52 protein-coding genes and 1 tRNA gene (2 of these 53 running past the window's edge) are annotated in these 55940 nt (G+C 68.8%); 16 read left to right on the top strand and 37 right to left on the bottom strand.

What is annotated here, in order from left to right; genetic code table 11:
• Window positions 1-2696, top strand: partial view of a DNA polymerase III subunit alpha gene (gene dnaE / locus JJB11_RS20545; protein WP_201175906.1) — the 3' portion only. Its footprint begins 796 nt before the window's first position; 2696 of the gene's 3492 nt are visible here — the last part of the coding sequence; its start codon lies off the left edge, out of view; the stop codon is at window positions 2694-2696.
• Window positions 2697-2861: 165 nt separating this feature from the next.
• On the opposite strand, the gene tolA is transcribed toward dnaE, so the two are convergent.
• The 16 genes from tolA to JJB11_RS20465 all read right to left on the bottom strand — a co-directional run bounded on the left by tolA (window position 2862) and on the right by JJB11_RS20465 (window position 18789).
• The gene (gene tolA, locus JJB11_RS20540; RefSeq protein ID WP_201175904.1) at window positions 2862-3773 is read right to left on the bottom strand and encodes a cell envelope integrity protein TolA; all 912 of its coding nucleotides are present in this window, start codon (window positions 3771-3773) and stop codon (window positions 2862-2864) included.
• Window positions 3774-3777: 4 nt separating this feature from the next.
• On the bottom strand, window positions 3778-4203 hold the full coding sequence (locus tag JJB11_RS20535) for an ExbD/TolR family protein (protein ID WP_201175901.1): 426 nt from the start codon (window positions 4201-4203) through the stop codon (window positions 3778-3780).
• Window position 4204: 1 nt separating this feature from the next.
• A complete protein-coding gene (gene tolQ, locus JJB11_RS20530; protein ID WP_201175899.1) occupies window positions 4205-4903 on the bottom strand; it encodes a protein TolQ in 699 nt (232 codons plus the stop codon).
• Window positions 4900-5313 (bottom strand): tol-pal system-associated acyl-CoA thioesterase, encoded by a 414-nt coding sequence (ybgC, locus tag JJB11_RS20525; RefSeq protein WP_201964983.1) that lies wholly within the window; start codon window positions 5311-5313, stop codon window positions 4900-4902. The genes tolQ and ybgC overlap by 4 nt, the downstream gene beginning before the upstream one ends.
• Window positions 5310-6494, bottom strand: a complete 1185-nt coding sequence (locus tag JJB11_RS20520) for a pyridoxal phosphate-dependent aminotransferase (RefSeq protein ID WP_201175896.1) — start codon at window positions 6492-6494, stop codon at window positions 5310-5312. The genes ybgC and JJB11_RS20520 overlap by 4 nt, the downstream gene beginning before the upstream one ends.
• A 28-nt stretch (window positions 6495-6522) precedes the next feature.
• A complete protein-coding gene (nusB, locus tag JJB11_RS20515) occupies window positions 6523-6999 on the bottom strand; it encodes a transcription antitermination factor NusB (RefSeq protein ID WP_201175894.1) in 477 nt (158 codons plus the stop codon).
• Entirely contained in the window at window positions 6996-7460 is a 465-nt protein-coding gene (ribH, locus tag JJB11_RS20510) for a 6,7-dimethyl-8-ribityllumazine synthase (RefSeq protein WP_201175892.1), read from the bottom strand. The genes nusB and ribH overlap by 4 nt, the downstream gene beginning before the upstream one ends.
• Before the next feature lie 13 nt (window positions 7461-7473).
• A complete protein-coding gene (gene ribBA, locus JJB11_RS20505; RefSeq protein ID WP_201175890.1) occupies window positions 7474-8610 on the bottom strand; it encodes a bifunctional 3,4-dihydroxy-2-butanone-4-phosphate synthase/GTP cyclohydrolase II in 1137 nt (378 codons plus the stop codon).
• Complete coding sequence (locus JJB11_RS20500) at window positions 8607-9236, bottom strand: riboflavin synthase (protein ID WP_201175888.1); 630 nt, start codon at window positions 9234-9236, stop codon at window positions 8607-8609. The genes ribBA and JJB11_RS20500 overlap by 4 nt, the downstream gene beginning before the upstream one ends.
• 52 nt (window positions 9237-9288) lie before the next feature.
• The gene (ribD, locus tag JJB11_RS20495) at window positions 9289-10383 is read right to left on the bottom strand and encodes a bifunctional diaminohydroxyphosphoribosylaminopyrimidine deaminase/5-amino-6-(5-phosphoribosylamino)uracil reductase RibD (RefSeq protein WP_201964982.1); all 1095 of its coding nucleotides are present in this window, start codon (window positions 10381-10383) and stop codon (window positions 9289-9291) included.
• A 61-nt stretch (window positions 10384-10444) separates the two neighbouring features.
• Window positions 10445-15571: a pilus assembly protein gene (locus JJB11_RS20490; RefSeq protein WP_201175885.1), complete on the bottom strand. Its 5127-nt coding sequence runs from the start codon at window positions 15569-15571 to the stop codon at window positions 10445-10447.
• A complete protein-coding gene (locus tag JJB11_RS20485) occupies window positions 15546-16160 on the bottom strand; it encodes a pilus assembly PilX family protein (protein WP_201175883.1) in 615 nt (204 codons plus the stop codon). Before JJB11_RS20485 ends, JJB11_RS20490 begins: the two co-directional genes overlap by 26 nt.
• Window positions 16154-17254 (bottom strand): PilW family protein, encoded by a 1101-nt coding sequence (locus JJB11_RS20480; protein WP_201175881.1) that lies wholly within the window; start codon window positions 17252-17254, stop codon window positions 16154-16156. Before JJB11_RS20480 ends, JJB11_RS20485 begins: the two co-directional genes overlap by 7 nt.
• Window positions 17251-17718 (bottom strand): type IV pilus modification protein PilV, encoded by a 468-nt coding sequence (gene pilV, locus JJB11_RS20475; protein WP_201175879.1) that lies wholly within the window; start codon window positions 17716-17718, stop codon window positions 17251-17253. The genes JJB11_RS20480 and pilV (JJB11_RS20475) overlap by 4 nt, the downstream gene beginning before the upstream one ends.
• Before the next feature lie 10 nt (window positions 17719-17728).
• Window positions 17729-18355, bottom strand: coding sequence for a GspH/FimT family pseudopilin (locus tag JJB11_RS20470; RefSeq protein WP_340643167.1), 627 nt, complete (start codon window positions 18353-18355; stop codon window positions 17729-17731).
• The gene (locus JJB11_RS20465; protein ID WP_201175877.1) at window positions 18349-18789 is read right to left on the bottom strand and encodes a type IV pilin protein; all 441 of its coding nucleotides are present in this window, start codon (window positions 18787-18789) and stop codon (window positions 18349-18351) included. The genes JJB11_RS20470 and JJB11_RS20465 overlap by 7 nt, the downstream gene beginning before the upstream one ends.
• Before the next feature lie 217 nt (window positions 18790-19006).
• Between JJB11_RS20465 and JJB11_RS20460 the strand changes: the two genes are divergently transcribed.
• Window positions 19007-19744, top strand: coding sequence for an energy transducer TonB (locus JJB11_RS20460; RefSeq protein WP_201175875.1), 738 nt, complete (start codon window positions 19007-19009; stop codon window positions 19742-19744).
• Window positions 19745-19831: 87 nt separating this feature from the next.
• Window positions 19832-20371: a GspH/FimT family pseudopilin gene (locus JJB11_RS20455; RefSeq protein WP_201175873.1), complete on the top strand. Its 540-nt coding sequence runs from the start codon at window positions 19832-19834 to the stop codon at window positions 20369-20371.
• A 21-nt stretch (window positions 20372-20392) separates the two neighbouring features.
• On the opposite strand, the gene nrdR is transcribed toward JJB11_RS20455, so the two are convergent.
• The 3 genes from nrdR to JJB11_RS20440 form a co-directional block, all read right to left on the bottom strand.
• A complete protein-coding gene (gene nrdR, locus JJB11_RS20450) occupies window positions 20393-20842 on the bottom strand; it encodes a transcriptional regulator NrdR (RefSeq protein WP_201175865.1) in 450 nt (149 codons plus the stop codon).
• 10 nt (window positions 20843-20852) lie between these two features.
• Window positions 20853-22097, bottom strand: coding sequence for a serine hydroxymethyltransferase (gene glyA, locus JJB11_RS20445; RefSeq protein ID WP_201175863.1), 1245 nt, complete (start codon window positions 22095-22097; stop codon window positions 20853-20855).
• A 234-nt stretch (window positions 22098-22331) separates the two neighbouring features.
• Window positions 22332-23141, bottom strand: coding sequence for a lytic transglycosylase domain-containing protein (locus tag JJB11_RS20440; protein ID WP_201175861.1), 810 nt, complete (start codon window positions 23139-23141; stop codon window positions 22332-22334).
• An 821-nt stretch (window positions 23142-23962) separates the two neighbouring features.
• Here JJB11_RS20440 and JJB11_RS20435 point away from each other — a divergent pair.
• Window positions 23963-26692 carry a DUF349 domain-containing protein gene (locus JJB11_RS20435; protein WP_201175859.1) on the top strand — a complete coding sequence of 910 codons (2730 nt, stop codon included), beginning with the start codon at window positions 23963-23965 and terminating at the stop codon, window positions 26690-26692.
• Between the two features lie 46 nt (window positions 26693-26738).
• Here JJB11_RS20435 and JJB11_RS20430 read toward each other — a convergent pair whose 3' ends face one another.
• From JJB11_RS20430 to JJB11_RS20405, 6 genes are read right to left on the bottom strand one after another with little or no spacing between them, the layout of a single operon-like run.
• Window positions 26739-27497 (bottom strand): M90 family metallopeptidase, encoded by a 759-nt coding sequence (locus JJB11_RS20430; RefSeq protein WP_201175857.1) that lies wholly within the window; start codon window positions 27495-27497, stop codon window positions 26739-26741.
• A complete protein-coding gene (locus JJB11_RS20425) occupies window positions 27497-28285 on the bottom strand; it encodes a UDP-2,3-diacylglucosamine diphosphatase (protein ID WP_201176144.1) in 789 nt (262 codons plus the stop codon). The genes JJB11_RS20430 and JJB11_RS20425 overlap by 1 nt, the downstream gene beginning before the upstream one ends.
• Entirely contained in the window at window positions 28282-28785 is a 504-nt protein-coding gene (locus JJB11_RS20420) for a peptidylprolyl isomerase (protein WP_201175855.1), read from the bottom strand. Before JJB11_RS20420 ends, JJB11_RS20425 begins: the two co-directional genes overlap by 4 nt.
• A gap of 11 nt (window positions 28786-28796) precedes the next feature.
• Complete coding sequence (locus JJB11_RS20415; protein WP_201175853.1) at window positions 28797-29384, bottom strand: peptidylprolyl isomerase; 588 nt, start codon at window positions 29382-29384, stop codon at window positions 28797-28799.
• Window positions 29384-30673, bottom strand: a complete 1290-nt coding sequence (locus JJB11_RS20410; protein WP_201175851.1) for a L,D-transpeptidase family protein — start codon at window positions 30671-30673, stop codon at window positions 29384-29386. Before JJB11_RS20410 ends, JJB11_RS20415 begins: the two co-directional genes overlap by 1 nt.
• Before the next feature lie 18 nt (window positions 30674-30691).
• On the bottom strand, window positions 30692-31795 hold the full coding sequence (locus JJB11_RS20405) for a nuclear transport factor 2 family protein (protein WP_201175845.1): 1104 nt from the start codon (window positions 31793-31795) through the stop codon (window positions 30692-30694).
• Between the two features lie 154 nt (window positions 31796-31949).
• Here JJB11_RS20405 and cysS point away from each other — a divergent pair, with 154 nt between their 5' ends.
• The 5 genes from cysS to JJB11_RS20380 all read left to right on the top strand — a co-directional run bounded on the left by cysS (window position 31950) and on the right by JJB11_RS20380 (window position 37518).
• Window positions 31950-33323, top strand: coding sequence for a cysteine--tRNA ligase (gene cysS / locus JJB11_RS20400; protein ID WP_201175838.1), 1374 nt, complete (start codon window positions 31950-31952; stop codon window positions 33321-33323).
• A gap of 94 nt (window positions 33324-33417) precedes the next feature.
• Window positions 33418-34056 (top strand): DNA-3-methyladenine glycosylase 2 family protein, encoded by a 639-nt coding sequence (locus JJB11_RS20395; protein ID WP_201964980.1) that lies wholly within the window; start codon window positions 33418-33420, stop codon window positions 34054-34056.
• A 38-nt stretch (window positions 34057-34094) separates the two neighbouring features.
• A complete protein-coding gene (locus JJB11_RS20390) occupies window positions 34095-35072 on the top strand; it encodes an acetyl-CoA carboxylase carboxyltransferase subunit alpha (protein ID WP_201175836.1) in 978 nt (325 codons plus the stop codon).
• Window positions 35035-36024 (top strand): tRNA lysidine(34) synthetase TilS, encoded by a 990-nt coding sequence (tilS, locus tag JJB11_RS20385; RefSeq protein WP_201175834.1) that lies wholly within the window; start codon window positions 35035-35037, stop codon window positions 36022-36024. The genes JJB11_RS20390 and tilS overlap by 38 nt, the downstream gene beginning before the upstream one ends.
• A 225-nt stretch (window positions 36025-36249) precedes the next feature.
• A complete protein-coding gene (locus JJB11_RS20380) occupies window positions 36250-37518 on the top strand; it encodes an aspartate kinase (RefSeq protein ID WP_201175827.1) in 1269 nt (422 codons plus the stop codon).
• Window positions 37519-37549: 31 nt separating this feature from the next.
• Here the strand turns inward: JJB11_RS20380 and JJB11_RS20375 are convergent, their stop codons facing one another.
• From JJB11_RS20375 to JJB11_RS20350, 6 genes are read right to left on the bottom strand one after another with little or no spacing between them, the layout of a single operon-like run.
• The gene (locus tag JJB11_RS20375; RefSeq protein WP_201175825.1) at window positions 37550-37984 is read right to left on the bottom strand and encodes a type IV pilin protein; all 435 of its coding nucleotides are present in this window, start codon (window positions 37982-37984) and stop codon (window positions 37550-37552) included.
• A 25-nt stretch (window positions 37985-38009) separates the two neighbouring features.
• Complete coding sequence (locus tag JJB11_RS20370; RefSeq protein WP_201175823.1) at window positions 38010-41051, bottom strand: pilus assembly protein; 3042 nt, start codon at window positions 41049-41051, stop codon at window positions 38010-38012.
• 14 nt (window positions 41052-41065) lie between these two features.
• Window positions 41066-41581, bottom strand: coding sequence for a pilus assembly PilX family protein (locus tag JJB11_RS20365; protein WP_201175821.1), 516 nt, complete (start codon window positions 41579-41581; stop codon window positions 41066-41068).
• On the bottom strand, window positions 41578-42519 hold the full coding sequence (locus tag JJB11_RS20360) for a PilW family protein (RefSeq protein ID WP_201175819.1): 942 nt from the start codon (window positions 42517-42519) through the stop codon (window positions 41578-41580). The genes JJB11_RS20365 and JJB11_RS20360 overlap by 4 nt, the downstream gene beginning before the upstream one ends.
• On the bottom strand, window positions 42516-43046 hold the full coding sequence (pilV, locus tag JJB11_RS20355) for a type IV pilus modification protein PilV (protein ID WP_201175817.1): 531 nt from the start codon (window positions 43044-43046) through the stop codon (window positions 42516-42518). The genes JJB11_RS20360 and pilV (JJB11_RS20355) overlap by 4 nt, the downstream gene beginning before the upstream one ends.
• Window positions 43043-43606 carry a GspH/FimT family pseudopilin gene (locus tag JJB11_RS20350; RefSeq protein WP_201175809.1) on the bottom strand — a complete coding sequence of 188 codons (564 nt, stop codon included), beginning with the start codon at window positions 43604-43606 and terminating at the stop codon, window positions 43043-43045. Before JJB11_RS20350 ends, pilV (JJB11_RS20355) begins: the two co-directional genes overlap by 4 nt.
• 314 nt (window positions 43607-43920) lie before the next feature.
• On the opposite strand from JJB11_RS20350, the gene JJB11_RS20345 reads away from it, so the two are divergent.
• Both JJB11_RS20345 and JJB11_RS20340 read left to right on the top strand, forming a co-directional pair.
• Window positions 43921-44014, top strand: a tRNA-Ser gene (locus JJB11_RS20345).
• A gap of 80 nt (window positions 44015-44094) precedes the next feature.
• The gene (locus tag JJB11_RS20340; RefSeq protein WP_201175800.1) at window positions 44095-44274 is read left to right on the top strand and encodes a hypothetical protein; all 180 of its coding nucleotides are present in this window, start codon (window positions 44095-44097) and stop codon (window positions 44272-44274) included.
• A 68-nt stretch (window positions 44275-44342) separates the two neighbouring features.
• Here JJB11_RS20340 and JJB11_RS20335 read toward each other — a convergent pair whose 3' ends face one another.
• The 6 genes from JJB11_RS20335 to JJB11_RS20310 all read right to left on the bottom strand — a co-directional run bounded on the left by JJB11_RS20335 (window position 44343) and on the right by JJB11_RS20310 (window position 50519).
• Window positions 44343-44519, bottom strand: a complete 177-nt coding sequence (locus JJB11_RS20335; protein WP_201175798.1) for a hypothetical protein — start codon at window positions 44517-44519, stop codon at window positions 44343-44345.
• Window positions 44520-44638: 119 nt separating this feature from the next.
• Entirely contained in the window at window positions 44639-46861 is a 2223-nt protein-coding gene (locus tag JJB11_RS20330; protein ID WP_201175796.1) for a TRAP transporter permease, read from the bottom strand.
• Between the two features lie 57 nt (window positions 46862-46918).
• Window positions 46919-47872 (bottom strand): TAXI family TRAP transporter solute-binding subunit, encoded by a 954-nt coding sequence (locus JJB11_RS20325; RefSeq protein ID WP_201175795.1) that lies wholly within the window; start codon window positions 47870-47872, stop codon window positions 46919-46921.
• 119 nt (window positions 47873-47991) lie between these two features.
• A complete protein-coding gene (locus tag JJB11_RS20320) occupies window positions 47992-48426 on the bottom strand; it encodes an RNA-binding S4 domain-containing protein (protein ID WP_201175793.1) in 435 nt (144 codons plus the stop codon).
• A complete protein-coding gene (locus tag JJB11_RS20315) occupies window positions 48427-49839 on the bottom strand; it encodes a sensor histidine kinase (protein WP_201175791.1) in 1413 nt (470 codons plus the stop codon). It lies immediately after the preceding gene.
• Window positions 49836-50519, bottom strand: a complete 684-nt coding sequence (locus JJB11_RS20310) for a response regulator transcription factor (protein ID WP_201175789.1) — start codon at window positions 50517-50519, stop codon at window positions 49836-49838. Before JJB11_RS20310 ends, JJB11_RS20315 begins: the two co-directional genes overlap by 4 nt.
• A gap of 96 nt (window positions 50520-50615) precedes the next feature.
• Here JJB11_RS20310 and JJB11_RS20305 point away from each other — a divergent pair, with 96 nt between their 5' ends.
• The 5 genes from JJB11_RS20305 to JJB11_RS20285 all read left to right on the top strand — a co-directional run.
• Window positions 50616-51575, top strand: a complete 960-nt coding sequence (locus JJB11_RS20305; protein ID WP_201175786.1) for a Bug family tripartite tricarboxylate transporter substrate binding protein — start codon at window positions 50616-50618, stop codon at window positions 51573-51575.
• Window positions 51576-51653: 78 nt separating this feature from the next.
• Window positions 51654-53108: a sigma-54 interaction domain-containing protein gene (locus JJB11_RS20300; RefSeq protein WP_201175784.1), complete on the top strand. Its 1455-nt coding sequence runs from the start codon at window positions 51654-51656 to the stop codon at window positions 53106-53108.
• A 160-nt stretch (window positions 53109-53268) separates the two neighbouring features.
• Window positions 53269-54465 (top strand): substrate-binding domain-containing protein, encoded by a 1197-nt coding sequence (locus JJB11_RS20295; RefSeq protein WP_201175776.1) that lies wholly within the window; start codon window positions 53269-53271, stop codon window positions 54463-54465.
• Window positions 54466-54654: 189 nt separating this feature from the next.
• Entirely contained in the window at window positions 54655-55425 is a 771-nt protein-coding gene (locus tag JJB11_RS20290) for an ABC transporter ATP-binding protein (RefSeq protein ID WP_201175774.1), read from the top strand.
• 109 nt (window positions 55426-55534) lie between these two features.
• Window positions 55535-55940: the 5' portion of an ABC transporter ATP-binding protein gene (locus JJB11_RS20285; protein ID WP_201175772.1), read on the top strand. 320 nt of this gene lie beyond the right edge of the window; only the first 406 of its 726 coding nucleotides appear in the window; the start codon lies at window positions 55535-55537; its stop codon lies off the right edge, out of view.

Below are 55940 nucleotides of genomic sequence, written 5' to 3'. Positions count from 1 at the left end.
TGGTGCTGGAGCTGGGCAAGCCGCGGCTGCCGAACTTCCCCACACCCAACGGCATGCCGATCGACGAGTACTTCCGTTACGCGTCGCACGAAGGCCTGAGGGAGCGCCTGGTCCACCTGTTCCCCAACGAAGCCGAGCGCGAGCGGCAGCGCCCGCGCTACGAGGAGCGGCTGGAGTTCGAGCTCGGGACCATCCTGAAGATGGGGTTCCCCGGCTACTTCCTGATCGTGGGCGACTTCATCAACTGGGCCAAGAACAACGGTTGCCCGGTGGGCCCGGGCCGCGGCTCGGGCGCCGGCTCGCTGGTCGCGTACGCGCTGAAGATCACCGACCTGGACCCGCTGCAATACAACCTGCTGTTCGAGCGCTTCCTGAACCCGGAGCGGGTGTCCATGCCCGACTTCGACATCGACTTCTGCCAGGGCAACCGCGACCGCGTCATCGAGTACGTGAAGGAGAAGTACGGGCGCGACGCCGTCTCGCAGATCGCCACCTTCGGCACGATGGCCGCGCGCGCCGCGGTGCGCGACGTCGGTCGCGTGCTGGACATGAGCTACACGTTCTGCGACGGCATCAGCAAGCTGATCCCGAACAAGCCGGGCACGCACATCACGATCGCCGACGCGCTGGAGCAGGAGCCGATCCTCAAGGAGCGCTACCAGCGCGAGGACGAGGTCAAGACCCTGCTGGAGCTGGCGCAGAAGCTCGAGGGCATGACGCGCAACATCGGCATGCACGCCGGCGGCGTGCTGATCGCGCCGGGCAAGCTCACCGACTTCACGCCGCTGTACCAGCAGCCGGGCAGCGACTCCGCGGTGAGCCAGTACGACAAGGACGACGTGGAAGCCGCGGGCCTGGTGAAGTTCGACTTCCTGGGGCTGGCCACGCTCACGATCCTGGAGCTCGCGCGCGAGTTCATCGTCGGTCGCCATCCGGGCCAGGAAGGGTTCACGTTCGAGAACATTCCGCTGGACGACCCGCACACGTACAAGCTGTTCTCCGACGGCAAGACCGAAGCGGTGTTCCAGTTCGAATCCCGCGGCATGCAGGGCATGCTGCGCGACGCGCGGCCCACGCGCCTGGAAGACCTGATCGCGCTGAACGCGCTGTACCGCCCCGGCCCGATGGACCTGATCCCCAGCTTCGTGGCACGCAAGCACGGGCGCGAGACGGTGGAGTACCCGCATCCCGCGGTGGCGGACATGCTCAGCGAGACCTACGGCATCATGGTCTACCAGGAGCAGGTGATGCAGACCGCGCAGATCCTGGGCGGCTACTCGCTCGGCGGCGCCGACCTGCTGCGCCGGGCCATGGGCAAGAAGAAGGCCGAGGAGATGGCCGTGCACCGGGAGCGGTTCCGCGAAGGGGCGCACAAGACGCACGGCATCCCGCAGGAAAAGGCCGACGAGATCTTCGACCTGATGGAGAAGTTCGCGGGCTACGGCTTCAACAAGTCGCACGCTGCCGCCTACTCCCTGCTGGCCTACCACACGGGCTGGCTGAAGGTGCACTACACGGCGGAGTTCTACTGCGCCAACATGACCATCGAAATGGACAACACCGACAAGCTCAAGGTGTTGTTCGAGGACGCGGTCAAGAACTTCGGCATGAGCTTCGAGGCGCCGGACATCAACCGCGGCACCTGGCGCTTCGAGCCGATCTCGGACAAGGCGATCCGCTACGGGCTGGGCGCGGTGAAGGGCACGGGCCAGTCCGCCGTCGAGGCGATCGTCGCCGCGCGCGAGGGCAAGGGAGACGGCCCCTCCGGGTCCGTGTGCGGCCCCTTCAAGAGCCTGTACGACTTCTGCTGCCGCGTGGACCGCTCCCGCATCAACAAGCGCACGGTGGAAGCGCTGATCAAGGCCGGCGCCTTCGACTCGCTGCACCTGAACCGCGCCACGCTGGTGGCGTCGATCGATCGCGCGTTCGAGTTCGCCGCCACGACCGAGGCCAACGCGAACCAGGGCGGGCTGTTCGACATGGGCGACTCGCATGCGGCCAGCACGCAGGAGCCGGACCTCGTGGAAGCGACGCCCTGGGGCGTGAAGGAGCGGCTGTCGCAGGAGAAGACCGCGGTCGGCTTCTACCTCTCGGGCCACCTGTTCGACGAAGTCGAGCGCGAGGTGCGCCGCTTCTGCAAGCGCCGCATCGATGAACTGGTGGACACGCGCGAGCCGCTCATGCTGGCGGGCATCGTCAACGACATGCGCATCATCAACGGGCAGCGCGGCAAGCTGGCGCTGTTCAAGCTGGACGACAAGACGGACGTGATCGACGCCGCGGCCGACGAGTCGGTGTTCAACCCGCACCGCGGCTGGTTCAAGGACGACGAGCTGGTCATCGTGCAGGCCAAGCTGCAGCCGGACCGCTTCTCGGGCGGCTTCCGCCTCAACGTGCAGCAGATCTGGGACCTCGCGACCGCGCGCTGCCGCTTCGGCAAGTACCTGAAGGTGGCCGTGAACGGCGTGGTGCCGGACATCGAGCGCCTGCTGCGCGATTTCCCGCCGAAGAAGGAACAGACGGAGCAGGGCGAACTGCTGCGCGGCCTCGGCGTGCGCCTGCAGGTGCAGCGCGAGAGCGCGGTGGCGGAGCTGCAGCTGGGCGAGCAGGCCCGCTTCTTCCCCACCGACGCGGCGCTGGCGAGCTGGATGGCGCAGGCCCACGGCGGGCAGGCGCAGATCGTCTACGAAGCTTGACGGTGGGATGACACGCCGGGCCCGAGGCGGGCGACCGCGTGAGTTCGTAGTTCGTAGGCTGGGGTGAGCAACCGCGAACCCCAGCGATCCAGCGTCGCGCAGCAAGCTGGGGTTCGCCTGCGGCTCACCCCAGCCTACGAAGAACCGCGAAGAACCCGCAGGCGCTCAGGACTTGGGCTTGAACGCGATCTCCACCGGGGACGGATAGCGCCCGTCGGTGTCCGGCGGCAGGCTCTCGGTGCGTTCGAGGGCGCGGACCACCGCATCGTCCCAAGCCTTGGAGCCGCTGGACTTCACCAGCAGCGGCTTGCCCAGGATCATCCCGCCCGGGCCGAGCCGCACGCGCACCAGCGCCTCCGGGTTGCCGGACACGTCGTCGGTGAACACGATGTTCGGCCGCACCCGCGCCTGCACCTTGCCGGCCCAGCTGCCCGAGGGGCCGGCGGATCGCGTGGCGTTGCCCGTGGCGTTCGGCGCGCCGGTGCCGGCCGCCGCGGTCAGGCGTGCCATCGTTTCCTTGCGCAGGTCTTCGCGCAACTTCGCCTCGCGCTGCTCGCGCTCCTGCTGCTTGCGCTTCTTCTCTTCGGCTTCCTTGCGCTTCGCGTCGGCGAGCTTCTGCTCCTGCAGCTTCTTCTGCGCGAGTTCCTCCGCGCGCTGCTGCGCGAGCTCCTGCTCGTGCTTCTTCTGCGCCTCCAGCTTCGCGCGTAGTGCGCGCTCGCGCGCGAGTTGCTGCTGCCGCTCCTTCGCCTCGAGCGCCTTCTGCTGGCGCTCGCGCTCCAGGGCGATCTCCGCGTCGCGGTTCACCGGCGGCGCCGGCGGCGGCGGCTTGACCACGGGCTGCGGCGGCGGCGGGGGCGGCGCGGGAGGCGTGGGCTCCGGCTTGGGGGCGGCCTGCTGCGGCACCGAGGACCAGAGCTCCGCTTCCACGGCATCCTGCGGCGCTTCGCGCTGCCAGTGGAAGCCGTAGATCAGTGCGAGCAGCAGCAGGAGGTGGGCGACGACCGCGAGCCCGAACGAGCGCAGCAGCCCCGGTGGCGGGGGCGGCGCGAACTGCAGTCGGTCGGCGGCGGCGTGCATGGCCTCAGGAAGCCAGCTTCACGGACAGGCCCACCCGCTGCACGCCGGCGCGCTGCAGGGAGTCCATCACCTTCACGACGGTCTCGTACTTCACGTTGCGGTCGGCGCTGATCACCACCGGGACGCTGCCGGGCGGCTGGCCGGATTGCAGCTGCTTCACGCTGTCGGCGATGTCGCTCAGGCTCATCGCCTGCGTCTTGTCGCCGCTCTTGAGCTCCAGGTGCTCGTCCTTGCCGATCAGCACCTGCAGGATCTTGTCCGGCTGCCGCGCGGCCTTGCCCACCGTGGGCAGGTCGATGACGCTCGGCGTGATCAGCGGCGCCGTCACCATGAAGATGATCAGCAGCACCAGCATGACGTCGATGAACGGGACCATGTTGATCTCATTCATCGTGCGGCGCCCGCGGCCGCGATGCGCGACGCTCGGCATCTCAGAACCCCGAGGGCGTGGCGCTCAGCGCGCCGAGGTTGCGCTGCAGGATGTTGGAGAACTCCTCGATGAAGGTCTCCATGTGGATCGCCACCCGGTCGATGTCGCGCGCATAACGGTTGTAGGCGACGACGGCAGGGATGGCCGCGAACAGGCCGAGCGCCGTGGCCACCAGCGCTTCGGCGATGCCGGGCGCCACCGTGGCGAGCGTCACCTGCTGCAGCGCGCCCAGGCCGGTGAACGCATGCATGATGCCCCACACCGTGCCGAACAGGCCGACATAGGGCGAAACCGAGCCGACGGAGGCCAGGAAGGACAGGTGCGTCTCGATGTTGTCCATCTCGCGCTGGAAGCTCGCGCGCATGGCGCGGCGCGCGCCGTCGAGCAGCGTGCCGGCGTCGCCGATGCGGCGCTCGCGCAGCTTCTGGTACTCGCGCATGCCGGAGGCGAAGATGCGCTCCATCGGGCCCGCCGTCTTGGCGTTCTGGGCAGCGGCGGAGAACAGGTCGTTCAGGCTGGTGCCCGACCAGAACTCGCGCTCGAAGTCGTCGTTGAGCGACTTCACGCGGCGCAGGGAGAAGAGCTTGCGGAAGATGGCGGCCCAGCTGGTGATGGACACCACGAGGAGCAGGAGCATCACTAGCTGCACCACCCAGCTGGCGCCTAGCACCAGCGGCAGGATCGAAAGGTCTTGGTTCATGCCTTCTTCTGTTGGAGGACTGCGAGGATCGCGTCCGGAATGCGGGCCGGCCGCAGCGTCGCGGCGTCGACCCACCCGATGCGGATCGTCCCAAGCGCCAGCAACTTACCGTCCCGACGGGCTTCCTGGGCGATTATGAGAGACGCCCGGCCACTCTCTTGGAGCTGGGCCGTAACAAGAAGTTCATCGTCCAGGCGTGCGGGCGCGAGATAGCGCACCGATGTCTCGCTGACCACGAACATGCCGCCCGCGTCTTCCTTGAGCGTGCGCTGCGCCACGCCGAGCGAGCGCAGCCACTCGGTGCGGGCCCGCTCGAAGAACTTCAGGTAGTTGGCGTAGAAGACGATGCCGCCGGCATCGGTGTCTTCCCAATAGACGCGCACTGGCCACTGGAAGGCGCCCTGGCTCACCCGAGCATGCCCTTCAGCCGCGCCGCGGCCTCCTGCAACTGCGCCATGGAATTCGCCGTGGAGAAGCGGATGAAGCGCGAGGTCTCCGCGCTGCCGAAGTCGCGCCCGGGCGTGACCGCCACGTGCGCGCGCTTCATGGCCTCGAAGGCGAAGTCCCAGCTGCCCTCGACGCCGAGGTGGCGTGCGGCCTCCCTGCAGTCGGCCCACGCGTAGAACGCGCCGTCGGGCAGCACCGGCACGGGCAGGCCCATGGCCTGCAGTTGCGGGATGAACCAGTCGCGCCGCGCCTTGAATTCCGAGCGGCGCCGCTCGTACTCCGCGATGCTCTCGGGTGCGAAGCAGGCGAGGGCGGCGTACTGCGCGACCGCGCTCGGGCAGATGAACAGGTTCTGGGCCAGCCGTTCGAGGGCCGGCACCAGGGCGTCGGGCACGACCATCCAGCCCAGGCGCCAGCCCGTCATGTTGAAGTACTTGGAGAAACTGTTGATGCTCACCACCTGGTCGTCGATCGCGAGCGCCGTGTGGCCGAAGGTGTCCTCGTACGACAGGCCCAGGTAGATCTCGTCCAGCAGCGTGATGCCGCCCCGGCCCTGCACGAAGGCGTGGATGCGCCGCAGTTCGTCCGGATGGATCGAGGTGCCGGTCGGGTTGGAGGGCGAGGCCAGCAGCACGCCGCGCGTGCGCGGACCCCAGTGCGCCTCGACCTTGGCGGCACTGAGCTGGTAGCGCTCCTGCGCCGTCGTGGGGATCAGGACCGCCTCGCCCTCGGCCGCGCTCACGAAGTGGCGGTTGCAGGGATAGCTGGGGTCCGGCATCAGGATCTCGTCGCCCGCGTCGATCAGCGCCAGGCAGGCCAGCTGCAGCGCCGCCGACGCGCCGGCCGTCACCACGATGCGCCGGGCCGGCACGTCGACGCCGAAGCGCTGCGCGTACCAGCCGCTGATGCGCTCGCGCAGGCTGTCGAGCCCCAGCGCGTGGGTGTACTGCGTGCGGCCGTCGCGGATGGCGCGCTCGGCCGCTTCCTGCACGAGCGGCGGCGCGGTGAAGTCCGGCTCGCCGATGTTCAGGAAGATCATGGGGCTGGCGCTGCCGGCCACCTCGCGCGCGATCTGCGAGGCCGCCTTCGCCACCTCCATCACGTAGAACGGCTCGATGCGTTCGGCACGCCTGGAAAGCTTCATCCGGCGGTCTCCGAAGGGCGCGGCGCCATCACCGGGCTTTTCCGGTCGCGCGGTCCGCCTCGACCTCGGGGCCGCGCAGCTGCGGCGCCAGCCCGTTCAGCACGCCGTTGACGTACTTGTGGCCGTCGGTGCCGCCGAACTCCTTGGCCAGTTCGATGCATTCGTTGAGGACGACGCGCCAGGGCACTTCCGGCGCGTGCTGGAACTCGTAGGCGCCGATCCACATCACCGCGTGCTCGATCGGCGACAGCTCCTCGAGCTTGCGATCGAGCAGGGGAGCGATCAGCGCATCGAGCTGCGCGGCTTCGCGGATGCAGCCGTGCAGCAGCGCGTCGTAGTGCACCGAATCGGCCTTGTGGAAGCCGGACAGGCCGCGGGTGAACTGGTCGATGGACTCGGCGTCCTGGCGGCCCACCAGGTGCTGGTACAGGCCCTGCACCGCGAATTCGCGCGCGCGGCTGCGCGGCGGCTTGGTCGAGGACTTCTTCGCTGCGCTGGTCGTCATCCGATGTCTTCCAGCAGGTTGGCCATCTCGATGGCGACCAGAGCGGCATCGCGGCCCTTGTCGGCCTGCCGTGCCAGGGCCTGCTCGATGTTCTCGGTGGTCAGGATCGCATTCGCGATGGGCAACTGGTAGTCCAGCGCCACGCGCGTGACGCCCGCGGCCGACTCGTTGGCGACCAGCTCGAAGTGATAGGTCTCGCCGCGGATGATGCAGCCGAGCGCGACCAGCGCGTCGTAGCCGCCTTTCTCCGCCATGGCCTGCAGCGCCACGGGCACTTCCAGCGCCCCGGGCACCTGCACGTGCTCGATGTCCTTTTCGTTGACGCCGCGCGCCAGCAGCTCGTCCCAGCAGGCCTTGGCCAGCGCGTTGGTCACGCCCTGGTTGAAGCGCGCCTGCACGATGCCGATGACGAGGTCCTTGCCGTCCAGGCGATCGGCCGTGCCCTTGTCTGCTCCGAACATGGGAATCCTTCTTCTATGTGTTCTGCGGGCGGGGCGTATAGCCCGCCACTTCGAGGCCATATCCGGCCATGCTGGGCATGCGCCGCGGCGTGCCCATCAGGTTCATGCGGCGCACGCCGCATTCGCGCAGGATCTGCGCGCCCACGCCGTAGGTGCGCAGGTCCATGCGGCCGCGCTCCGGCGCCTGCGCCGAGCGCGCGGTGCCTTCGAATTGCGCCCACAGCTGGTCGGCCGTCTCGCCGCAATTGAGCAGCACCGCCACGCCGTGGCCCGCCTGCGCGATGTGCTGCAGGCTGGCGTCGAGGTTCCAGGAGTGCATCGAGCGGTTCACTTCCAGCGCGTCGAGCACGGACAGCGGCTCGTGCACGCGCACCGGCACTTCCTGGGTCGGCTGCCACTCGCCCTTGACCAGCGCGATGTGCAGTCCCTGGCTCGGCTTGTCGCGCCAGGCGTGCGCCATGAATTCCCCATAGGCCGTCACCAGCGGGCGCTGGCCGACCTTCTCGACCAGGCTTTCGGTGCGGCTGCGGTAGTGGATCAGGTCGGCGATGGTGCCGATCTTCAGGCCGTGCTCGGCGGCGAAGAGCTGCAGGTCCGGCAGCCGCGCCATCGTGCCGTCGTCCTTCATGATCTCGCAGATCACCGCAGCCGGCGTGAGCCCCGCCATGGCCGCGAGGTCGCAGCCGGCCTCGGTATGGCCCGCGCGCATCAGCACGCCACCGTCGACGGCCTGCAGCGGGAAGATGTGGCCGGGCTGCACGAGGTCTTGCGGCCGCGCGTCGCGTGCGACCGCCGCCTGCACCGTGCGTGCACGGTCGGCGGCGGAGATGCCGGTGGTGACGCCTTCGGCCGCTTCGATGGAGACCGTGAACGCCGTGCCCATCTTGGTGCCGTTGCGCGCCACCATGGGCGGCAGGTGCAGGCGCTCGCAGCGCTCGCGCGTGAGCGTCAGGCAGATCAGGCCCCGGCCGAAGCGGGCCATGAAGTTGACCGCCTCCGGCGTCACGTGGTCCGCCGCCAGCACGAGGTCGCCCTCGTTCTCGCGGTCTTCCTCGTCCACGAGGATCACCATGCGGCCCGCGCGCATGTCGGCCACGATGTCTTCGACCGGCGAGACGGCCACGGGTTGGAGGGGGGCTCGTGCGTTCATGCGTCCACCTTTCCGGCGCCCAGCATGCGCTCCACGTAGCGGGCAATGAGGTCGATTTCGAGGTTCACGGCGCTACCGGCCTGCAGCGCGTGCAGCGCCGTGTTCTGCACCGTGTGCGGAATGAGGTTGATGCTCAGCTCCGCGCCGTCCGCCGTGTCGCTCACCGAATTGACGGTGAGGCTCACGCCGTTGACGGTGATCGAGCCCTTGTACGCGAGGTACTTCCCGAGCTCGCGCGGCGCCAGGATGCGCAGCTCCCAGCTTTCGCCCACCGGCTCCATCTTCAGCACGCGGCCGACGCCGTCGACGTGGCCGGAGACGAGGTGGCCGCCCAGGCGGTCCTGCGGGCGCAAGGCCTTTTCGAGATTCACCGGGCCGGGCCGGTCCAGCCCCGCGGTGCGCGCAAGCGATTCGGCGGAGATGTCGATGCTGAAGCGGCCGGCGTTGGCGTCGAGCGAGGTGACCGTCATGCAGGCGCCGTTGAGGGCGATGCTGTCCCCCAGGCCGACATCGTCCAGGTAGCCGGCGGGCGCGCTGAGGGTCAGCCGCTTGCCGTGCTGGCGGGAAGAGCCGAGGTCGTCGATGGCGGCGATGCGCCCGACGCCGGTGATGATGCCGGTGAACATCCGGGCATTTTCGCAGGTTCGGCCGGGGCCGCCCCGCGCCGGCGCAAATGGCCTAGAAGCCGGCCGGTCGGGACACGCGCGCGAGCACGCGCAGGTCGGCGCCGATGCGCTCGACCTCGCCGAATTCCAGGGCGACCGCATCGCTCAACGCAGCCAGTGGCCCGATGTTCACCATGCCCTGGCCCGCCCCGACCAGTTTGGGCGCAAGGTACACGAGGAACTCGTCGACCAGCGCTTCTCGCAGCAGCGAGCCGTTGAGCTTGAATCCGGCTTCCACGTGCAGCTCGTTGACGCCCCGGCCACCCAGGTCCTTCAGCAGCGCCGCGAGGTCCACCTTGCCACCGGGGCCGGGCAGGTGGGTGACGCTGGCACCGCGTGCCTCCAGCGCGCGCTGCGCCTGCGGATGCGCTTCGGCCGCATAGATCCAGACCGGTCGCGCGGGCACCTCGAACAGCGCGGCATGGGGCGGGGTCTGCAGGCGGCTGTCGACGATCACCAGCGGCGGCTGCTGGCCGACGGGGGCCAGGCGCACGTCGAGGCGCGGTTGGTCCTCGAGCACGGTGCCGATGCCGGTCAGGATCGCGCCGGCCCGCGCACGCCAGGCATGGCCGTCGGCGCGCGCGGCCTCGCCCGTGATCCACTGGCTCGCGCCATTCGCCAGCGCCGTCTGGCCGTCGAGGGTCGCGGCGATCTTCATCCGCACCCAGGGCGTGCCGCGCACCATGCGGCTGAAGAAGCCGATGTTCAGGGCCCGTGACTCCTCGGCCCCGGGCCCGACCTCGACGGCGATCCCGGCCGCTCGCAGCCGCGCGAAGCCCTGGCCGGCCACGAGCGGATTGGGGTCCTGCACCGAAGCGACCACACGCGCGATGCCGGCGGCCGCGAGTGCGTCGCAACAGGGGCCCGTGCGGCCGTGGTGGGAGCAGGGCTCCAGCGTCACGTACGCGGTGGCCCCGGCGACGTCGTGCCCGCGCGCTGCGGCGTCGCGCATGGCCATGATCTCCGCATGCGGCTGGCCCGCCGGCTGCGTGCGGCCAACGCCCAGCACCACGCCGTCGGCGCTGGCAATGACGCAGCCGACGCGCGGATTCGGCTCGGTGAAGCCGATCGCTTCACGGGCGAGGGCAAGGGCGCGGGCGATGTGCAATGGGGTCTCCAGAACGGGCGCGGACCCCGCAGGGTCCACGCGCCGGGCCACGATACGGCGATTATTGGCCGTTCAGCTCGCGCCAGGAGAGCCGGCGGGGACTGGAGCCGCTGTTGTTGTACGGCAGGTCCTGGCGCTGCGTGTAGCCCAGGTCCGTGGAGCCGCCGACGACACCGCCGCTGTCAAGGGCCGTGCTGCCGCCGCCCGAGGTGCGGATGATGCCCTCGACGTTGCCGCTCTGCGTCTTCACCACCGACGGGCGCGTCGCGATGCAGGTGCACAGCTCTTCGCCCATGACGTTCTTCGTGCCGGCGACCGCGCCGCCGCTCAGGTAGTCCAGGTAGTAAAGGTAGGACTTGGCGTTGATGGCGGTGTCGGCCCCGTTGCAGCCCTGGATCTGGTCTGCGGTCGCGGACTGCGGCTTGACCGTGGTGAACACGAGCGTGCCCAGGGCCAGCGTGGAGTCGGTGACGGAGCGCTCGCCCGCGATCGGGAAGTCCAGGTACCAGCCGTTCCTGACGCCCCAGTCCACCGGCAGCGACGACGAGGTTCGCACGACCTGTCCCTGGGTGCAGATCGTGGACGGTGCGTCGCTCGGGCAGGTCGTGCTGGTCAGGGTCTGGTGCACGAAGTTGCTGTTGTTCGCGCGCGGCGTGACCAGGAGCGCCCCCGTGCTGCCGGTCAGCGGGTCCTTGATCCCGTACATGCTGTACGTGCTGGTGTCCGCCAGGTCGGACACGCCCAGGTAGCGGCCCGTGCCGATCATCACCAGCGGGAAGTTGTTGGGTGTCGTGGCCACCGTGGGCTTGGCGGTGATCGGCTGGGGATTGCCGCTGGGGTCCTGCAGGTTCACCAGCAGCTGCGCGTCGTAGCCCGGCGTGCCTATCCTGTCGTTGATGTCGAAGCGCCAGACGTTGCCCAGCAGGTCGCCGCCGTACACCTGTTCGATGACGTTGTTGGTGGAAGCCGTGGTGGCGCGCGCCGCGATGCGCGCGAGGCCGCTCGGGCTGCCCGGCGAGCCGGCCGTGTCGGCGATGTCGCGGATCAGCGCCCCCGTGTTGGCGTTCAGCACGTACACGTGACCCAGGCCGTCGGCATTGTTGTAGCCCGAGCTCACGACCACCACCCAGGTCCCGTCCGCCAGCTTGCCGATGCGCGGGTTGCCGTACGTGTAGCCCAGGTTGGTGTTCGTGAACTCCCACAGGTACTTCGGGGCGGCCGGGTCGGTGACGTCCAGCGCGTAGAAGGATTTGCCGCCCTGGTTCAGGCCGCCGACCAGGATGGTCTTCCACTGGCCGGCGGTACAGGTCGTCGACGGCGCGTTCGGGCAGATGTCGCCGACCTCCGGAGTGCCGTCCACGAAGTACAGGTGCTGGTTGCCGTAGTTCATGTCCGCCAGGTGGTAGAGGTTCGGCAGCACCGCGCTCGGCACGAAGGCCCAGCGCTCCATGCCGGTAAGGGCGTCGAACGCGTGCAGCATGCCGTCGTTGGCGCCGACGTACACCGTGGCCGCGCGGTTCGCCATCGCGGCCTGGAAGGCGGAGTAGTTGGCATCCAGGTAGTTCTGCTGCGGCACCTTCACGTAGCGTGCTTCCGAGGAAACGATGTCGCCGAGGATGTGCGCGCGGGTGCGGAAGTAGCCCGTCTCGTTCGTCCGGTCGCCGCGCAGGTAGTTCACCAGCGCCTGCCCCGACGCCGCGGCCTGGGCGGTGCTGCTCAGGCAGGTGGTGCCCGACGAGCAGAACTGGCTCAGGCCGCCGGTCGCGGCACCGGCATTGATGTACGGCGTGCTGAAGTAGGCCTGCTGCGCCGCGGTGAGGGTGGGCCAGGTGAAGTTGACCAGCCCGGACGCGCCGACGGTGTAGATGGTGCGCGTGACCGGCGTGCCCGTCAGGGCCGCGGAGTTGCCGGCATCGATCGTGGTGGAGAAGGCCGAGCCGGAGGTGTAGGCGTTGGTGACCAGGTAGCAGGTGCCGCCCTGGTTGAACACGTCACCCACGGCATAGCTGTGCGTGCCCGCCCACGGCGTCGTCGCGCAATCGAGCAGCCGCATCGCCGACCACTGCTGCGGCGTGAGCGTTCCGTCGGCGTTGAACTGCTGCATGATCAGTTCGCCGAACCAGTCGACCGACTTGTACGAGGAGCTGAACACGTAGTTGTCGCTGCTCGTGACGTTGGGGTTCGAGCTCGCCGCGGCCGCCGCGGTGCCGGGGTTGGGCGTGTTGGCGATCTGGGAGAGCACGTTCGCGAGGGCGTTGGACACGGCCGCCGGGTCCGCGGCGCTGAAGTAGGTGCCGTGTCCGTTGACGGCTGCGTGCCACAGGTCGTCGATGTTCGCCGGCGAGTCGCTGGCCGGCGTCGGCCACGTGCAGGTCGTGCCCGAAGCCTGCCACGGGCAGATGCCCGAGGCCGGGTTGGCCGTGCTGCCGTTCGCCACGTCGTAGAAGTCGCCCGAGGGCTGCTGCCAGTAGTCGGGGACGTAGATGCGGTTGCCGGCCAGGTCGTTCTGGTAGGGCGAGAACACCATCATCCCGGTCGCGCCCAGGCCCAGCGTGTGGGTGGTCATGTGCTGCTTCGGGTTGACGTCGCGGCCGAAGGCCGGCACGTTGTTCGTGCACAGGTCGGTGCTGCCATTGGCCGCGGTGCAGGAGCCGGTCGCGTCCGGGGCGGCCTGGGTCGCGTCGCGCAGGTCGGTGTTGTAGTAGTAGGCGGCGACGTCCGCGAGCGTGTCCGACGTGCCGCCCGAAGCGACGGTGTTGCACTCTCGCGCGGTGGCGATCGTGTAGTTCGGGCCCGTGCTGCGCGGGGCCGGCGAGCACGACGAAGCGTTGGCCCAGTTCGTCCATGCGCTGTACTGGCATGCGGTGTAGGTGCCGTTCGACGCCGGGCTGGTCGCCGTGCAGGAACTCACGTTGGTCCAGCTCTGGTTCGAGCCCTGCGTGCAGTTCGCATACACGGTGGCGTTGCTGTAGTCGCCGCTGGTATACGCGGGCGCGCAGGTGGCGGTGGGCGCGGCGCTTGCGAACGCGTACTGGCATTCCGTGATGTTGCCCCTGGAGTCCGGTCCGGCCGGCGTGCAGGACGACGCGTTGGCCCACGCCGCGATCTCCATCTGCTGGCAGTCCACGCCGGGGCCGGTCCACACCGTGCCGTCGGCGCTGCTCGTGTTGTGGTTCGGGCTGCAGGAGGGCGTCCCGGTCCAGGCCGTCCAGCTCACGTACTGGCAGCGGGTGCGGGTCCTGCTGGAGGTGTCCCAGGTGCAGGAGGTGGTGTTCTGCCACGCCGTCCAGGTGCTGCCCTTGTCGTTGCTGGTGGCGACCTGCAACTGCCCGGTCCGCATCTGCAACTGGCTCCTGCGCTGCTGCAACGTGCCCTTCTGCGCGGACTGCGTCTGCTTGCGCTGCTGCAGCGTGCTGGTGCGCGTCTGCGGCTGCGTGACCGCGCCGTCGTTGTACGGGCGGGCCAGCATGCCGTCCTGGTTGCCCACCATGGTCTTGCCATCGAGCTTGCTGCCCACGCCCTTGTTCGGCGCGTCGGTGTTGGTGTTCCAGTAGCCGTCGGTGGACAGGATCGTGTAGTTCTTCTGGCAGGAGTACTGCAGCGGGTCGACGGCGGTCGTGCCGCGGAATGCGCCCGTGAGCACGCCGCCGTAGTACTGGCCGGCCTGCGCGAGCGCGGAGCGCAGCGGGGTGTTGCTGCCGGGGTTGGCCTTGAACAGCTGCGTGAACCAGGTGAACTTCTGCGGCCCGGTGAAATCCGTGACGTTCACGAAGTCGGCGCCGGTGTTGTTGTTGATCGTGAGGTAGCCCACGCGGTAACGCGTGGTGCCCGCGGCGATATCGGCGTCGGTGTCCAGCGCACCGAAGGCCCGCGAGGTCGCCGACTTCATCATCTGCATGCGCGTGCGGTAGTAGGCCCACCAGTTCGCATAGTTGGTGAGTTCCTCGTCGCGCGTGCAGGTGGTGCCGGCGCAATCCGTGCGGCTGGACGCCTTCGCGGTGGTTCCCGGATAAGGGTAGCTGGAGACCGAGGAGCTGATCGCGGTGCGCAGGTTCTCGCCCGGGACCACGCTGGCGCTGCGCGCCGCGCCGGTGGCCAAGTAGTCCGGCAGCGGGATGGCCGCGCGGGCGAAGCCGCCGCTGGAAAAGCTGGCCGACACGGTGCCGCCCGTGGTGAACGTCGGCGCCGCGGTGGGTACGCCGGGGGCGTAGATCGTGACCGTGCTGCCGGTCGCGACGGCGGAATAGCCGACCGCGGTGCACGCGGTGTTGGCGGGCAGCACGTAGCGGCAGTTGTTGATTTGCGTGGCGATGTTGGCCGCCAGCGTGGGCGTGGAACTGGAGTTGCCCGAGGTTGCCGGGGCGGACAGGATCTGCTTGCCGTCGACGGTGATCGAGCTGATCGCACCGGAGTTGTTCGTGCTGGCAATGGCCAATGTCACGATGCGCGGCGCCGGCATGCGGGGATACTTGTACGTGGTGCTCTGCAGGCCGCGGCAGTTCGTCAACTGCTGGTCGCTGCACCAGCGCAGTGGGGCCGGGTAGGCGAACTTGCCGGCCGGCGCCGTTGCGGCCTGGCAGTTGGTGAGCGCGGGAGAGTCGCAGTACTCGCCTGCCTGCGTCGTGTAGAAGAAAGCGTTGCGGTTGTCCACCAGGTTGGCGGTGCTGGTGCTCTGGACCTTGTAACCGTCGTTCGGCACGGCGGTCCAGCCGGACGTCCTCGCCGAGGTCATGCTCGGATAGCTCGTCGTGTCCTTCGCGCCGCTGCTGGTGAACATCGTCGGCGGCAGGTAGGTGAGGGCCGGGTTGTAGGCGAGCCCGTTGAACGATGCATTGAAGTACAGGAAGGCGGGCAGGGGCGTGCCGCTCCACGTCACGTCGGCGCCGGCGTCGCCGGTGCTCGGGGCCTTGTAGTTGTCCGGGACGTCGTTCGCCCAGTCCGGCAGGTAGTCCCACGCCATGGACCCGGAGTCGTCCAGCACCATCAGGAAGTTCGGGCGGATGTAGACCGTCGACCCCACGGTGTAGGTGGGCAGGGGCACCGGAGAAAGCTGGGTCGTGGCGGACCGCCCCGTCCCGGGCGCGGCCGCCGCGAGCAGGGCGAGCGCTGCGACCGCGCCGGCGCCGTGACGGCTCGCTCGCCGGCGCAGGGCGCGGCCGCGATCACAGGGCGACATGGGCTTGGACATAGCTTTCCGTCCTTCTCGGACCCGACACCCGAACGGTGATCCGGTAGTAGATCTGCGAGGCAGCCTGCAGTTCGACCTCGCCCGCTTCCTGCGCATTGCCCGAACTCTTGGTGACCTTGGGCGACGCCACGCAGAAGCCGCCGGAGCCCGGCGGCTTCGCGTTGGCGCACTCGCGGTGCACCACGTACGAGACCGTGTTGGCGAACTGGTCGGTCGGCAGGACGACCGAGTTGTTGGCGTTGTAGTTGGCGTCCCAGAAGGCCTGCCAGGTCTGCGAGCCGCTCGGGTTGTCCGTGGAGCGCAGGGAGGCGTAGTACCCGTTGCTCGGGTCGTTCGTGTCCAGCGCACCGGCGCTTTGCTTGTCGATGAGCATGCTCAGTGCCTGTTCGATGCCCTTGTCCGCGGCATACGTGGCGGCCTGCTCGAAAGCGATGTTGCCCGAGACCAGCGTGGCCGTATCGACCGAGCGGATCATCGCCACGCCGGCAATCATCAAGGCCACGAGCACGATGAGGGCGACCAGCAGGACCATGCCTCGCTGCGTTGCAGCGCGCACGAGGCGCGCAGGGGAGAAGTGGCGCTTCAGCATCCTGCTTGCGTTCCCATCCAGACGAGGTTGCGCGAGGGCGCAATGTTCTCGAAGGTCCGGTAGCGGTAGCACTGCCAGTCGGTGTTGCTGGAGTTGTCCGGGTTGCGGCTGACGTCGATCGCCAGCGCCTGGTCCGGAGCGGTGGCAGTGGATCCCGACCAGGCCGGCGCCGCGGCCGTGACCTGGTCGCACACGCGCTGCCCGGAGGCGTTGAGCGCGCTCTCGTACTGCGTGTTGCGCGCCACCAGCGCGAAGCGGACGGCGGTCGTGCGCGCCCAGTGGCAGGCGTCGGCAGGCGTCGCCTGATCCCACTGGTCGACGACGCCGTCCATGCCGGGCGCCGTGGTGTCGCGTCCGTACTGCGCCCGCAGGCTGACGATGTTGCCGCTGATGGCCGTCCAGTTCGCCGCGCTGGTGTTGGTGCAGTCCGAGGCCATGTAGTCGCACGACGCGAGGGCGCCATTGCGCACTGCATAAGCGACGATGCGCGGCGCCTGTCCCATGTTGTAGAGCGCGGTGGCGCCCGCGGTCGCGGCGCTCACGGTCACGTCCAGCGCGGAGACCGCCGTGATCCTGGCCAGGACCAGGTTGGCCGCGCAGGAGCCGGGCCAGGCCACCACGTAGTCCTTCAGGTTGAAGGCGGTGGGCGCCTGCACCGTGTAGACGGAGCCCGCCACCGAATAGACCGTGTTGCCTTCGGGCTGGCCGCTGTCGTTGCCGTAGAAGACCAGCAGGCGGTCGGTGTTGGGATCGCCGGGCGGCACGACGGTGCTCGGGTCGGCCGCCGGGTAGATCACGACCGGCGCCATGGGCACGACCTTGCCGTTCGGCAGCGTCAGCCTGCATCCGAGCAGGCCGAGCGAGTTGATCCCGTAGCCGGCCTGCAGCAGGTCGCGCTGCAGCAGGTGCAGCATGACCGCGCCGCTGCTCGTCGCGTCGTTGCCGCCGCTGGTGGTGCGCGAGCGCTGCTCCGAGGTGATGAGCACCTCCATCATGATCACGACGCCGGTCATCGCGATCAGCAGCCCGATCAGCACCTCGATCAGCGAGAAGCCGTGCTCGGCACGCGGCGAGGGCAGGGCGGGCGTGCTCATTGGGCGATCTGCGCCTGGATGTCGTAGCGGTGCGGTGGCGTGGTCGCGCTATCGCTGGTAGCGCGCCAGAACAGCGAGATGGTCACGATGCCCGCGCCGTCGACGGAAACCTGGGGCTGGGTGTCCGCGACGTTGTCCGCGACGCCGGGCAGGGTCGCCTTCACGGTCCCGTACCACGCCCAGTAACCGATGCAGGAACTGCCGCAGCTCTGGTACTTGGCCTGCAGGTTGGCAACATTGCGGTTGTCGACCCACATCCGTCCCATCAGCTGGTCGGCCAGGTACGCCGCCTCGGCCCGGTTCCTCGCGTCGGTGGACTGCTGCACTGCCGATGCCTGCAGGCCGATGATGCCGAGGATGCCGATCGAGAAGATCAGCAGCGCGATGAGCGCTTCGATGAGCATCATGCCGCGCTGCCGGCGCGGCGCCGCGGCACTCGGGTGGAAGCTTCCGGCGGCGGCCATGGCGATGCTCCTAGCAGGCGCGGGGATCGCTGGCGTGCGTGACGGCGGGATCGCACGTGCGGATCTGTCCGGCGGCGGTGACGTGGATCTCCAGGCAGCGGATCTCGCCGCCGGCGCTGGCGCAGGTGCCGCCAGGCCGGCTCACCGCGTACACCGCGGTGTTGCCGTTGCCCAGGGTGGGCGCGATCCCGGAGGTGCTCACGCGGCCCATGGGCGTGAAGGTCAGGTTGCCGCTGGCGCTGAATGCAGTGCTGCCTGCCGACGCGCCGGTGGAGACGACTTCGACCAGGTCGATGCGCGCCAGGCCGGAGCCGTCGCCGGAGTTGCGGGTGCGGATCACGTCCGGGCAACTCACCTCGCCGTTGACGACGGTCGCATCCGGCGTCTCGCACCCGACCGACCAACTGCCCTGCGGCGACACGAGGCTGAACTTCACGTTGCGGTTGCGGCGCAATGCTTCGGTGCGCGCCATGGTCAGGCCGTTCTGCAGCGCACCGGCGGCGTTGCGGACCTGGCGATTCTGGTTCCCCGTGACCAGCGAGGGCGCAGCGACCGCCATCAGCACCGCCGCCAGCGAGATGGCGATCGTCACTTCGACGATGCTCATGCCGTGCTGGCGCGGCCGCCCGCTCAACACTCGCCTCCGGTGCGAGTCACCCAGCAGCTGCCGTTGCCCGTCCAGCCGGACACGCCGGTGACGGTCGACGACTTGGCATTGGTCTGGTCCACCGAGTAGCTGAACCCCGCCATCGAAGCCTTGCCGATCGCGAACAGCGTGTACCCGGTGGCGGTGCGCGTTTCCGCTCCGCCGCTGCAGGTCGTGAAGTCGAAGTACTTGCTGGTCGTCGAGTCCGTGACGCAACCGGCGGTGGCCGGCGCGTAGGTCCGGTTGTCCTGGTAGAACTGCTCCAGCTTCACCCGCATGGCCGCCAGGTTGCCCGTCGCCTCCGGGATCTTTCCGCGCAGGGTGTAGTTGCGGTACGAGGGCAGTCCCACCGCGGCAAGGATCGCCACGACCGCGATGGCGATCATGATTTCGATGAGGGTGAACCCCGCCGACCTGGTCTTCATGCTCCTCCCGGTACCGCGACGCATGTTGCTGTTCGATGCCGATTTGCGCGGAGCATATGTTGTAATCCAAAACGTTTCCAAACGCATTCGATCAGAGGGTCGGGGTGCCTGACGGACGGACGGAGCGCGCGCAGGGGATTCAGGGGTGGCACACACAGCTCGTCTCGGTAGTTGCGGCGGTTCGAGCGACACGCCGGCGCAGTGGCCGCCCGGCCCCGTGCGATCGCTGCTGCCCGCCTTCGCGATCTCGCTGCTCGCCCATGTCCTCCTCCTCTGCGCGGGCTCGGCGAAGCACGAAGGCGGTGCGCACGCGCCGGTGCTCACCGTCACTCTCACGGCGGCCGTCTTTGCGCCGCCATCGCCCGCACCAGACGCGCAGCGGGCACGCCCGGCGGCGGCGCCGACGATGCAACGCCAACCGACGGTGACGCCCAGCGCCAGGCAACTGGCCGGGCGCGCTGCGACCGAAGCACCGGCGGCAGTCAGCGGCGCCACCCGGCTGGCGGCGGCTGCAGCACCGCCCACGGCGCAAGTCGCCCGTGTGTGGGAGCGCACAGCGGCGGCGCTGAAGCTGTCACAGCGGGAGCGTGCCTTCTCCGCCGTCCAAACGATGGACGCGCCCCCGACGCCGCTGTCCCGTCCCGAACTCGGGGACGTGGGGCGCAAGGTCGCGGGTCGACGCCTCCAGTCCAGCGTGTGGATCGCGGCAGACGGAAGCGTCGAGAAGGCCTTCGTGAAGCGCAACGAGATCAGCGACGAAGTCGCCGGCCTGCTCGAACAGGCACTGGCCAGTGTGCGGTTCACGCCGGCACTCCAGGACGGCAAGCCCGTGCCCTCGCTGTTGCAGGCGCGCCTGTGTTTCGACGATGCCGGGGCGCTCGACACCGCGCCGACCGAGTGCCTGCGGCCCGGCGCCGGCGCGGCAGCCGAAGGGGCGTCCGCGGCGCCGCACTGACTCGCACAGGCGCGTTGGTGCTGGATCACTCCGGCGACACGCATTGCTTGCTGTGAACCCGCGCCGCACCCGCCTACCGTGCGGAGCATGAAACAGCACGGTGTCTCGCTCGTCGAATCGGTGGTCACGCTGGCCATCCTGGCCGGAAGCCTGCAGTTCGCGCTCCCCGCCGCGCAGGACTGGATGCAGGCGGTCGACCTGGCGGCCGCGTCGCAGGAGTTCTATTCGGACCTGCAATTCGCACGCGTCGAAGCGATCAAGCGCAACGGCCGGGTGGCCCTGTGCAAGTCAGGCGACGGCGCGACCTGCAACGACCAGGGCGGCTGGGAGCAGGGTTGGGTGGTCTTTCACGACATCAACAACAACGGCAAGGCGGACCCGGGCGAGGAGGTCGTCCGCCGCCGCGAGGCGCTCCGCCCCGGACTCCGCGTGCGCGGCAACCAGAGCGTGGCCGACTACATCTCGTACACGCCTATGGGCGGCACCAAGTCGCGCACCGGCGCTTTCCAGGCGGGCACGGTGGTCGTGTGTCGCTTCTCCGGCGCGCCGACGCCGTCGCGAGAGGTGGTGATCAATGCGATGGGGCGGCCGCGCATGCAGCGGGCGACCGCCGCCACCTGCGCCTAGGAGGCTGCGCCGCGCAGGCTCCTAGCGCCGGATCTCGTCGACCACCGTCTTGAATTCGTCGACGTCCTCGAAGCTGCGGTACACGCTGGCGAAGCGGACGTAGGCGACCTTGTCCAGCTTCTTGAGCTCGCGCATCACGAGCTCGCCGATGCGCGAACTCGGGATCTCGCGCACGCCCAGGTTCAGCAGCTTTTCCTCGATGCGCTCGACGGCACTGTCGATCTGCTCCGTGCTGACCGGGCGCTTGCGCAGCGCCAGGTTCAGCGAGCCGAGCAGCTTCGCGCGCTCGTACTCGATGCGCCGGCCGTCCTTCTTGACGACGGCCGGAAACGTGACGTCGGGGCGCTCGTACGTCGTGAACCGCTTCTCGCAATGGGCGCACTGGCGCCGGCGACGGATGAAATCGCCGTCCTCGGCCATCCGCGTCTCCACCACCTGGGTGTCGGCATGGCCGCAGAACGGGCATTTCATCGCGGCGGGCCTATTTGTAGACCGGGAAGCGGCGCGTCAGGGCGTTGACCTGCTCGCGCACCTTCGCGATGTTGGCCGGGTCGCGCGGGTTGTCCAGCACGTCCGCCACGAGGTTGGCGGTCAGGCGCGCCTCTTCTTCCCTGAAGCCGCGCGTGGTCATGGCCGGCGTGCCGACGCGCACGCCGCTGGTGACCATCGGCTTCTCGGGGTCGTTGGGAATCGCGTTCTTGTTGATGGTCATGTGCGCGTCGCCCAGCACGGCTTCGGCTTCCTTGCCGGTGATGCCCTTGGGACGCAGGTCCACCAGCATCACGTGGCTCTGGGTGCCGCCGCTGACGATGCGCAGGCCGCGCTGCGTGAGCGTCTCGGCCACCATCTGCGCGTTCTTCACCACCTGCTGCTGGTAGGCCTTGAACTCGGGCGCCAGCGCTTCCTTGAAGGCGACGGCCTTCGCCGCGATCACGTGCATCAGCGGGCCGCCTTGCAGGCCGGGGAAGATGGCGCTGTTGATCGCCTTCTCGTGCTCGGGCTTCATCAGGATGAAGCCGCCGCGCGGGCCGCGCAGGCTCTTGTGCGTGGTGGAGGTCACGACGTCGGCGTGCGGCACGGGGTTGGGATAGACGCCGGCCGCGATCAGGCCGGCGTAGTGCGCCATGTCGACCATGAGGATCGCGCCGACTTCCTTGGCGACCCGCGCGAAGCGGGCGAAGTCGATGTGCAGCGAATAGGCGGAGGCGCCCGCGATGATCAGCTTCGGCTTGTGCTCGCGCGCCTTGCGTTCCATTGCCTCGTAGTCGATCGCTTCGTCCTTGTTCAGGCCGTAGCTCACGACGTTGAACCACTTGCCCGACATGTTCAGCGCCATGCCGTGCGTGAGGTGGCCGCCCTCGGCCAGGCTCATGCCCATGATGGTGTCGCCCGGCTTCAGGAAGGCGAGGAACACCGCCTCGTTGGCCTGCGCGCCCGAATGCGGCTGCACGTTGGCCGCCGCGGCTCCGAACAGCTGCTTGATGCGGTCGATCGCGAGCTGCTCGACGATGTCCACGTACTCGCAACCGCCGTAGTAGCGCTTGCCGGGGTAACCCTCGGCGTACTTGTTCGTGAGTTGCGTACCCTGCGCCGCCATCACCGCGGGCGAGGCGTAGTTCTCGCTTGCGATCAGTTCGATGTGCTCTTCCTGGCGGCGGTTCTCGGCCTGGATGGCGGACCAGATTTCGGGGTCGGTCTGTTGGATGAGGATGTTGCGGTCGTACATGGCAGTCCTAAGGTTCCCTGTCGGCTGACGAGGGCTGCCCAGGCGAACGGCGGGACGCGAGTACGGCCGCCGTCGCGATCCGGCGCGAGCGTCGCATCGCAGCGGCCGCTGGCCGCCGGTGGGTATATCCGCGGTACGCTCCCCAGTGGTTGTGATCTCCACGTCAGCGCCGGCCGCCCGGGCCGCACGCCTATCGCCAGTCGCGTACGGTAGGAAGTTTAACGCAGGGCCGGCTCAGACCGCGGGAGTCGTCTCGTCCGGCTTGCCGGGACGCATGGCATCCACCGGGGTCGCGGTGCGCAGCGGTTGCGGCGGCGCCAGCGGCACCGCCTTGCCGGCGGCGACGGCCTGCAGGCGCGCGTGCTCGGCCATCACCTTCTCGGCGTATCCGCCGTCTTCGGACAGCAGGGCGGCACCGACGTAGAACTTCAGTCCGGCCTGCGTGGAGCCGGCGCGCTGTATGCATTCCTGCAGCACCTTGGCCCCGACCCGCAGGTTCGTGACCGGGTCGAAGGCGGCGAGCTTGCCGCCGAAGTTCTCGTACTTGTCGCTGTGCACGCCGGTCATGACCTGCATGAGGCCCTGCGCGCCCACCGGGCTCTGCGCAAAGGGATTGAAGCTGGACTCCACCGCCATCACTGCCAGCAGCAGCAAGGGGTCGATCTTGACGCGACTGCCGGTCTCATAGGCTTCCGCTACCAGGGCGCTCAGGGGCTCCGGCGCTACGCGGTACTTCTTGCTGAGCCAGTACGCGACGGCAGCCTGCTGCTTGGGCAGGTCCTTGGGGTTCAGCGCGGTGGCCCGGTCGATCGCATCGAGCTCGGGCACCACGCCCAGTTGCTGCGCCTGCCGCTGGTGCAGCCACGCGACCAGCTGGGACTCGCCGGCCTGGCGCAGGTCGGGCCGGGCGACGAGGGTGAGGCAGGAGAACACCACGGCCAGTCCCACCACGGCGAAGCCGTTGTGGGTGATCTCGAAGAAGCCTTGGGCGATGTCGCAGAAGAACGTCTGCACGCCTCGGGCCAGTTTTCCTAGCGCTGTCATAGCACTTCCTTTCTACGCGGGGTGCCGCGTGGTTTCGTTCGCCAGGGGCGAACTCACCGTCGGCTCCTCGTTTGGATTGGTACGCTGTCGGCTCGGAGGCTCTCGCATGGAGAGCCTGTCACGGTCCGACTCGCCGGGTTCGGCAGCGGGTTTCTGGTCGTTCCGGCCGCTTAGGGGTCCAGGAACCGGCGGATTCTAGGAAGCCGCCTAATGCCAGGTCAAGGATGTTTAGCTCATTCCTTATGCGAATGGGTTGGAACAAGGGCCTCACTTTACCGCTGAGGCACCTCCGGGGTCCGTAGGCTGCGGCCGACGTGCCGTGTCGGGGACCGACCGACAAGGGTCCCGGCACTATGACTTTGCTAGCGGGCCGGTCGGCCGTTCAGCCCGGCAACCGCTTGTCGGTGCATGGCGCCGGTGCCTGCCTTCTGTCATGTTCTTCGTCATGCCCAGGAGCCGCCCCAATGGAGCTCGGGAACGCCATTGAAAAACCGTATTGGAAAACGCGGCGGTGCTGGCCTAACTTGGCAAGGCCTGAGCGATCAGGTGTCAGCCGGTAGGGCCACGCTCTGTGGCAGCCCCGGCCCCACTTGGAAGCAATCTTTGCTTCCGGCGCGATGCGGCCATCCGGTCCGTGTCGCGAACCCAGCGGCAGCGACATCGGGCGCGCCGCCAAGCCCGGCAGGCAGCTTCAGGCTCCTGGCCGGGCTTTCTCTTTGTGCGCGGCGCCGCACTGCTTGCACCATGCCTTCGTTTCGCGGCGAGAATAGGCGCCTCGCCCCCCGCCCCGGGGGCTTTCCTTTCCCCACCGAAGACTTGCAGTGAGCACCTTGAAGACCCACGACACCCAGGCGCTGGACGCGCTGACCGGGGGTGCCTTTTCCGCGCCGACCTCGGGCGAGCGCGCCGCGCGAGTGCGCGACTGGCTGGCCGCCGAACCGAGCGCCGAGCAGATGCAGGAGGTGTTCCGCGAGCTGAGCGCCCGCGACAAGGGCGCTGCCCGCCCGCTGCGCGAGAAGCTCGACGAGATCAAGCGCGCCAAGGGCCAGGAAGCGATCGCCGCGGAATGGGCCGAGAAGGGACGCACGCTGCTGTCGCAGCCGCGCCTGAACATCGCCGACGCGATGGCCTGGCAGCGCGACGCGGCCAAGGCCGGCGCCCCCCTCAGTCGCGAACCGCTCGCCGGCGTGAAGACGCAACTGGCCGACCGGGTGAAGGGCATCGAGGACCTGCAGAACCGCGTCCAGGTCCAGCGCGAAGCCGCCGTGCTGCTCGCACAGCGGATCGAGGTGCTCTCCACCAAGTCCTGGAAGGACGCCGAGGCTGCCGCCGAGAGCTTGCGCGCCGACGTCCCGCAGTGGCAGGCGCAGGCGCAGGCGCTGCTCGAGGATTCCAACTGGCCGAGCGTCGAGCCCCGCTTCCCGCCGCTGCTGGAAGCTTCGCGCAACCAGTTGCAGGTGGTGTGGGACGCCTTCCAGAGCGCGCTCGCCCAGGCGAGCGCCGCCGCTACCAATACAGAGGCGCCCCTGCCGCCGGTGCCGGTGTGGGCCGACGAGCTGCGCCAGGCGCGCGGCCTGCCGGCCGAGGCCGCCCCTACCAAGCCTGCGCGGCCCAAGGTGGATCCGGAAGTGCGGGCCAGGGCCAACCAGGTCGTGGCGGAAGCGCTGGCCAAGGTCGAACAGGAAGTCGCGCAAGGCCATGGCAAGGCCAGCGCCGGCGCAGCGAACGCCTTGCGCAACGCGCTGAAGGAACACGGCAAGCTGCTGGACGACAAGCTGGAAGCGCAGGCGCATGCGGCGCTCGGCACGGCCACCGAGCTGGAAGGCTGGCAGCGCTGGCGCGCCGACCAGCTGCGGCAGGAACTCGTCGCGAAGGCCGAGGCCTTGTTCGAGCCCGTCGCGCCGGCGACGCCGCCCGCAGCCGCCACCGAGAACACCGCAGAGGCCGCGCAGGCCGAAGCGCAGGCCGTGTCCCCCGCCGCGGCGCCGGCCGCACCGGTCGCGCGCAAGCCGCGCTATGGCGGCCGCAAGATGCAGGAGACGCTGCGCGCCTTGCGCGAGCAGTGGAAGCAGGTGGACCAGGGCGGCCCGCCCAACCACGCGCTCTGGAAGCGCTTCGACGAAGCTTGCAACGAAGCCTACAAGGTGGTGCAGGAATGGCTGGACAAGGTCAAGACCGAAGCCGCCGAACACCGCGCCGCGCGCCTGGCGCTGATCGAGGAAGTGAAGGCCTGGGCTGCCGCCCACGCCGATGCGCCCCAGGGCGACTGGAAGTCCTTCAACCGCGCGCTGCACCAGTTCTCCGACCGCTGGCGCGAGGCGGGGCACCTCAGCGAGAAGGCTTTCGCGGAACTGCAGCCGCAGTGGAAGGAGGCGATCGGCCACGCCGCGGCGCCCCTGGAAGCGGCGCAGAAGTCCAGTATCGAACGGCGCAACGCGATGATCGAGGAGGCGAAGGTCCTCGGCGATGCTCCCATGCTGCGCATCGACGCCGTGAAGTCGCTGCAGCAGCGCTGGCAGGCCGAGGCGCAGACCGTGCCGCTCGATCGCAAGCAGGAGCAGAAGCTCTGGGACGCGTTCCGCAAGCCGATCGATGACGCGTTCAACCGCAAGACCCAGGAACGCGAGAAGGCCGCGGCGGCCATGAGCGGACGCGATCGCGCCGTGCTGGACGCATCGCGCGCCGTCGAGGAAGCGACCGCCAGCGGCGACGCGCAGAAGATCCGTGCCGCGATGGCGGCGCTCGAACAGGCGCTCAAGGCGCGCGATGACGCCGATGCGGCCGCCGCTGCGGCGCCGGCGCCCGCGCCTTCAGGCGATGCCGTGGCCGCCGAGGCAACCGCCGAGCCCGCCGAAGGCGAGGCGGCCGCCGCACCCGCTGCGCCGGCCAAGCCTGCGAAGCCGGTGATCGCGATGCGTGGCGACGACCGTCCCGGTGCGCGCCGGCCCGAGACGGCTGCGGCCGGCCGCGGCAAGTTCGATGCGCGCCGTCCGGGGCCCGGCGGCCGGGACGACCGTCGCGGCGCTGGCTTCCGGAGCGACCGCGACGACCGTGGCGGCGGCTTCCGCGGCGGCGAGCGGGAAGACCGCGGTCCCCGCCTGGGCGACACCGCATTCCGCGCCCAGCGCGATGCGCTGGAACACGCGCAGGCCGCGCTGCGCAAGCTCGCGGCCCAGGCGCACGGGGAAGCGTTGACCCAGCTGATGACCGCGTGGGAGCAGCGTTCGGGCGAGCAGGTGCCGAGCCACCAGGAGCTCGGACGCGTGGTGACGCCGCAGGTGCGCCAGGCGTGGGTGCAGGCGCTGGCCAAGCCCGGCGCGGGCGACGCCTCCGACCTGCTGCTGCGGCTGGAGATCGCCGCCGACGTACCCACGCCGGCGGAGCAGATCGCGGCGCGCCGCCAGATGCAACTGCTGCTGCTGACGAAGCGGCACGAGCCGGGCCCGCAGGAAACCTGGGGGACCGACGTCGCGAAGGTGCTGGCGACGGCGTACGACGCCGCAGCGGCGCGCCGGCTGCAGAACGCGCTGAAGAACCTGTTGCGGCGCTGAGTCGCGAATGCGTTCGCCGGGGGCGCGCATCACCGCGCGCCCGGTGTCAACGCCGTGGGCGGAAGAAGCCGTCGAACAGGGTCGTGAGCTCCGGGAAGTCCTTGGTGAATCGCGACCGGTTCACGAAGTAGGCTTCGCACGCTACGGCGAAGAACTCGTCGAGCGCCGTGGCGCCATAGTCGTCCAGCCAGGGAGTCGCGCCGCCGAAGCGCTCGGCGACCTTCACCTGTTCGCAGAACCTGGCGTAGCTGGCTTCGAGCACCGCCAGCCAGTGCAGGCGCGCGGCGCGCGACGGCAGGGGCGGGCAGCCGTTGGCAGCGCCGTCGCGCAGGTCGATCTTGTGCACGAACTCGTGGATGACGACGTTGAACCCGGTTTCGGCGGTGCTGCCCGCGTGCGCCACGTCGTGCCAGTTCAGCATCACCGGCCCGCCCTCCATGGTCTCGCCGGCGAGGACTTCGTCCCAGTCGTGCACGATGCCGGTGTCGTCGACCGTCGTGCGGCGCGCCACCACTTCATCGGGATGCACCACGATGCCGACGAAGTCGTCGTACCAGGAAAGTCCGAGGTGCAGCACGGGAAGCACGGCCTGGGCGGCGATCGCCAGCGCCATCTCGTCGGTGATCACCAGTCCACCGGCGCCATGAAACTCCTTGCGCGCGAGGAATTGCGCCGACATGTCGCGCAGCCGCACTAGCTCCTGCGGCTCGCGCTCGGCGAGGAAGGGATAACGGGCCAGCGTGGCCTGCCACAGCGCGTCGGGCAGGTCCGGCGCGCGCGGGCGCCGGCGCAGCCAGCCCCACATCACGCCAGGGGGACGCGCTCGCTGTGGCCGTCCGCGTGCAGGCGCAACGCCTGCAGCCGGGGCGGCACGCCCGCGGCGTCCCAGTCGCTCAGCACGATGCGCCGGCGGGTCGCATCCAGCGCGTGTTCGGCGGGCCGGTGCGTGTGGCCGTGCACCAGCACGTCGGCGTTGGCGGCGGAGAGCCACTGCAGTGCGGCGGCGGTGTCCACGTCGGGATACTCTCGCCCCGAGCGCTTCAGCTGCTCGCTTTCGGCGCGCATGCCGCGCGCGACCTGCTGGCGCGCCGCGAGCGGCTGCGCGAGGAAGGCGTGCTGCCACGCCGGATTGCGGACCTGCTCGCGGAACGCGAGGTACTCGGTGTCGGCAATGCACAGCGCGTCGCCGTGCGACAGGAGCCAGCGGCGCGGCCCGAACACGAGCACCGTGGGGTCCTGCAGCAACTGCACCCCGGTGGCTTGCGCGAACTGCGCTCCCACCAGGAAGTCGCGGTTGCCGGCGAGGAAGAACACCGGCATCCTGCGCGCGGTCGCGCGCAGGATGTTCGCGCATTGCTGCTCGAAGCCTTCGACCTCGGCGGCGTCATCGCCGACCCAGGCTTCGAACAGGTCGCCGAGGATGAACAGCGCATCCGCGCGCAGAGCCGCCATGTAGCGCTGCCAGGCCGCGAACGTGGCCGGGTCGGAAGCCTGCAGGTGCAGGTCGGAGATGCACTCGACGCTGCGCCAGCCGGCCGGGGCGCGCCATTCCTGCGCCGCCGGCGCGCTGGCAGCGGCAGCCCCCGTGTTCAGACCACGACCGCCTTTTCGATGACGACGTCCGTCTTGGGCACGTCGCCGTGGCCGCCGCGGTTGCCCGTCTCCACGGCCTTGATGCGGTCGACGACGTCCTTGCCGCCGACCACCTTGCCGAACACGGCGTAGCCCCAGCCCTGCGGCGTGGGCGACTTGTGGTTCAGGAATTCGTTGTCGGCGACGTTGATGAAGAACTGCGCCGAGGCGGAGTGGGGCGCCGAGGTGCGCGCCATCGCGACGCTGTACTTCTCGTTCTTCAGGCCGTTGTTGGCCTCGTTCTCGATCGGAGCGTCGGTGGGCTTCTGGCTCATGCCGGGCGCGAAGCCGCCGCCCTGGACCATGAAGCCATCGATGACGCGGTGGAAGATGGTGCCGTCGTAGTGGCCCTTCTTCACGTAGGCGAGGAAGTTGGCGACCGTCTTCGGTGCCTTCTGCTCGTCGAGTTCCAGCGTGATGACGCCACCGCCCGCAATGTGCAGTTCGACCTTGGGATTCATGAAAAACCTTTCTATTTGACGATCGTCGCCGACTCGATCACCACGGGGGTGAGCGGCACGTCGCTGTACATGCCGGAGCTTCCGGTCTGCACGCCCTTGATCTTGTTGACCACGTCCATTCCGCTCACCACGCGGCCGAAGACCGTGTAGCCGGGCGCGTTGGGTCCGGGGGGATCGAGCGTGCGCGTGTTGTCGGCGACATTGATGAAGAACTGCGAGGTCGCCGAGTTCGGGTCGCTGGTGCGGGCCATGGCGATCGTCCCGACCTCGTTTCGCAGTCCCTTGGCATAGGCATCGCGGCCTTCGTGGACCACCGGCGGGCGGGTCTTCTTCTCGACCATGTGGCGGTCGAAGCCGCCGCCCTGGATCATGAAGCCGTTGATGACGCGGTGGAAGATGGTGCCGTCGTAGTGCCTGTCGCGCACGTACTCCAGGAAATTCGCCACCGTCTTCGGTGCCTTGTCCGGATAGACCTCGACGACGAAATCGCCGGCGGTGGTCGCGAACTTCACCTTGGTCGCATCGGCCGCCCAGACGTGGACGGCGAAGCAGCCGGCGGCCAGGACAGCGGCCGCCATGCGGCGCGTGAACACGGGCATCAACCAATCACTCCTTCGAAGAAGATCTTCCACTGCGGTCCCTGGCGGACCCAGTACTGCCTCTTGACCGGCCCCGTGCGGGAGCCCGCGGGCACCTCGCCGAAGGTTACCACCATGGTGTCCGCGTTGTCGGTCCAGCGCAGCAGAGACAGGTCCTTCATTTCGATCTCGCGCCCGCGCATCTTGCCGAGCTCGACCTTCATCACGCCGGTCCAGTCGGAGAGCGACTTGCCGTTGACGTTGAAGTCGGGCGTGTAGAACGCGAGCAGGCGGTTGACGTCGCCGCTGGCCTTGGCATTGCGCCAGGCCTGCAGCACGTCGTTGAAGTGGCGGTTCTCGGCCTGCACGCTCGCGGGCGGCACCCAGCGCAGGGCGGGCGCGATGACCACGGGCGTCGTGCGAATCTCGACGGTCCGGATGATGCGCTCGAGGTCGGGGTTGGCGAGCACCACGCAGCCGTCGGTGGCCTTCGGGGCGCGCGAGAACTGGGCGGGCGGCGTGCCGTGCAGCCAGATGCCCCGGCCGGTCTTGCCGCGGCGGGCGTCGTACGGATTCGGGTAGTTGATCGGCAGCGCGCCCGCGCCGTAGAAGTCCTTCAGCGACTTCGGGTCCAGATTGCTGGTGACGAAGTAGACGCCGAGCGGCGTGCGCATGTCGCCTTCGGCGGACTTCTCGATACCGGACTTGCCCACGGAGATGTAGTAGTCGGCAACCAGCTTCAGGCCCTCGGGCCCGTTCTCGAACAGGTACAGGCGCGCGCGCGACGTGTCGATCGCGATGGCGTGCTTGTTCTGCGCGGACAGCTGCAGGAACTGCGCCGGGATCGCCCCGGCAGGGGGCCGCTCGCGCAAGGCGCGCATGCGCAGCTGCGACTCCTCGCGCAGTTCAGCCAGCGCCTGCGCTGCGCTCTTCGCCTCGCCTTCGGGCACGTCGCCGAAGGCGCGCACCGGACGCGCCTGCGACGTCAGCAGGTCGCCGTAGACGAGCTGCGCGAGCCCGAAGTTGGGATGGTCCTTCACCAGGGCCTCGGCCTTGAGCAGCGCCGCGCGCGTGTCGGCCTTGCCAATGAGCTTGTAGATCTCGATGAGGCGGGCTTCGGCCTGCCCGTCGCGGGGGAGCGCCACCTTGGGTGCGGGCCGATGAGCCACCGCAGCGGCGTGCCGCGCGGGTGGAGAGGCGAAAGCGAAGGCGGAGGGCAGCAGCGAGGCTGCGATCCAGAGCGCGGCAAGCGCGCGGCGCTGCCGGAGAGACCCAGGGGGGAGGTTCAACTGCACAACCTGCGCCGCCATCGTCGCCGCCTCGGCGCCTCAGGCGCCGGAGCTCTCCCGGACGATGGTCCAGTGCTCGCCGTTCCTCACGAGGTCCAGCGTCTTGTGGCTGGAGATCTTCAGCCCGTCCGCGCTGTAGTTCTGGTGGAAATGCGCGACCGCCTTGTTGCCGGTCACGGCCACCTTCAGGTCGCTGAGCTGCACCGAAATCTGCTTCTTGCCCAGGATGCGGGAGCGGCGCTCGGCCTCCCACGCCGCACGGGACTGTTTGCCGGGCGGGTCGAACTCCTTGCCGTACGAGGCGAGGTAGGCGTTCATGTCCTTGGAGGACCACGCGTTCGCCCAGGCATGGACCGCGGCCTCGACCTCGCGCGTGCCGGCCGCAGGCGCTGCCGCCGTGGCGGCGGGTGCCGAAGTGGGACCGGACGCAGCGGCTGCGGCGACGGCGGGAGTGGGCGCAGGTGCCGGATGCGCTGCAGCGACCGGCGCAGCGGCAGGAGCAGCGCGCGGCGCCGGGGCCGCAGCGGGCGCTGGCGCCGGCTTGCCGGCGGGGGCAGCGGCGGGTGCCGCAGCGACGGTGGTCGCACGCGCCGCCGGCGCGGCCGCGGAGGTGCGGGTGCCGACGGAGAACAGCTCGCGGATCAAGGCCAGCTTCGGCTGCACCTGCGTGTTGTTCGCATCGAGCTGCAGGGCGCGTGTGTACGCCTGGCTCGCGAGCTTCGCGTAGACATCGCCGAGGTTCTCGTGCGCGGTGGCGTAGCTCGGGTTCGTGCGGATCGCCATTTCGAGGGCGGCGCGCGCCTTGTCGAACTGCCCCTGGCCGGCGTACAGCACGGCGAGGTTGTTGTACGGCTCCGGCAGCTCCGGGTAGTCCTCGGTCAGCTTCTGGAAGGTGGCGATGGCCTCGGCGGTGCGCCCCGCCTCGGTGAGCACCACGCCCTTGATGAAGCGCATCTGCGGGTCCTTGGGCTTGCCGGCGAGGTACTGGTCCGCCTTGTTCAGCGCCTCGGGCAGCTTGCCGGAGCGCATCAGCTGGTTGACGTCGCCGTACTCGTCGGCGTGGGCCGCTCCGGCGGCCAGCAGGGCGAGGCTGAGGACGGCGAGTCCCAGGGATTTGGGAATCCGGATGCGCGAAAGCTCCATGGACCTCTTCTTCCTACGCGGGCAACAATGTGACTACAGGGGGCTATATACTGCGGGCCGATTGTAGCCGTGGGGCCGCGCCGCGGCTCGGCATCTCCCCTCAGAACAACACCCTGCGCGCGGCACCCGGCATCCTCGGTGCCACGAGATTCCAATGAGCCTGCGCATCTACAACACGCTCACGCGTGCTCTGGAGGAGTTTTCCCCGATCGAGGCGGGCCACGTCCGCATGTACGTCTGCGGCATCACCGTCTACGACCTGTGCCACGTCGGCCATGCGCGCGCCTATGTCGCCTTCGACGTCGTGCGGCGCTGGCTGGAGGCGAGCGGGTGCCGCGTGACGTTCGTGCGAAACATCACGGACATCGACGACAAGATCATTCGCAGGGCGGTGGAAAACGGGGAGACTGTCCGGTCCCTCACCGACCGCATGATCGCCGAGATGTACCGGGACTTCGACGCGCTGGACATCGGGCGCCCCACGCATGAACCGCGTGCCACCGAGTACGTGCCGCAGATGCTGGACATCGTGCGCAAGCTCGAGTCCAAAGGGCTTGCCTACCAGGCGAACGGCGACGTGAACTACGCCGTGCGCCGCTTCCCGGGCTACGGCAAGCTGTCCGGCAAGACGCTGGACGAACTGCACGCGGGCGAACGCGTCGCCGTCGCCGAAGGCAAGGAAGACCCGCTCGACTTCGCGCTGTGGAAGGCCGCCAAGCCGGACGAGCCCGCCGATGCGCAGTGGGACAGCGGCTATGGCCGCGGCCGGCCCGGCTGGCACATCGAGTGCTCCGCGATGTCCTGCGCCCTCCTGGGCAACACCTTCGACATCCACGGCGGCGGCGCCGACCTGCAGTTCCCGCACCACGAGAACGAGATCGCGCAGAGCGAGGGCGCCAACGGCGTGCCGCTGGCGAACGTCTGGATGCACAACGGCTTCGTCAACATCGACAACGAGAAGATGTCGAAGTCGCTGGGCAACTTCTTCACCGTGCGCGACGTGCTGCGCAAGTTCGATCCGCAGACGCTGCGCTTCTTCATCGTGCGCTCGCACTACCGCAGCCCGATCAACTACAGCGACGTCCACCTCGAGGATGCGCGCGCCGCGCTCAAGCGCCTGTACACCGCGCTCGACGCCGTGCCGCCGGCCGGCGTGACGGTCGACTGGGACGAGCCGTACGCGGCGCGCTTCAAGGCGGCGATGGACAACGACTTCGGCACGCCGGACGCGGTCGCGGTGCTGTTCGAGCTGGCGGCGGAGGCTAACCGCACGCGCTCGCCCGAGCGCGCCGGCCTGCTGAAGGCGCTGGGCGCCACCCTGGGCATCCTGCAGGGGGAGCCTAAGGCGTTCCTGCGCGCGGGCGCCAGCCTGGACGAGGCCACGATCCAGGAGCGCATCGCCGCCCGCGCGGCCGCCAAGAAGGCGAAGGACTTCGCCGAGGCCGACCGCATCCGGCAGGAACTGCTGGCGCAGGGCATCGTGCTGAAGGACTCGGCGGCCGGCACCACGTGGGAAGCGGCGCAGTGAGCGCCGCCCGGCCGCCCGAAGGCGCTCGCCCCCTCCGCTTGCGGAGGGGGGAGGCGAAGGCCGCGCAGCGGACAAGCCTGGGGGAGGTTCGTTCGTGAGCGACCTGGTGGAAGAGGTCACCCCGGAGTACTGGGACGAGGCCCGCAAGTACCTCACGCGGCGCGACCGTGTGATGAAGCGCCTGATCCCGCAGTTCGGCAACGCCTCGCTACAGTCGCGCGGCGATGCGTTCACCACGCTCGCGCGCAGCATCGTCGGCCAGCAGATCTCGGTGAAGGCCGCGCAGAGCGTGTGGGAGCGCTTCGCGGCGCTGCCCAAGCGCATGACGCCGGCGAACGTGCTGAAGCTGAAGGTCGACGACATGCGCCAGGCGGGGCTGTCGGCGCGCAAGATCGAATACCTGGTGGACCTCGCGCTGCACTTCGATTCCGGCGCCATCCGCGTGGACTCCTGGCGCGCCATGGAGGACGAGGACATCATCGGCGAGCTCGTGGGCATCCGCGGCATCGGCCGCTGGACCGCGGAGATGTTCCTCATCTTCCACCTGATGCGCCCGAACGTGCTGCCCCTGGACGACGTCGGCCTGATCACCGGGATCAGCAAGAACTATTTCTCGGGCGATCCCGTCTCGCGCAGCGACGCCCGGGAAGTGGCCGCCGCCTGGCAACCGTTCTGCTCGGTGGCGACTTGGTATATTTGGAGATCGCTCGACCCGCTGCCCGTCACCTACTGACGGGCCACGAAAGCGGGCGGCAAACAAAGGAGTGAGGCTTGGCGAAACGAACTTTCCTGGACTTCGAGCAGCCCATCGCGGAGCTGGAGACCAAGATCGAGGAACTGCGCTACGTGCAGACCGAGTCGGCTGTCGACATCTCGGAGGAGATCGAGCAGCTGGGAAAGAAGAGCCAGCAGCTCACCAAGGACATCTACAGCCAGCTCACGCCGTGGCAGATCACCAAGATCGCACGGCACCCGGAGCGGCCGTACACCATGGACTACATCAACGAAATCTTCACGGATTTCGTCGAAATGCACGGCGACCGCCACTTCGCCGATGACCTGTCCATCGTCGGCGGGATGGCGCGCTTCAACGGCAACGCCTGCATGGTGCTGGGCCACCAGAAGGGCCGCGACACCAAGGAGCGCGGCCTGCGCAACTTCGGCATGAGCCGGCCCGAGGGCTACCGCAAGGCCTTGCGACTGATGAAGACCGCGGAGAAGTTCAAGCTGCCGGTGTTCACCTTCGTCGACACGCCCGGCGCCTATCCCGGCATCGACGCCGAGGAACGCGGCCAGTCCGAGGCGATCGGCCGCAACATCTACGAGATGGCGCAGCTCGAGGTGCCCATCATCACCACGATCATCGGCGAGGGCGGTTCGGGCGGTGCCCTCGCCATCTCGGTGGGCGACCAGGTGCTGATGCTGCAGTACTCGATCTACTCGGTGATCTCGCCCGAGGGCTGCGCCTCCATCCTCTGGAAGACCTCCGAGAAGGCACAGGACGCCGCGGACGCCATGGGCATCACGGCGCACCGCCTGAAGGCCCTGGGCCTGGTCGACAAGATCGTGAACGAGCCCGTGGGCGGCGCGCACCGGGACCACAAGCAGATGGCGGCCTTCCTGAAGCGCGCCCTCAACGACGCGTGGCGCCAGGTCGGCGACCTCAAGACGCGCGAGTTGCTGGAGCGGCGCTACGAGCGGCTGCAAGGCTATGGCCGCTTCTCCGACACCAAGGCCGAGACTGCCTGACGCGTCCGGCAATCCGGCGGCCGCTGCGCTGGCCGGCTTGCAGTTGCCCCTGCCGCTCGCCGTCGCGTACAGCGGCGGCGCCGACTCCACCGTGCTGCTGCTGGCGGCCGCGCAACGCTGGCCCGGGCAGGTGCAGGCGATCCACGTCCACCACGGATTGCAGGATGCGGCCGATGCGTTCGAGCAGCACTGCGAGCAGGTGTGCGCGCAGTTCCACGTGCCCTTGCAGGTGCGCCGCGTGGCCGCGCGCAACGCGCCCGGCGAAAGCCCGGAGGACGCCGCGCGCAACGCACGCTACCAGGCGCTCGCGCGCGCGGGGCGCGACGCCGGCCTGCAGGCGGTCCTGCTCGGACAACATGCCGACGATCAGGTCGAGACCTTGCTGCTGGCCTTGAGCCGCGGCGCCGGCCTGCCGGGACTCGCCGCGATGCCGCCCGTGTTCCAGCGCGAAGGCATGGTGTTCGTGCGGCCCCTGCTGGCGCTCGGAGCGCAGGCCATCCGCGACTGGGTCGCGGAGCAGGGCATCCCGGTGGTGGAAGACCCGAGCAACGCCGACACCTCGTTCACGCGCAACCGCATCCGGCACCTGCTCGTGCCGGCGTTGCAGGAAGCCTTTCCGTCCTACCGCGAGACCTTCGCGCGTTCCGCGCGCCATGCCGCGCAGGCGCAGGAGCTGCTCGAGTCGGTCGCGGTGGAAGACCTTGCGCGCATGGGCGGCGCCCCGGCGATCACCGCCTTGCAGCAGTTGCCGCGCGCGCGGCAGGCGAACGTCTTGCGGCACTGGCTGCGCAGTGCGCACGCGGCGAGCGCCAGCGCCGCGCAGCTCGAGGAACTGCTCGACCAGGTGGCCGACTGCAGGACGCGCGGACACAAGATCCGCATCAAGGTGGGCGAGGGCTTCGTGGAGCGGCAGGGCGAGCGGCTGCAGTACTTGCCCGAGGCTTCGCTCTAGGGGAGTCACTCCCTCCGCCTCTGGGGGAGGGCTGGGGTGGGGGCGGTCCCGCACCGCCAACCCCGTGACAGTGCAAGGCGCGGGCAGCCATACCGGCCTTCCCGCAGAGGGGGAAGGAGAAAAAGCGAGCCCGGTATAATTCGGGGCTCTGTGCGCAGGTCCGCCTCTGGCGCGGACCTTTTCGCCTCCGGCCGTCACCAGCGGCCTCTTTCACTCCCCGTCCCGATGGCATTGATCGTTCACAAGTACGGCGGCACGTCGATGGGCTCGACCGAGCGCATCCGCAACGTCGCCAAGCGCGTCGCCAAGTGGCACCGCGCCGGCCACCAGATGGTCGTGGTGCCCAGCGCCATGAGCGGCGAAACCAACCGCCTGCTGGGCCTCGCCAAGGAGCTGCAGCCCGCCAAGGCCGACGACGCCGTGCTGCGCGAGCTGGACATGCTGGCCTCCACCGGCGAGCAGGTCTCCGTGGGCTTGCTCGCGCTCGCGCTGCAGGCCGAAGGCGTCCCCGCAGTGAGCTACGCGGGCTGGCAGGTTCCGGTGCACACCAACAGCGCGTACACCAAGGCGCGCATCGACTCGATCGAGGACCAGCGCGTGCGCAAGGACCTCGCGGCCGGCAAGGTGGTGGTGATCACGGGCTTCCAGGGCGTGGACGAGACCGGCAACATCACGACGCTGGGCCGCGGCGGCAGCGACACCTCCGCCGTGGCCGTCGCTGCGGCGATGAAAGCGGCCGAGTGCCTGATCTACACCGACGTGGACGGCGTCTACACGACCGATCCGCGCGTGGTGCCCGAGGCCCGGCGCCTCAGCACGGTGAGCTTCGAGGAAATGCTGGAAATGGCCTCGATGGGCTCCAAGGTCCTGCAGATCCGTTCGGTCGAATTCGCGGGCAAGTACCAGGTGCCGCTGCGCGTGCTCTCCAGCTTCACGCCGTGGGACATTCCCATCGCGGAGGAAGCGGCCTCCGGCACGCTGATCACTTTTGAGGAAGACGAGAAAATGGAACAAGCCGTTGTCTCCGGCATTGCGTTCAACCGCGACGAGGCCAAGATCTCGATCCTGGGCGTGCCCGACCGCCCCGGCATCGCGTACCAGATCCTCGGCGCCGTGGCCGATGCGAACATCGAAGTGGACGTGATCATCCAGAACGTCTCGCACGAGGGCAAGACCGACTTCAGCTTCACCGTGCACCGCAACGACTACGCGCGGACGGTCGACGTGCTGAAGACCAAGGTCGCGGCCTCGCTGGGCACCGACCGCATCGAGGGCGACACGAAGATCTGCAAGGTGTCCATCGTGGGCATCGGCATGCGCAGCCACGTCGGCATCGCCTCGAAGATGTTCCGCGCGCTCTCGGAAGAGGGCATCAACATCCAGATGATCTCCACCAGCGAGATCAAGACCTCCGTCGTGATCGACGAGAAGTACATGGAGCTGGCGGTGCGCGCGCTGCACCGCGCTTTCGACCTGGACCAGCCGGCGGCCTGAAGCCAGGCCGAAGCGGCGCCTGCGCGCCGCGCTACCAGGACTGGCTGCCCCAGAGGCGCACGCCGGTGGACGACAGCGAGATCGTGCCGTCGCTGGCCTGGCGCTTGCCCGCGACCGGCGTGGCGGTCAGCGTGTAGGTCTGGCCCGGAGTCGTCGGGGTGATGCTGAGCGTGTACATCCCGTCCTGCGTCTTGCCCGAGGTGACGCCGAGGCCGCCGTCCGACCTGCCGTTGTAGGCCGTCGTCACGCTGGCCGTGTACGTGCTCGAGTTGAGGTAGATCTTCTCCTGCAGCGCGGCGAGCTCCGACAACTGGGCCTGCGCGTCCTGCCGGCTCGCCCGCACGACGTGCCGCGTGTACGAGGGCATCGCGATGGCCGCGACGATGGCCAGGATGGCCAGCGTGACCATCGCCTCGATGAGGGTGAAGCCGCGGGCTGCGGATCGGCGGCGGTGCGTGGGATTCATGCTTTGCTGCTCCATCGTGCCGGCATCAGTTGCGGCGGCGCTCGGTCCAGGAAATCCGGCCGGTGATCGCCTGGGTACGTTTTTCGTCGGCGCCCTTGTTGACGGTGCCCTCGGTGTCGGCTTCCGTGTCGGTGGTGGTGGTGCCGTCCGGGTTGACCGTGTAGATGGTGAGCGTGCCGTCGGCGTTCTTGGTGCGCGTGATCGTCTGCGTCGTGTGGTCCGCGAACGTGGTCACAACGGTGGTGACGTTGCCGTTGACGGTGGTGGTCACCGAAACCACGCTGCTGGTCGCCTTGAAGCTGCCGACTTTCGGGTCGGTCGAACCGGCCGCAGCCGCGGGCATGGACTTCGGCTTGGTGTTGGAATTGTCCGGTGCCGGGGTCTTGGTCCAGCCGGCAGCACCGAAGCAGATGTTGCTGGGGTTGTGCCAGAAGGTCGTGTACTCGGCCAGCACGCGGGTCGCGTAGTTGGCTGCGGTGACGCGCCAGCCGTACTCGGGGCGGCCCGGCACCGCCATCTCGATTTCGCTGGCGGCGGTGCTGGCGGAGATCAGCTGGATGACCAGGGCGCCGTTGTGTCGCACGCCGCTGGTCGTGCTGTTCGTACCCGGGCCGTCGACCCCGTTGGCCGGGGGGATCACCGAGTTGTACATGCTGGCCGCGGTGCCGCTGCCGCTGATCGTGTTCACGCACTTGGTTTCGGTCGGGATCAGGCCGGCGCGGACGTCGCCCACCGCATAGCCCGTGCCGCCGGCGGCATCCCACCAGTTCTTGTTGGTGAAAGCATCCACCGGCAGGTTGAACGCGAGCGTGAAGCCCGGGGAGGACCGCGTGTACACCGGCGCGTTGGCAATCACGTTGGCCGCGCTGGTTTCCTTCGCCTGGCCGTTGTACAGCTTGACGTTGGTGTAGGGCTGGCCGCCGATGGAAAGCGTCGCGGCGGGATTCAGGTACTGGTTCTGCACCAGCACCTTGAACTGCGTCGACGTGTTGGTGATCGCCTTCGACAGGTTGAACGCCGAATCGCTGGCGTTCAGCATGTTGACGCCGGTCACGTCGTAGATGTCGTCGTACTGGTGGACGTGGTGCTTGCTCGAAGCGGCGCCGCCGCCGTAGTAGATGTCGAAGTCGAAGTGGCCGCCGGCGACGCCGGGGTCTCCCGGCAGCGCAGGGAGCGTCACGTCCGGGTTCTCATTCAGCAGCGTCGTGTTGAGCGTGGCCAGCTGCACCAGCAGCGGCTGCGAGCCGACGCCGTCGTCGATGAACTTGCCCACAGGCACGCCGGTGGCGGTAGTGTTGATGTCCCCCACGTGCGCCCCGGTGGGCAGGGTGTCGCCGGACACGTAGCTGACGCGGTCGGCGTTGGTCAGCTGCAGGTCGCCGCTCAGGTCGAAGAAGGGGCTGTTGGCGGTGCTTCCGCTCAGGAAGTCGAGCTCCATCAGCCAGAGCGCGCCGTCCGGCGTCGGGGACGCGTTGAGGACCGTCGGATTGGTGGTGGCGAAGTAGAACCGGTTGTTCTCGATGAACAGCGTGTCTCCGGTGACGCGTTCGCCCGCAAGCGGCAGGGGCACTTGCCAACCCCGGTTGCCGCCGCTGGACCAGTTGGGCGCATTGGCGGTGACGACACGCACGCGATTGGACGTCGAGCCGTTCACGTAGCTGCGCTCCGTCAGCGTCTGTTGCAGCAGCGTGGTGTTGGCTGCCGGCGCGCCGTCCCAGATGCCGTAGGCGTAGAACACGCTGGTGTCGGTCTGGTCGGCCGTCGTGAGCAGGCGACCCGTGGCGAAATTCACCATGTAGCCCCCGTTCGGGTGCATGCCGACCGCCGGCACCGAGGTGATGGCCTGGGCCGGCGAGGTCGTGTACAGGAGCGACGCAGTCCAGTTGTTGGCGCTGGTGTTGCTGAGATCGAATTTCCAGAGTTTCCCGTCGATGTCGCCCGCGTAGCAAGTGTCGACGCGCTGGTCGTTGTTGGTGTCGATGCAAACGGGCGTCGACAGTCCGCCGCCGACGGCACCGGACGTCTTGACCTCCTTGATCACCGAGCCGTCCTTCAAGTCCAGGACGAACAGCGACGAAACCCCTGCGCTGTTGTAGCCGTTGCCGAGGATGACGGCGGAGGCACCCGTGTTGACGGTCGCCAGCACGGGCGTGCTGTACGTGTAGCCCAGGTTGGAGTACGAAGCGCTGGTCGCGCTGTTGACCTCCCACAGCACGTTCGCCGCCGCCGCCGTCTCGGTGGCAGGGTGCGGGTTGGTGACGTCGATGCCGAACACGCCCCGACCGCCGGCACCCAGGGTGCCGACCAGCACGTTCTTCTGCGATCCGGAGATGGTGACGGTGCCGACGTTCAGTCCGCCGTCGACGAAGTACGTGTGGACGTAGGGGTCCACGGTGAGGCTGGGCAGCTTGGACAGCAGCGTGCTCGGAACGAAGGCCCACAGTTCGCCGCCGCCGGCGGCCGTGCGGGCATCGATCGCATGCAGCATGCCGTCGTTGGCCCCGACGAACAGCACGTCCCCATTGGGATCCTGCAGGTAGTAGGGCCGGGTGTGCAGGATGTCCCCCAGCACCGAGCTGCGGTCCCGGAAGGTGCCGCCGTTGGCCTTCTCCAGGCTCTGGTCGCCCCGCACGAAATTGAGTACCTGGGGGCCCGTGGTGCTGGTGCCGAGCAGCCCCTGCTGGGCGCCTGACAGGCTGTTCCAGCGGAACGTCTTCCCCGAGGCGTTGGCCTTCCCGTCGTCGGTGACGATGATGCGGCCGGTGTTGAAGTCCTGCGCGTCGATGTGCGATGCAGCCCCGTCGTTCCACCAGTCGGCCTGCAAGGCGACCACGCCGCTGGCATCCACCGGATAGGCATGCACGTTGCCGGTCCAGGTGTTGCGGTCGTAGTCGGTCTTGAAGACCACCTCGGTGCCGCTCGTGAGGACGTAGTTCGTGACCTCCAGCTGGCCGACGTAGCCGATCGGCTGCGAGTCCGGTGTGAACGACGTCGCCGCCCGGAGGAGCGTCGCGCAGGCGAGCGCCGCGAGGGCGGCACCGATACGCAAGGACCATTGCCTGTTCATGCCGTTCTCCCTTGTCAGCAGCTGAGGACGGTGTAGACCGTCTGCACCAGGACGCTCGCGCCCCGTCCGCTCTGTCCGCGTCCGACGACGCGGTACGTGTTCACCAGGTTGCAGCCGCTCGACCTGCGCCCGCCCAAGGCCACGCCACTGGACGGCAGCGTGCGGTTGGCTGCCAGCAGCTCGATCAGGTACCTCTGGTTGGCGTCGCTGCCAGCAACCGAATTGGTGGATCCCCAGGTCATGGTCACCGGATCGATGCCGTGCGCCGCCATGTAGCCCTGCGGGTAGAGCCCGGTGCCGCTCGCGTAGGTCGTGAAACCGGCGTTGCGGAAGTTCGTGCCCTGGGACAGCCAGTTCTCCGCCAGTTCGGCGGCGGCCTCCGCCTCGCTGAAGGCGGCGCCTCGGAACTGCACGTTCCCGGCGAGGGTCTGGCTTGTCCGGGACAGCTTGTACGCCGACAGGCCCAGGACCATCACCAGCGCCATCAGGATCAGCGTCACGACGAGCGAGAAGCCGCGCTGCTGCTTCATTTGTTCCTCACTTGCACGAGCGTGCTGAAGACTTCGCGCCGGTAGCTGTCGTTGACGGTGATCGTCCGGTCGCCGAGGACGTAGCTGGAGTTGTTGACGTAGCCGGCCTCGGGCGTGCTGGCGCGCACGAGGATCCAGACGCGGACCGCCGACACATCGTTCCACTCGCTGGGAGTGACGGCGGCGTTGATCTGGTTGGCGTTGTAGAAGCGCGTCTTCAGGTCGGTCGTGGTCCGTCCGTACTGCACCTGCAGCGCTTCGACGTTGCTGGCCACGAGGGCGGAGGTCATGGTGGGTCCGGAGCCGAGGGAGAGCCGCCACAGGCCGGGCACCTTGGGGGACTCGGTCGTCGATACCGAATAGGGACTGATGTAGAAGACCGAGGTCTGGAGTGCGTGATCCTCGCGCGGCGTCGCCGTGAACAGGGGCGGCGGCGTGGAGCCCTGGAACACCTCGGCACGGTCGTAGGAGGAGCGGAGGTACAGGGTGTTGCCATCCAGCGCGGTGGCTGGCTCGCCGGCTGCCAACCGCGTCACCAGGATGTCGCCGCCAGCGTAATTGGCAGCGGGCACGCAGGTGGCCTGGAACGGGTTGCTGTCGTTGCTGCCCCAGACCGGCTGCGCGATGTTGATGGCGAACCCGGCCGAGCAGTCGTTCGTCACGACGGGGGCGGTGGTGGTCATCGCGCTGGTCGGCGCCCAGCTCAATGCGCGGTAGCCAGCGTGCATCAGGCTGCGCCTGAGGACTTCCAGGGCATAGCGGCCGTTGCTGGCGATCTCCGCGGCGCCAGAGTTGGTCCTCTCGCTGCTGGAGCCCGAGGCAAGCGTGCGGCTCAGGATCACCAGAACCATCAGCGAGATCAGGCAGGCGACCATCAGCTCCACCAGCGTGAAGCCGCGGCTGGCGCGCCTGCCGCCCCTGACCAGCCCGGCGCTCATTGGGCGAGCTCCTTGATCGTGGTCAGGGAGAGCGTCTCGGTGGTGCCGGATGTCGCGTAGGTGATGCGGTCGGCCTGGGTGACGCGCTCCTGCCACGTCAGGATGATCGTGTAGCGCGAGGTGTCGGTCGCGTCCTGGTCCAGTTCCCACGTGGCGCCCGGCAGCACGGCAGCCGCCCGGGCTTCCCACACCGCGAGGTCGAAGCTCGCGAGTTCGGTCGCGGTGCAGGGAAAGCTGTTGCAGTCCACCTGCATCGTGGCGGGTGTGGAGCCGGCGGCCTGCACATACGCACCCGAGCGGGCGGCGTCCCGGTTGTTCTCCATGCGCTCGCCGAGTTCGGCGGAGAGCAGCACGGCCTGCATCCGGTTGTCCGCTCCCTTCGCGAGCCGGACGCTGCCAGCCAGCAGGCGGGCCTGTCCGAGCAGTGCCATCGCCACGAGCAGCAGGGCGACCATCACCTCCAGCATCGAGAAGCCGGCTTGCCTGCGGGCAGCCCGCAGGCGATGGCGCGGTTGCGGGCGTTTCACAGCCTGCTTCCCTTCACGACCCCGGAGGGCGCCACGGTGGTTGTCAGCGTCGGTGCGCCCGACCAGGTCCCCATGGCCTGGATGGTCGCCGTGGCCGCCCCGACCGACTGTTCGCCGCTCGGTGTGAAGCGCACGCCAGCCGCCGGCCCGGTCACCTGCGTGGAGCGATCGACGCTGCCATAGAACTGCACGGGGTTGATCAACTGCGCGGTGGACGCATCGCAGGAGCCGTCCGCATTGGCGTCGTAGCAGATCAGCCAGCCGTTCACGCCCCAGTTGGTGCTGGTGGTGCAGTTCGTGCCAGCGGCATTGCTGGCGCACACGATGACGTCGACGTTGGCCTTGATCGCCTCGGACCGCGCCCACTGGAGACTGGCGCCCAGGGACGAGGAAACGGAATTGAGACGGAAGCGCTGCCCCAGGCTCACGAAGCTCGGGATCGCAACCGACGCCAGGACCCCCGCGACCGCCAGGGTGACCATGGCTTCGATCAGCGTGAAGCCGCGCACCGGCGGGCGCGGGTGCGGCCTGGGGTCTGTGGCATGGGTCCTTAACATCATGTAACAAATGATGTCTTTGGTTCCCACGCGCGTCGAGCCCAGATGAGACGAGCGGCTGACCGACTCCGATTGCCGGGACGGTCCGAGGCATTTGCATGCGACCGTGGTGGACCAAGCGTCGCTGCCACGCATCGGAGTCGCTGCGGGCCGGGGCTCGGGCGCCGCATCGACGCGAGTTCGGCCGTCGATGCAGGCGGTGAGAACGAGGCGCGAGGTTCGCAACTGCGAGGCCCGACGCCGGACGCGTCACGGTCGCTCGCATCGGGTGGAGCGCAGCCGGGCCGAAGGGGAGTTGGGTTATGATCCCCGGCTCCGGAGCGGTGACCGAGTGGCCGAAGGTGCTCCCCTGCTAAGGGAGTATGCGGGCAAAAACCTGCATCCAGGGTTCGAATCCCTGCCGCTCCGCCAACATCGAGGCCCGCTGCGAAGCGGGCCTTTTCATTGGAGGCCTCGTCACCTCCGTGGACTCACGAGCCGCTCCTCCCGCCATGCCGGACAACCTCGCCGCAGTCCTGATCGTCGTGGTGTTCGCCGCACTCGCGTTCGGCCTTTCGCGCCTGTTGGCGCGCCGACGGGACGGCAAGCGCCGCAGCCGCGACGAGGCCGTGCAACGCGCGACGGAAAGCCGGCAGGTCCGGCGCGCGCGCGAGCGCCGCGGCCGCGATTAGCTGCCAGTTTCATCGAGCCAAAAAGAAAAGCCGCCCGAAGGCGGCTTTTCACTCCCTGACACGTCCTTTTATCTCTGCGCAGAGGGCTTGTCGCCCGTCTTGCTGCGATCGTTGCGGCGGCGTTCGCCCGCGGCCCCGGGCCTGCGCGATCCGCCGGCCCGCAACTCCAGGCCATAGGAATTCGCCGTGACCGCCAGGATGGCGGGCACCCGGTCAAGCATCGCCGTCGTCTTCGTCTCGTTCATCTTTTCTTCTTCCCTGTACTGCTCTGGTGCGACTGTGTCGCTTGTCTGTGTGACTGCAACGGAAAGAAGTATGGGGCGCAGCTCGTGCCTGCCGTGCAGGTGTGCTGCGTCAGCGGAGGTCAGCGGTATCTGACATCCAGCTCGGCCGCGACCACGCGCGCGGGTTGCCTGTGCATCGCTACCTGGCGCACCAGCACCGGCATGATGATCAGCGCACCGGCGATCGTGACCCACAGGCCCGGCGCGATCAGCAGGACGGCCGCCGCCAGGCACAGGAGCTGTTCCCAGCGTTTCAGTTCGACCAGCAGGAAGCGGCTCAGTGCGGCCGCGAGCACCACGATGCCGAGCACGCAGCCCACGAAGGTGATGGCGAAGCTCGACCAGGTGAAGCCCTTGGCCACGATGAGCAACGAGGGCGAGAACACGAACACGAAGGGCACCAGTGCCTTGGCCAGACCGAGGCGGAACGCCATGTTGCCGGTCTTGAAGGGATCGCTGCCGGCCATTCCCGCGGCTGCGTAGGCGGCGAGGGCAACGGGTGGCGTGATGTCCGCGAGCACGCCGTAGTAGAAGACGAAGAAGTGCGCGACCAGGGGCTGCACGCCCATCTGCACGAGCGTGGGCGCCGCCACCGTCACCATGATGATGTAGTTGGCGGTCGTCGGGATCCCGCAGCCCATGAGGATGCACACCACCCCGGTCATCGCGAGCGCCGAGAACAGCGTGAGCGACTGCAGGTTCACCAGGAACGACGGGAGCACGGAGGCGACGCCGGTGGCGATGGTCTGCGCCCAGGCCGTGATGATGTAGCTGATCTTGAAGCCGACGCCCGTGAGCGTGACGACACCGATGACGATGCCGACCGTGGCAGCAGCGGCGCCCACTGCAAGAGCGTACTTGGCGCCGGTCTCGAACGCCTCGACCAGCACGCCGTGCCCGATCCGGCCCGTGATGCCGGCGAGCTTCCAGCCTGCGAGCGCCACGACGACGCCCGTCGCGAACAGCGCCAGCTTCACCTGGTCCGTCGCGCCGCCGAAGTCGCCGAAGGCGATCAGCGCCAGGAGCGCGTGCAACACGGCGAACAGCGCCCAGTTCGCGGGCCGGTTGCCGCTGGTGCGGGTGGTCAAGCCGACGATCGCGCAGGAACTGATGCCGGTGAAGGCGGACAGGTAGGGCGTGCGCCCGGACACCAGGATGCCGATCAGCAGGAACAGCGGGATGAGCGTGGGCCACCGCTCCTTGAGCGATGCGCGCAGCTTCGGCATCTCCTCCTCGGTGAGCCCGCGCAGGCCGAAGCGCTTCGCCTCGAAGTGCACCTGCATGAACACCCCGAAGAAGTGCATGAACGCGGGCACCACGGCCGCGGCGATGATGGTCTGGTAAGGGACGTTCAGGAATTCGACCATCAGGAACGCCGCGGCCCCCAGCACGGGCGGCGTGATCTGCCCGCCGGTGGAGGATGCGGCTTCGACGGCGGCGGCGAACTCGCGGCGGTAGCCGACGCGGATCATCGCGGGAATGGTCAGCGATCCGACCGTGACCGCATTGGCGACCGACGATCCGGACAGCATGCCGAACATCGCCGAGCCGAACACGCTCACCTTGGCCGGGCCGCCGGCATAGCGGCCCGCGATGCTCGACGCGATGTCCAGGAACAGCTGCCCCAGGCCGATGCGCGTCGCCATGACGCCGAACAGCACGAAGTGGAAGACGTAGGTCGCCACCACGCCTACCGCCACGCCGTAGATGCCCTGGCTGGTGAGGTACTGGTGGTTGATCATCTGGCCCCAGCTCGCGCCCGCATGTTTCAGCAGGCCCGGGAACCAGGGACCGAAGAGCGCGTAAATGGTGAAGCCGATCGCGATCAGGGGCAAGGGCCAGCCCATGGCGCGGCGTGTCGCCTCGAGCAGCGTGATGAACAGGATGGAGCCCATCACGACGTCGGTCGTGCTCGGATTGCCGACCCGGAACGCGAGGTCGTCGAAGACGTAGGGGATGTACAGCACGCTCACGGCGCAGCCGATGGCCAGAAGCCAGTCCGCCAGCGGCACGCCGCCCGGCCGGTGCCACGTGGACACCATGTGCGCGTCATACGCACGCTTGCTGTGCGGAAACACGAGGAAGATCAGTCCCAGCACGAAGGCCAGGTGCACGCCGCGGTGCGTGGTCTCGCGCAGCAGGCCGAAGCCTGCGGTGTAGTAGTGGAACAGCGAAAGCGCGATCAGCAGCCCGATGACGATCCAGGTGGCCGGCGCCACCGTCTGCCGGAAGCGCATCTCGGGGTCGAACTTCTGCTCCAGCTCCTGCAGCTTGCGCTCGTCGAGCGTGGTCTCGATGGTCATGGACTCTCCAAACAAAAACAGGGAGGCCGCGCCTCCCTGCCTGCGTGCGCGGGCGGCTTACTTCAGCAGGCCCGCTTCCTTGTAGAACTTCTCCGCACCCGGGTGGAACGGGATGCCGGCGCCTTGCACCGCATTCTGCTTGGTGATGAACTTGCCCTTCGCATGCCCGGCCTGCAGCGCCTTCTGCGCCGGCTCGCTGTACATCGCCTTGGTGATCTCGTAGACCGTCTCGGTGGGGATCTTGGCGCTGGTCACCAGCTGCGCGCTCACCGCCAGCGTGTCGACCGCGGCCACGTCCTTGTACGTGCCCGCGTCGATGTGGTGGACGGAGAACCAGGGGCTGGACTTCAACAGCGCCTGCGCCTGCGGGCCGCCCAGCGGGACCAGTTCGATGCCGGTGCCGCTGGAGGCGAGCTCGGCGATCGCGCCGGCCGGCGCGCCACCGACGAAGAAGAACGCATCCAGCGAGCCGTCCTTCAGCTTGTCGCCGGCCTGGTTCGGCTTGATGTACTCCGGCTTGATGTCGGACTCCTTCAGGCCCCAGGCGGCCAGCACCATGCGCGCGTCGACCAGCGTGCCGGAGCCGGGCTCGTCGAGCGCGACGCGCTTGCCGCGCAGGTCCGCCACGCTCTTGATGCCGGAGCCCTTCTTCACCACCAGGTGGATGTCTTCCGGATAGAGCGTCGCGATCAGGCGCAGGTCCGTGACCTTGGGCTTGCCTTCGAAGGCGCCCGTGCCGGTGTAGGCCCAGGTGGCCACGTCGGACTGCGAGAAGCCGGCTTCCATCGACCCGCTGGACACCGCGTTGACGTTCGCCAGCGAGCCGTTGCTGGCCTGCGCGGTCGCGATGATCTTGCCCGGCTGCGACACCGCATTGGCGATCATGCCGCCGACGGGGTAATAGGTGCCGGCGGTGCCGCCGGTGCCGATGCGGAAGAACTGCTGCGCGTGGGCCGCGCCGGCCAAAGCGAGGACGGCGCTCAGGGCCACGGCCCATTTCTTGACGTTCATGTGTCTCTCCTCGTGACGATCAGGACAAGGCAAGAAGTAGACCACCCTTGCCGAACCGGCCTGCCTAGTGGATTCACCGAGAAGAGCATGCGGCCCCGCGACCGCTGCGTGGGGCGCGCTCAGCGCTTGTGCGGACCTTCGTCGTCGATCGAAGCGCTCCAGCGGTCGCCCCAGCCCTGGCGCTGCGCGTCGTCCAGTTCGCGGCGTCCGCGCTTGGTGGGCCTGCCGTGTTCGATGGACAGCGACGGCTCCGGCGCGATGCGTCGCTGCTCCGCGGCGCGTTCGCGCGCCTGCAGGCTTTCGGGCGTCTCTTCGTACAGGCGCTGCGCCACGGGGGCCGGGCCCCGGACGTCCGACAAGCCCTTGACCACGACGGTGCGCGTCTGCCCTTCGCGCCGCAGCGAGACCGTGTCGCCGAGCTTCACCTCGCGCGCAGGTTTCACCTCCTGGCCGTTGATGGCGACGCGGCCCTTGTCGATCTCCTCCGTTGCCAGGCTGCGGGTCTTGTAGAACCGCGCGGCCCACAGCCATTTGTCGATACGCAATCTTTCCATTCAGGATCCATTGTGGGCCAGCGGAAGCCGCGCGGTGGCGTCGAGCCCCGCGACGCGCCGGTCCTTTTCACGGTTTTCGAGCTGGATGCTGCCGCCCAGGGCGTGGACGATCTCCTGGCAGATCGCCAGGCCCAGCCCGGAGCCGCTGCGCACGTCGCCGGCGGAGAAGGGCTGGAACAGCCGCGCCTCAAGCTCTGCCGAAATGCCCGGGCCGCTGTCGCTCACCACCAGGGCGGCGCTGCGCGCATCGGCCAGCACGCGCACCGACAGCGCGCCGCCTGCGGGCGTGTGCCCGATGGCGTTGTGCAGCAGGTTGCGCGCGAGTTCGCGCAGCATCCATTCGTGCGCGGCCACCGGCGCCGGCTGGGTCTCGATGTCGAAGTCGATGTCCTTGTCGGCGACCAGGGGGGCGAGCTCGAGCGCCATCGCCCGCACGGCCTGGCCCAGGTCGTTCACCTGCGTGTCCGCCTGCTGGCGCAGCTGTTCGACCTTGGCCAGGGAGAGCATCTGGTTGGCGAGCACGGTGGCGCGATCGACGGTCTCGCTGATCTCGGCCAGCGCTTGCCGCGGCTCCACGTCACCGCGCAGCGCCGACTGCACTTGCGTCTTCAGCACCGCCAGCGGCGTGCGCAGCTGGTGCGAGGTGTCGCGCACGAAGCGCTTCTGGTTTTCCAGCAGGTGCGCCAGCCGGCGCATCACTTCGTTGGTTGCGTCCAGCAGCGGGACCAGTTCCCTGGGTGCCTCGCGCGCCACCAGCGGCGTGAGATCGCCTTCCGGGCGCGCCTGCAGTTCGCGGCTCAGCCGGCGCACCGGACGGGTCGCGGCCTGCACCACCAGCACGACCACCAGGCCGATGAGCGCCACGAGCGCTGCCTGCTGCCACAGGAAATCGAAGAGGATGCGGCGCGTCAGCTTGCGGCGCAGCTCCAGCGTTTCCGCCACCTGCACCACCGCCATGCCGCGGCCGGTGGCGCTGGCCACCGGCTGCAGCAGCACCGCCACGCGCACCTGCATGTCGCGATAGCGCGTGTCGTAGAAATCGACCAGCGCCGCATAGGGCGGCTGGGCCGGGATGCTGCCGTGCCACACGGGCAGGTCGTCGAAGCCGGAGACGAGCCGGCCGCGCAGGTCGGAGACCCGGTAGTACATGCGCGTCTGCAGGTCCGCTTCGAAGGCCTCGAGCGCCGAATAGGGCACGGCCGAACGCAGCACTGCGTTCTCGTCGTAGCCTCGCACGTCCAGCTCCTCGCCGATGGACTTGGCCGATGCGAGCAGCGTGCGGTCGTACGCCGTGTTCACGGCGTCCAGCGTCTTGCGGTACAGCGTCCAGGCGTTGACCGCGACGACCAGTCCGATCGGCAGCAGGATGCCCGCGAGCAGGACCGCCCGCAGCGAACGCGGTCGCAGGTTCATGCGCCGGCCTTGAGCAGGTAGCCGAGCCCGCGCAGGGTCACCAGCTTCACCCCGGTGGCAGCGAGCTTCTTGCGCAGCCGGTACACGACCACCTCGATCGCCTCGTACTGCACGTCCGCCTCGCCGGGAAACACGAGTTCGAACAGCCGCTCCTTCGGCACCGCATGGCCCGGCCGCGCGAGCAGGGCCTGCAGCAAGGCGGCTTCGCGCGGAGCGAGTTCCAGGATCTGGTCGCGCCAGTGGATGGCGCCGCTCGCGCGATCCCAGTGCAGGCCGCCGACGCCCGGCTCGCCGCCCGCGCGCGCGACCGGCGCGCGCCGGTGCAGGGCGCGCAGGCGCGCCTCCAGTTCGTCGAGATCGAAGGGTTTCGCCAGGTAGTCGTCCGCGCCCGTGTTGAGTCCGATGACGCGGTCACCCACGGTGCCCCTGGCGGTGAGGATCAGCACCGGCGTGCGCAGGCCGCTGCGCCGCGCTTCCTCGAGCACGAGCAGGCCGTCCATGCCGGGCAGCGTGAGGTCGAGCATGACCACGTCGGGCGGGTCGCTCTTCCAGCGCGCGAGCGCCTCGCGGCCGTCGCTGCACAATGCGACTTCCATGCCGCGGTTCTGCAGCGTGCGCTTCAGCGCCGTCTGCATAGACGGGTCGTCCTCCACCAGCAGCAGCTTCATGTCCGCGACCATAACCGGGCCGGGAGCCTAGCACTTTCCCGGAGGCGCCCGACAGCGCAATGACAGGCAGCGGCCGCAACATGGCCGCTGCACACCGGAGCCGGAAGAATGCGTCGAGACGGATTCCTCAAGGGCGTCGCCGCGCTCGCCGTGGCCGGCGCCTTGCCGTTGCCGGCGCGCGCGGCGCCGCGCCTCAGGATCACCATTCCCGCCAACTACGGCGGCGGCTGGGACGCGACCGGACGTGCGCTCGGGCAGGCGCTCGTCGAGGCCGGGCGGGCCGACAGCGTGAGCTACGACAACCGCGGCGGCGCCGCCGGCGCGCTGGGTCTGGCGCACTTCGTGAACAGCAGCCAGGGCGATGCGAACGCCCTGATGGTGATGGGCGCAGTGATGCTGGGCGGCATCCTCAGCGGCAAACCGCCGGTGAGCCTGTCGCAGGCGACGCCGATCGCCCGGCTCACGAGCGAATACAACGTCTACGTGCTGCCGGCGAACTCGCCGTTCCGGAGCCTGGCGGACGTGATCGCGCAGTTGCGCAAGGACCCCGGCAGCGTGAAGTGGGGCGGCGGCTCGCGCGGCTCGACCGAGCACGTCGCCGCGGCCATGATCGCCCGCGCGGTCGGCGTCGATCCGTCCCGGATCAACTACGTGGCGTTCCGCGGCGGCGGCGAGGCGGCCGCGGCGGTGCTGGGCGGCTACGTCACCGTTGGCGGCAGCGGCTACAGCGAGTTCGCCGAATTCATCCGCTCCGGCCGGATGAAGCCGATCGCGGTGACGTCGCCGCAGCGCCTGCCCGGAGTGGACGTCCCCACGCTGAAGGAGCAGGGCATAGGCGTCGAACTCGGCAACTGGCGTGGCGTGTACGGCGCGCCCGGCATCACGGCGGCACAGCGCAAGGCCGTCACCGACATGGTCCTCGCCGCGCTCGCGACGCGCACCTGGCGCGAGGCGCTGGCGCGCTACGACTGGACACCCGCGGTGCTGGCCGGGCCGGCCTTCGATGCCTTCGTCGTGGAGGAGTTCGAGGTGCTGCGTGCCACCATGCTCAAGGCGGGCATGGCCTGAAGCCGGCGCCGGGCCGTCCGGTGCACCCCACGGCTTCCCGCATGGGCAGCGCCTCCAGCGGGCGCTACCATCCCTCCCATGAGTTCAGACGCAACGCTGCCGCTGGACGGGCAGCGCATCCTGGAGCTCGCCGCACGCTCCATGTTCGACCTGTTTGCCAACGCCAGCGAAGGCATGCTGCTGGTGGACCGCGACGCCCGGGTCGTGTGGGTGAACGAGCAGTACAAGCGCTTCCTGCCCGCCCTCGGCTATGCGCGGGTGGAGGATTTCGTCGGCCATCCGGTCTCCGAAGTCGTGCAGAACACGCAGATGCACCGTGTGCTGGAGAGCGGCAAGCCGATCTTGCTCGACCTGCTGTCGAACAAGGCCGGCACCTTCGGCGTGAGCCGCATCCCGCTGCGCGACGAGCAGGGCCAGGTGATCGGTGCGCTGGGCATCGTGCTGTTCGACCATCCCGAGACCAACCTGCAGCCGCTGATCCACAAGTTCGCCAAGCTGCAGCGCGACCTGGACGATGCACGGCGCGAACTCGCCACGCAACGCCGCAGCAAGTACACCTTGGCGAGCTTCGTGGGCAGCAGCCCGGCGGCCGTGGAGGTGAAGCGGCAGGCGCGCAAGGCGGCGCAATCGTCGAGCCCGGTGCTCCTGCTGGGCGAGACCGGCACCGGCAAGGAACTGCTGGCGCACGCCATCCACGCCGCCTCGGCGCGATCGCGCGGCAGCTTCGTGAGCGTCAACATCGCTGCGATTCCCGACACGCTGCTGGAAGCGGAGTTCTTCGGAGTCGCGCCGGGCGCCTTCACCGGCGCAGACAAGCGCGGGCGCGACGGCAAGTTCAAGCTGGCCGACGGCGGCACGCTGTTCCTCGATGAGATCGGCGACATGCCGCTGGCGCTGCAGCCCAAGCTGCTGCGCGCGTTGCAGGAGCGCGAGATCGAACCGCTGGGCTCGAACAAGGTGGTGCCGTTCGATGCGCGCGTGATCGCCGCCACGTCGCGCGACCTGGCGGCGCTGGTGCGCGAAGGCAAGTTCCGCGAGGACCTCTACTACCGGCTCAACGTCCTGCCGATCAAGGTGCCGCCGCTGCGCGAGCGCGGTCCCGACATCGGCGCGCTCGCCGAGGTGCTGATCGAGGACATCGCGATGCGCAACGGCACGGCTCCGTTCGAGCTGGACCCCGCGGCGATCGCCTTGCTCTCCTCGCAACGATGGCGCGGCAACACGCGCGAACTGCGCAACGTGCTGGAGCAGGCCGCGATGCGCAGCGACTCGCAGCAGATCGACGAGCGCGTGCTGGTGGACGTGCTGCGCGATGCCGGGATCGAACGCCTGCCGCCCGCGCCACCGCCGCAGCGCGCGGCCGCGGCGCCCAACCCGAACGCCTTGCGGCCCCTCGCCGAGCAGGTGGCGGAGGTCGAACGCCAGGCGATCCAGGCGGCGCTGGCGGCCACGGGCGGCAACAAGCTGGCGGCGGCCAGGCTCCTGGGCATCTCGCGCGCGAAGCTGTACGAACGGCTGGAGCTGGTTGCCTGAAATCCGGACAAATGTCCGAAAAGCAGGCAAATTCCTGTCTGGTCTGCGTACACTGCGGTCGCGCCAGCGCGGCGAAGTCCTTTCGCGACAAGCACTTGCGCACTGGCACGGCCGCTGCATAAGAGGACCGGTTCGCCATCTGATCCAACAGGAGACATCCATGCAAAGAAGACACTGGGTCGCGGTCGCCGCGCTCGCCGCTTCCGCCCTGGCCACGCCGCTGGCCTGGTCGCAGTCCAAGGAAATCCGCGTCGCGCACATCTACAGCCGCACGGGCCCGCTGGAGGCCTACGGCAAGCAGACGCAGACCGGGCTGCAGATGGGCCTCGAGTACGCCACGGGCGGGACCATGATGGTCGCGGGCAAGAAGATCGTGCTGATCGAGAAGGACGACCAGGGCAAGCCGGACCTCGGCAAGTCACTGCTGGCCGCCGCGTACTCGGACGACAAGGCCGATATCGCGGTCGGCCCGACGTCCTCCGGCGTCGCGCTCGCGATGCTGCCGGTCGCCGAGGAGTACAAGAAGATCCTGCTGGTGGAGCCTGCCGTCGCCGACTCGATCACGGGCGACAAGTGGAACAAGTACATCTTCCGCACGGGCCGCAACAGCTCGCAGGACGCGATCTCCAACGCCGTGGCCGTGGACAAGGACAACGTGTCCGTCGGCATGCTGGCGCAGGACTACGCGTTCGGCCGCGACGGCGTGAAGGCGTTCAAGGACGCGCTGCACCACGCCAAGATCGTGCACGAGGAATACCTGCCAATGACCACGACGGACTTCACGGCGGGCATCCAGCGGCTGATCGCCGCGCTGAAGGACAAGCCGGGCCGCAAGATCATCGAGGTGGTCTGGGCCGGCGGCACGCCGCCCTTCAACGCGCTGGCCGACGCCGACCTGCAGAAGCGCTATGGCATCGAAGTGGCCACGGGCGGCAACATCCTGCCGGCCATGACCGCGTACAAGCGCTTCCCGGGAATGGAAGGCGCGACCTACTACTACTTCGGCATCCCGAAGAATCCGGCCAACGAGGCACTCGTCTCCATGCACTACAAGGAGTTCAAGACCCCGCCGGACTTCTTCACCGCAGGCGGCTTCTCCGCCGCCATGGCGCTGGTGACGGCGCTCAAGAAGACCAATGGCGACGCGAGCGCGGCGAAGCTGATCCCGGCGATGGAGGGCATGTCCTTCGACACGCCCAAGGGCAAGATGACCTTCCGCAAGGAAGACCACCAGGCCATGCAGAGCATGTACCACTTCAAGATCAAGGTGGACCCGGCCTTCGCGTGGGGCGTGCCGGAGCTCGTGCACGAGATCAAGCCGGAAGAGATGCAGGTCCCGATCCGCAACAAACGCTGAGTTGCGCGGCCAAAGGCCCGACATCCAACGCCCAACACCGGACGCAGAGGTCGCAAAGGATACGCAGAAGACGCAAAAGGGATCCTCCAGGATTTCTTCGGCTTCTTTTGCGTGTTTTCGCTCTTTTGCGACTTCTGCGTCCGGTAGTCCGCTCCCGCATTTCCCGGCTGTCCTCGTCCGAGCAGCGCCATGACCCAACTCGCCACCCACGACCTGACGGTCCGCTTCGGCGGCCACGTCGCCGTCAATGGCGTCACCTGCTCGTTCGAGCCGGGGACGCTGACCGCCATCGTCGGTCCCAACGGGGCCGGCAAGACGACCTACTTCAACCTGATCTCGGGGCAGCTGAAGGCGACGGCGGGACGCGTGACGCTGGGCGGCCGCGATCTCACCGGCACGTCCGCATCCGCGCGCACGCGCGCCGGGCTGGGCCGCGCCTTCCAGCTCACCAACCTCTTTCCGCGGCTCACGGTGCTGGAGAACGTGCGGCTTGCCGTGCAGGCCACCCGCGAGGGCACGCACCGGCACGGCATGAACCTGTGGAGCGTGTGGAGCGACCACGCCGACCTGGTCGAGCGCGCCGACGAACTGCTGCGCTCCATCGCGCTGAAGGACCGGGAGGACGAACTGGTGGCGAGCCTGCCGCACGGCGACCAGCGCAAGCTGGAGGTCGCGCTGCTGATGGCGCTGGAGCCGCAGGTCTACATGTTCGACGAGCCCACGGCGGGCATGAACCACGCGGAAGCCCCCGTCATCCTGGACCTAATCCGGCGCCTGAAGGCGGACAAGAGCAAGACCATCCTGCTGGTGGAGCACAAGATGGACGTGGTGCGCGAACTCGCGGACCGCATCATCGTGCTGCACAACGGGACGCTGGTGGCCGATGGCAAGCCGGCGGAAGTGATCGCGTCGCCGATCGTTCAAGAGGCTTACCTGGGCGTGACCAAGGAGGCGGCATGAGCAACTCGAATCACTCCCTCCCCCTCTGGGGGAGGGCAGGGGTGGGGGCGTTCCCCGCTGCAAGCGCCCCCATTCCGACCTTCCCCCGGAGGGGGAAGGAGGAACAGCCATGAGCGAGAACCTGCTCGAGCTGTCCGGCGTGCACACGCACATTGCCGCGTACCACATCCTGCATGGCGTGGACCTGGTCGTGCCGCGCGGGCAGCTCACCATGCTGCTCGGACGCAATGGCGCCGGCAAGACCACGACGCTGCGGACCATCATGGGCCTGTGGCGTGCATCGCAAGGGCGGGTGACGTTCGGTGGCCAGGACATCACGCAACTGGCGACGCCGCAGATCGCCGGCCTGGGCGTGGCCTACGTGCCGGAGAACATGGGCATCTTCGCCGACCTCACGGTCAAGGAGAACATGGTGCTCGCCGCCCGCGGCGCGAGGAACGTGGCGCAGATCGACAGCGCGCGGCTGCAGTGGATCTTCTCGCTCTTCCCCGCCGTGGAGAAGTTCTGGAACCACC

It is taken from the genome of Ramlibacter ginsenosidimutans, from assembly GCF_016654015.1.
In the GTDB taxonomy this organism is placed as follows: domain Bacteria; phylum Pseudomonadota; class Gammaproteobacteria; order Burkholderiales; family Burkholderiaceae_C; genus Ramlibacter; species Ramlibacter ginsenosidimutans.
The sequence above is the reverse complement of the archived record's forward strand: the minus strand, read 5'-3'. Positions and strand labels throughout refer to the sequence as shown.

Excerpts from the sequence above, each read along its gene's own strand:
- JJB11_RS20520 (WP_201175896.1), bottom strand. The coding sequence starts at position 6,494 with ATGAAGCTTTCCAGGCGTGCCGAACGCATCGAGCCGTTCTACGTGATG.
- JJB11_RS20360 (WP_201175819.1), bottom strand. The coding sequence starts at position 42,519 with ATGAGCGCCGGGCTGGTCAGGGGCGGCAGGCGCGCCAGCCGCGGCTTC.
- JJB11_RS20490 (WP_201175885.1), bottom strand. The coding sequence starts at position 15,571 with ATGTCCAAGCCCATGTCGCCCTGTGATCGCGGCCGCGCCCTGCGCCGG.
- JJB11_RS20300 (WP_201175784.1), top strand. The coding sequence starts at position 51,654 with ATGAGTTCAGACGCAACGCTGCCGCTGGACGGGCAGCGCATCCTGGAG.
- JJB11_RS20365 (WP_201175821.1), bottom strand. The coding sequence starts at position 41,581 with ATGAAGCAGCAGCGCGGCTTCTCGCTCGTCGTGACGCTGATCCTGATG.
- JJB11_RS20315 (WP_201175791.1), bottom strand. The coding sequence starts at position 49,839 with ATGAACCTGCGACCGCGTTCGCTGCGGGCGGTCCTGCTCGCGGGCATC.
- tolA (WP_201175904.1), bottom strand. The coding sequence starts at position 3,773 with ATGCACGCCGCCGCCGACCGACTGCAGTTCGCGCCGCCCCCGCCACCG.
- JJB11_RS20410 (WP_201175851.1), bottom strand. The coding sequence starts at position 30,673 with ATGGCGGCGCAGGTTGTGCAGTTGAACCTCCCCCCTGGGTCTCTCCGG.
- JJB11_RS20330 (WP_201175796.1), bottom strand. The coding sequence starts at position 46,861 with ATGACCATCGAGACCACGCTCGACGAGCGCAAGCTGCAGGAGCTGGAG.
- nusB (WP_201175894.1), bottom strand. The coding sequence starts at position 6,999 with ATGACGACCAGCGCAGCGAAGAAGTCCTCGACCAAGCCGCCGCGCAGC.
- JJB11_RS20325 (WP_201175795.1), bottom strand. The coding sequence starts at position 47,872 with ATGAACGTCAAGAAATGGGCCGTGGCCCTGAGCGCCGTCCTCGCTTTG.
- JJB11_RS20500 (WP_201175888.1), bottom strand. The coding sequence starts at position 9,236 with ATGTTCACCGGCATCATCACCGGCGTCGGGCGCATCGCCGCCATCGAC.
- JJB11_RS20335 (WP_201175798.1), bottom strand. The coding sequence starts at position 44,519 with ATGAACGAGACGAAGACGACGGCGATGCTTGACCGGGTGCCCGCCATC.
- JJB11_RS20370 (WP_201175823.1), bottom strand. The coding sequence starts at position 41,051 with ATGAACAGGCAATGGTCCTTGCGTATCGGTGCCGCCCTCGCGGCGCTC.
- cysS (WP_201175838.1), top strand. The coding sequence starts at position 31,950 with ATGAGCCTGCGCATCTACAACACGCTCACGCGTGCTCTGGAGGAGTTT.
- JJB11_RS20420 (WP_201175855.1), bottom strand. The coding sequence starts at position 28,785 with ATGAATCCCAAGGTCGAACTGCACATTGCGGGCGGTGGCGTCATCACG.
- JJB11_RS20480 (WP_201175881.1), bottom strand. The coding sequence starts at position 17,254 with ATGAGCACGCCCGCCCTGCCCTCGCCGCGTGCCGAGCACGGCTTCTCG.
- JJB11_RS20350 (WP_201175809.1), bottom strand. The coding sequence starts at position 43,606 with ATGATGTTAAGGACCCATGCCACAGACCCCAGGCCGCACCCGCGCCCG.
- pilV (WP_201175879.1), bottom strand. The coding sequence starts at position 17,718 with ATGGCCGCCGCCGGAAGCTTCCACCCGAGTGCCGCGGCGCCGCGCCGG.
- JJB11_RS20305 (WP_201175786.1), top strand. The coding sequence starts at position 50,616 with ATGCGTCGAGACGGATTCCTCAAGGGCGTCGCCGCGCTCGCCGTGGCC.
- JJB11_RS20295 (WP_201175776.1), top strand. The coding sequence starts at position 53,269 with ATGCAAAGAAGACACTGGGTCGCGGTCGCCGCGCTCGCCGCTTCCGCC.
- JJB11_RS20440 (WP_201175861.1), bottom strand. The coding sequence starts at position 23,141 with ATGACAGCGCTAGGAAAACTGGCCCGAGGCGTGCAGACGTTCTTCTGC.
- JJB11_RS20320 (WP_201175793.1), bottom strand. The coding sequence starts at position 48,426 with ATGGAAAGATTGCGTATCGACAAATGGCTGTGGGCCGCGCGGTTCTAC.
- JJB11_RS20310 (WP_201175789.1), bottom strand. The coding sequence starts at position 50,519 with ATGGTCGCGGACATGAAGCTGCTGCTGGTGGAGGACGACCCGTCTATG.
- nrdR (WP_201175865.1), bottom strand. The coding sequence starts at position 20,842 with ATGAAATGCCCGTTCTGCGGCCATGCCGACACCCAGGTGGTGGAGACG.
- JJB11_RS20380 (WP_201175827.1), top strand. The coding sequence starts at position 36,250 with ATGGCATTGATCGTTCACAAGTACGGCGGCACGTCGATGGGCTCGACC.
- glyA (WP_201175863.1), bottom strand. The coding sequence starts at position 22,097 with ATGTACGACCGCAACATCCTCATCCAACAGACCGACCCCGAAATCTGG.
- JJB11_RS20485 (WP_201175883.1), bottom strand. The coding sequence starts at position 16,160 with ATGCTGAAGCGCCACTTCTCCCCTGCGCGCCTCGTGCGCGCTGCAACG.
- JJB11_RS20340 (WP_201175800.1), top strand. The coding sequence starts at position 44,095 with ATGCCGGACAACCTCGCCGCAGTCCTGATCGTCGTGGTGTTCGCCGCA.
- JJB11_RS20375 (WP_201175825.1), bottom strand. The coding sequence starts at position 37,984 with ATGAATCCCACGCACCGCCGCCGATCCGCAGCCCGCGGCTTCACCCTC.
- JJB11_RS20465 (WP_201175877.1), bottom strand. The coding sequence starts at position 18,789 with ATGAAGACCAGGTCGGCGGGGTTCACCCTCATCGAAATCATGATCGCC.
- JJB11_RS20535 (WP_201175901.1), bottom strand. The coding sequence starts at position 4,203 with ATGCCGAGCGTCGCGCATCGCGGCCGCGGGCGCCGCACGATGAATGAG.
- tilS (WP_201175834.1), top strand. The coding sequence starts at position 35,035 with ATGGCCGCTTCTCCGACACCAAGGCCGAGACTGCCTGACGCGTCCGGC.
- JJB11_RS20290 (WP_201175774.1), top strand. The coding sequence starts at position 54,655 with ATGACCCAACTCGCCACCCACGACCTGACGGTCCGCTTCGGCGGCCAC.
- JJB11_RS20405 (WP_201175845.1), bottom strand. The coding sequence starts at position 31,795 with ATGGAGCTTTCGCGCATCCGGATTCCCAAATCCCTGGGACTCGCCGTC.
- JJB11_RS20455 (WP_201175873.1), top strand. The coding sequence starts at position 19,832 with ATGAAACAGCACGGTGTCTCGCTCGTCGAATCGGTGGTCACGCTGGCC.
- ribBA (WP_201175890.1), bottom strand. The coding sequence starts at position 8,610 with ATGAACGCACGAGCCCCCCTCCAACCCGTGGCCGTCTCGCCGGTCGAA.
- JJB11_RS20415 (WP_201175853.1), bottom strand. The coding sequence starts at position 29,384 with ATGCCCGTGTTCACGCGCCGCATGGCGGCCGCTGTCCTGGCCGCCGGC.
- ribH (WP_201175892.1), bottom strand. The coding sequence starts at position 7,460 with ATGTTCGGAGCAGACAAGGGCACGGCCGATCGCCTGGACGGCAAGGAC.
- JJB11_RS20430 (WP_201175857.1), bottom strand. The coding sequence starts at position 27,497 with ATGTGGGGCTGGCTGCGCCGGCGCCCGCGCGCGCCGGACCTGCCCGAC.
- tolQ (WP_201175899.1), bottom strand. The coding sequence starts at position 4,903 with ATGAACCAAGACCTTTCGATCCTGCCGCTGGTGCTAGGCGCCAGCTGG.